This is a genomic window from Vibrio sp. 10N.286.48.B8 (assembly GCF_003050085.1).
In the GTDB taxonomy this organism is placed as follows: domain Bacteria; phylum Pseudomonadota; class Gammaproteobacteria; order Enterobacterales; family Vibrionaceae; genus Vibrio; species Vibrio crassostreae.
Map to the genome: position 1 here is coordinate 1 of NZ_PIGD01000009.1, position 57,671 is coordinate 57,671.

The 57,671-nt window shown below is 43.4% G+C and carries 50 protein-coding genes (1 of these 50 running past the window's edge); 27 read left to right on the plus strand and 23 right to left on the minus strand.

Annotated features, from left to right (window positions below; all coding sequences use genetic code 11):
- A partial coding sequence (locus CWO08_RS11925) for an IS3 family transposase (RefSeq protein ID WP_108020505.1) occupies nucleotides 1-483 on the plus strand: 483 nt, incomplete at its 5' end.
- A 48-nt stretch (nucleotides 484-531) separates the two neighbouring features.
- On the opposite strand, the gene CWO08_RS11930 is transcribed toward CWO08_RS11925, so the two are convergent.
- Complete coding sequence (locus tag CWO08_RS11930; protein ID WP_108020506.1) at nucleotides 532-1,914, minus strand: MATE family efflux transporter; 1,383 nt, start codon at nucleotides 1,912-1,914, stop codon at nucleotides 532-534.
- A 384-nt stretch (nucleotides 1,915-2,298) separates the two neighbouring features.
- Here CWO08_RS11930 and CWO08_RS11935 point away from each other — a divergent pair, with 384 nt between their 5' ends.
- Nucleotides 2,299-2,745, plus strand: coding sequence for a hypothetical protein (locus CWO08_RS11935; protein WP_076670255.1), 447 nt, complete (start codon nucleotides 2,299-2,301; stop codon nucleotides 2,743-2,745).
- Between the two features lie 163 nt (nucleotides 2,746-2,908).
- Here the strand turns inward: CWO08_RS11935 and CWO08_RS23985 are convergent, their stop codons facing one another.
- The 4 genes from CWO08_RS23985 to CWO08_RS11950 form a co-directional block, all read right to left on the minus strand.
- Complete coding sequence (locus CWO08_RS23985; protein ID WP_157934941.1) at nucleotides 2,909-3,046, minus strand: hypothetical protein; 138 nt, start codon at nucleotides 3,044-3,046, stop codon at nucleotides 2,909-2,911.
- A 124-nt stretch (nucleotides 3,047-3,170) separates the two neighbouring features.
- Nucleotides 3,171-6,050: an aminomethyl-transferring glycine dehydrogenase gene (gene gcvP, locus CWO08_RS11940; RefSeq protein WP_108020507.1), complete on the minus strand. Its 2,880-nt coding sequence runs from the start codon at nucleotides 6,048-6,050 to the stop codon at nucleotides 3,171-3,173.
- An 88-nt stretch (nucleotides 6,051-6,138) separates the two neighbouring features.
- Nucleotides 6,139-6,519, minus strand: coding sequence for a glycine cleavage system protein GcvH (gcvH, locus tag CWO08_RS11945; RefSeq protein WP_017105929.1), 381 nt, complete (start codon nucleotides 6,517-6,519; stop codon nucleotides 6,139-6,141).
- Nucleotides 6,520-6,569: 50 nt separating this feature from the next.
- A complete protein-coding gene (locus CWO08_RS11950; RefSeq protein WP_108020508.1) occupies nucleotides 6,570-7,862 on the minus strand; it encodes a serine hydroxymethyltransferase in 1,293 nt (430 codons plus the stop codon).
- A gap of 441 nt (nucleotides 7,863-8,303) precedes the next feature.
- On the opposite strand from CWO08_RS11950, the gene CWO08_RS11955 reads away from it, so the two are divergent.
- The 3 genes from CWO08_RS11955 (at nucleotide 8,304) to CWO08_RS11965 (ending at nucleotide 11,850) form a co-directional block, all read left to right on the plus strand.
- Nucleotides 8,304-8,927, plus strand: a complete 624-nt coding sequence (locus CWO08_RS11955; protein ID WP_017105927.1) for a helix-turn-helix domain-containing protein — start codon at nucleotides 8,304-8,306, stop codon at nucleotides 8,925-8,927.
- 448 nt (nucleotides 8,928-9,375) lie between these two features.
- Nucleotides 9,376-10,509: a glycine cleavage system aminomethyltransferase GcvT gene (gene gcvT / locus CWO08_RS11960; protein ID WP_108020509.1), complete on the plus strand. Its 1,134-nt coding sequence runs from the start codon at nucleotides 9,376-9,378 to the stop codon at nucleotides 10,507-10,509.
- Nucleotides 10,510-10,788: 279 nt separating this feature from the next.
- Nucleotides 10,789-11,850 carry a trypsin-like serine protease gene (locus CWO08_RS11965; RefSeq protein WP_108020510.1) on the plus strand — a complete coding sequence of 354 codons (1,062 nt, stop codon included), beginning with the start codon at nucleotides 10,789-10,791 and terminating at the stop codon, nucleotides 11,848-11,850.
- A gap of 92 nt (nucleotides 11,851-11,942) precedes the next feature.
- Here the strand turns inward: CWO08_RS11965 and CWO08_RS11970 are convergent, their stop codons facing one another.
- The gene (locus CWO08_RS11970; RefSeq protein ID WP_108020511.1) at nucleotides 11,943-12,269 is read right to left on the minus strand and encodes a hypothetical protein; all 327 of its coding nucleotides are present in this window, start codon (nucleotides 12,267-12,269) and stop codon (nucleotides 11,943-11,945) included.
- 201 nt (nucleotides 12,270-12,470) lie between these two features.
- Here CWO08_RS11970 and CWO08_RS11975 point away from each other — a divergent pair, with 201 nt between their 5' ends.
- Nucleotides 12,471-12,788 carry a helix-turn-helix transcriptional regulator gene (locus CWO08_RS11975; RefSeq protein ID WP_017082294.1) on the plus strand — a complete coding sequence of 106 codons (318 nt, stop codon included), beginning with the start codon at nucleotides 12,471-12,473 and terminating at the stop codon, nucleotides 12,786-12,788.
- A gap of 93 nt (nucleotides 12,789-12,881) precedes the next feature.
- Here the strand turns inward: CWO08_RS11975 and arfB are convergent, their stop codons facing one another.
- Nucleotides 12,882-13,292 carry an alternative ribosome rescue aminoacyl-tRNA hydrolase ArfB gene (gene arfB / locus CWO08_RS11980; protein WP_102478981.1) on the minus strand — a complete coding sequence of 137 codons (411 nt, stop codon included), beginning with the start codon at nucleotides 13,290-13,292 and terminating at the stop codon, nucleotides 12,882-12,884.
- A gap of 87 nt (nucleotides 13,293-13,379) precedes the next feature.
- Between arfB and CWO08_RS11985 the strand changes: the two genes are divergently transcribed.
- On the plus strand, nucleotides 13,380-13,985 hold the full coding sequence (locus CWO08_RS11985) for a beta-phosphoglucomutase family hydrolase (protein ID WP_102530256.1): 606 nt from the start codon (nucleotides 13,380-13,382) through the stop codon (nucleotides 13,983-13,985).
- Nucleotides 13,986-14,020: 35 nt separating this feature from the next.
- Here the strand turns inward: CWO08_RS11985 and CWO08_RS11990 are convergent, their stop codons facing one another.
- The 4 genes from CWO08_RS11990 to CWO08_RS12005 all read right to left on the minus strand — a co-directional run bounded on the left by CWO08_RS11990 (nucleotide 14,021) and on the right by CWO08_RS12005 (nucleotide 20,128).
- Complete coding sequence (locus CWO08_RS11990; protein WP_048660223.1) at nucleotides 14,021-15,925, minus strand: diguanylate cyclase; 1,905 nt, start codon at nucleotides 15,923-15,925, stop codon at nucleotides 14,021-14,023.
- Between the two features lie 237 nt (nucleotides 15,926-16,162).
- Nucleotides 16,163-17,911 carry a formate--tetrahydrofolate ligase gene (locus CWO08_RS11995; RefSeq protein ID WP_108020512.1) on the minus strand — a complete coding sequence of 583 codons (1,749 nt, stop codon included), beginning with the start codon at nucleotides 17,909-17,911 and terminating at the stop codon, nucleotides 16,163-16,165.
- 293 nt (nucleotides 17,912-18,204) lie between these two features.
- Nucleotides 18,205-19,509: an inosine/guanosine kinase gene (locus CWO08_RS12000; RefSeq protein WP_004730908.1), complete on the minus strand. Its 1,305-nt coding sequence runs from the start codon at nucleotides 19,507-19,509 to the stop codon at nucleotides 18,205-18,207.
- A 142-nt stretch (nucleotides 19,510-19,651) separates the two neighbouring features.
- On the minus strand, nucleotides 19,652-20,128 hold the full coding sequence (locus CWO08_RS12005; RefSeq protein WP_017079179.1) for a CreA family protein: 477 nt from the start codon (nucleotides 20,126-20,128) through the stop codon (nucleotides 19,652-19,654).
- 248 nt (nucleotides 20,129-20,376) lie between these two features.
- Between CWO08_RS12005 and CWO08_RS12010 the strand changes: the two genes are divergently transcribed.
- The 3 genes from CWO08_RS12010 (at nucleotide 20,377) to CWO08_RS12020 (ending at nucleotide 23,769) form a co-directional block, all read left to right on the plus strand.
- Complete coding sequence (locus CWO08_RS12010) at nucleotides 20,377-20,871, plus strand: hypothetical protein (protein WP_029224227.1); 495 nt, start codon at nucleotides 20,377-20,379, stop codon at nucleotides 20,869-20,871.
- Nucleotides 20,872-20,931: 60 nt separating this feature from the next.
- Nucleotides 20,932-22,740 (plus strand): HD domain-containing phosphohydrolase, encoded by a 1,809-nt coding sequence (locus CWO08_RS12015; protein WP_108020513.1) that lies wholly within the window; start codon nucleotides 20,932-20,934, stop codon nucleotides 22,738-22,740.
- A gap of 303 nt (nucleotides 22,741-23,043) precedes the next feature.
- Nucleotides 23,044-23,769 carry an HAD-IA family hydrolase gene (locus CWO08_RS12020; protein WP_048660219.1) on the plus strand — a complete coding sequence of 242 codons (726 nt, stop codon included), beginning with the start codon at nucleotides 23,044-23,046 and terminating at the stop codon, nucleotides 23,767-23,769.
- Between the two features lie 406 nt (nucleotides 23,770-24,175).
- On the opposite strand, the gene CWO08_RS12030 is transcribed toward CWO08_RS12020, so the two are convergent.
- Together CWO08_RS12030 and CWO08_RS12035 are read right to left on the minus strand one after the other, a co-directional pair.
- Complete coding sequence (locus tag CWO08_RS12030) at nucleotides 24,176-25,600, minus strand: methyl-accepting chemotaxis protein (protein WP_048662013.1); 1,425 nt, start codon at nucleotides 25,598-25,600, stop codon at nucleotides 24,176-24,178.
- A 148-nt stretch (nucleotides 25,601-25,748) separates the two neighbouring features.
- Nucleotides 25,749-26,972: an aromatic amino acid transport family protein gene (locus CWO08_RS12035; protein ID WP_102478503.1), complete on the minus strand. Its 1,224-nt coding sequence runs from the start codon at nucleotides 26,970-26,972 to the stop codon at nucleotides 25,749-25,751.
- Between the two features lie 448 nt (nucleotides 26,973-27,420).
- Here CWO08_RS12035 and CWO08_RS24230 point away from each other — a divergent pair, with 448 nt between their 5' ends.
- The 3 genes from CWO08_RS24230 (at nucleotide 27,421) to CWO08_RS12045 (ending at nucleotide 29,662) form a co-directional block, all read left to right on the plus strand.
- Nucleotides 27,421-27,549: a hypothetical protein gene (locus CWO08_RS24230; RefSeq protein WP_017059831.1), complete on the plus strand. Its 129-nt coding sequence runs from the start codon at nucleotides 27,421-27,423 to the stop codon at nucleotides 27,547-27,549.
- A 172-nt stretch (nucleotides 27,550-27,721) separates the two neighbouring features.
- Complete coding sequence (locus CWO08_RS12040; protein WP_048660216.1) at nucleotides 27,722-28,333, plus strand: ACP phosphodiesterase; 612 nt, start codon at nucleotides 27,722-27,724, stop codon at nucleotides 28,331-28,333.
- Nucleotides 28,334-28,390: 57 nt separating this feature from the next.
- Nucleotides 28,391-29,662, plus strand: coding sequence for a DEAD/DEAH box helicase (locus tag CWO08_RS12045; protein WP_102530251.1), 1,272 nt, complete (start codon nucleotides 28,391-28,393; stop codon nucleotides 29,660-29,662).
- Between the two features lie 127 nt (nucleotides 29,663-29,789).
- Here CWO08_RS12045 and CWO08_RS12050 read toward each other — a convergent pair whose 3' ends face one another.
- Nucleotides 29,790-30,530 (minus strand): TetR/AcrR family transcriptional regulator, encoded by a 741-nt coding sequence (locus CWO08_RS12050; RefSeq protein ID WP_102480545.1) that lies wholly within the window; start codon nucleotides 30,528-30,530, stop codon nucleotides 29,790-29,792.
- A gap of 150 nt (nucleotides 30,531-30,680) precedes the next feature.
- On the opposite strand from CWO08_RS12050, the gene CWO08_RS12055 reads away from it, so the two are divergent.
- The 3 genes from CWO08_RS12055 to CWO08_RS12065 are packed head-to-tail and all read left to right on the plus strand — an operon-like array spanning nucleotide 30,681 to nucleotide 35,880.
- Nucleotides 30,681-31,769 (plus strand): efflux RND transporter periplasmic adaptor subunit, encoded by a 1,089-nt coding sequence (locus tag CWO08_RS12055; protein ID WP_108020514.1) that lies wholly within the window; start codon nucleotides 30,681-30,683, stop codon nucleotides 31,767-31,769.
- Nucleotides 31,769-32,824, plus strand: a complete 1,056-nt coding sequence (locus CWO08_RS12060; RefSeq protein WP_108020515.1) for an efflux RND transporter periplasmic adaptor subunit — start codon at nucleotides 31,769-31,771, stop codon at nucleotides 32,822-32,824. Before CWO08_RS12055 ends, CWO08_RS12060 begins: the two co-directional genes overlap by 1 nt.
- On the plus strand, nucleotides 32,821-35,880 hold the full coding sequence (locus tag CWO08_RS12065) for an efflux RND transporter permease subunit (protein ID WP_108020516.1): 3,060 nt from the start codon (nucleotides 32,821-32,823) through the stop codon (nucleotides 35,878-35,880). Before CWO08_RS12060 ends, CWO08_RS12065 begins: the two co-directional genes overlap by 4 nt.
- A 167-nt stretch (nucleotides 35,881-36,047) precedes the next feature.
- On the opposite strand, the gene CWO08_RS12070 is transcribed toward CWO08_RS12065, so the two are convergent.
- A complete protein-coding gene (locus CWO08_RS12070) occupies nucleotides 36,048-36,785 on the minus strand; it encodes an EAL domain-containing protein (protein WP_102433333.1) in 738 nt (245 codons plus the stop codon).
- 576 nt (nucleotides 36,786-37,361) lie between these two features.
- A complete protein-coding gene (locus tag CWO08_RS12075; RefSeq protein WP_102433334.1) occupies nucleotides 37,362-37,997 on the minus strand; it encodes a hypothetical protein in 636 nt (211 codons plus the stop codon).
- A gap of 252 nt (nucleotides 37,998-38,249) precedes the next feature.
- Between CWO08_RS12075 and CWO08_RS12080 the strand changes: the two genes are divergently transcribed.
- The 3 genes from CWO08_RS12080 to CWO08_RS12090 all read left to right on the plus strand — a co-directional run bounded on the left by CWO08_RS12080 (nucleotide 38,250) and on the right by CWO08_RS12090 (nucleotide 39,754).
- On the plus strand, nucleotides 38,250-38,495 hold the full coding sequence (locus CWO08_RS12080; protein ID WP_065675359.1) for a DUF2164 domain-containing protein: 246 nt from the start codon (nucleotides 38,250-38,252) through the stop codon (nucleotides 38,493-38,495).
- 153 nt (nucleotides 38,496-38,648) lie between these two features.
- Nucleotides 38,649-39,188: a cytochrome b gene (locus tag CWO08_RS12085; protein WP_102433335.1), complete on the plus strand. Its 540-nt coding sequence runs from the start codon at nucleotides 38,649-38,651 to the stop codon at nucleotides 39,186-39,188.
- The gene (locus CWO08_RS12090; protein ID WP_102433336.1) at nucleotides 39,185-39,754 is read left to right on the plus strand and encodes a YceI family protein; all 570 of its coding nucleotides are present in this window, start codon (nucleotides 39,185-39,187) and stop codon (nucleotides 39,752-39,754) included. Before CWO08_RS12085 ends, CWO08_RS12090 begins: the two co-directional genes overlap by 4 nt.
- A gap of 293 nt (nucleotides 39,755-40,047) precedes the next feature.
- On the opposite strand, the gene focA is transcribed toward CWO08_RS12090, so the two are convergent.
- Entirely contained in the window at nucleotides 40,048-41,499 is a 1,452-nt protein-coding gene (gene focA / locus CWO08_RS12095) for a formate transporter FocA (RefSeq protein ID WP_076651292.1), read from the minus strand.
- Between the two features lie 273 nt (nucleotides 41,500-41,772).
- Here focA and CWO08_RS12100 point away from each other — a divergent pair, with 273 nt between their 5' ends.
- Nucleotides 41,773-42,678 carry a LysR substrate-binding domain-containing protein gene (locus CWO08_RS12100; protein WP_010429535.1) on the plus strand — a complete coding sequence of 302 codons (906 nt, stop codon included), beginning with the start codon at nucleotides 41,773-41,775 and terminating at the stop codon, nucleotides 42,676-42,678.
- Nucleotides 42,679-42,882: 204 nt separating this feature from the next.
- Nucleotides 42,883-43,377, plus strand: coding sequence for a DUF1097 domain-containing protein (locus CWO08_RS12105; protein WP_017059817.1), 495 nt, complete (start codon nucleotides 42,883-42,885; stop codon nucleotides 43,375-43,377).
- 179 nt (nucleotides 43,378-43,556) lie between these two features.
- Here the strand turns inward: CWO08_RS12105 and CWO08_RS12110 are convergent, their stop codons facing one another.
- A complete protein-coding gene (locus tag CWO08_RS12110) occupies nucleotides 43,557-45,323 on the minus strand; it encodes an ATP-dependent endonuclease (protein WP_108020517.1) in 1,767 nt (588 codons plus the stop codon).
- A 238-nt stretch (nucleotides 45,324-45,561) separates the two neighbouring features.
- Between CWO08_RS12110 and CWO08_RS12115 the strand changes: the two genes are divergently transcribed.
- From CWO08_RS12115 to CWO08_RS12135, 5 genes are all read left to right on the plus strand, one after another.
- On the plus strand, nucleotides 45,562-47,301 hold the full coding sequence (locus tag CWO08_RS12115) for a bifunctional UDP-sugar hydrolase/5'-nucleotidase (RefSeq protein ID WP_048660203.1): 1,740 nt from the start codon (nucleotides 45,562-45,564) through the stop codon (nucleotides 47,299-47,301).
- 560 nt (nucleotides 47,302-47,861) lie between these two features.
- Entirely contained in the window at nucleotides 47,862-48,863 is a 1,002-nt protein-coding gene (locus CWO08_RS12120) for a TerC/Alx family metal homeostasis membrane protein (RefSeq protein ID WP_048612514.1), read from the plus strand.
- 313 nt (nucleotides 48,864-49,176) lie between these two features.
- A complete protein-coding gene (locus CWO08_RS12125; protein ID WP_017059812.1) occupies nucleotides 49,177-49,365 on the plus strand; it encodes a hypothetical protein in 189 nt (62 codons plus the stop codon).
- 167 nt (nucleotides 49,366-49,532) lie between these two features.
- Nucleotides 49,533-50,273: a DUF1223 domain-containing protein gene (locus CWO08_RS12130; protein ID WP_108020518.1), complete on the plus strand. Its 741-nt coding sequence runs from the start codon at nucleotides 49,533-49,535 to the stop codon at nucleotides 50,271-50,273.
- 218 nt (nucleotides 50,274-50,491) lie between these two features.
- On the plus strand, nucleotides 50,492-51,781 hold the full coding sequence (locus CWO08_RS12135) for a DEAD/DEAH box helicase (RefSeq protein ID WP_108020519.1): 1,290 nt from the start codon (nucleotides 50,492-50,494) through the stop codon (nucleotides 51,779-51,781).
- A 93-nt stretch (nucleotides 51,782-51,874) separates the two neighbouring features.
- Here the strand turns inward: CWO08_RS12135 and CWO08_RS12140 are convergent, their stop codons facing one another.
- From CWO08_RS12140 to CWO08_RS12150, 3 genes are read right to left on the minus strand one after another with little or no spacing between them, the layout of a single operon-like run.
- Nucleotides 51,875-53,230 (minus strand): FUSC family protein, encoded by a 1,356-nt coding sequence (locus CWO08_RS12140; protein ID WP_108020520.1) that lies wholly within the window; start codon nucleotides 53,228-53,230, stop codon nucleotides 51,875-51,877.
- Between the two features lie 12 nt (nucleotides 53,231-53,242).
- Nucleotides 53,243-54,103: an HlyD family secretion protein gene (locus tag CWO08_RS12145; RefSeq protein ID WP_108020521.1), complete on the minus strand. Its 861-nt coding sequence runs from the start codon at nucleotides 54,101-54,103 to the stop codon at nucleotides 53,243-53,245.
- Between the two features lie 10 nt (nucleotides 54,104-54,113).
- Complete coding sequence (locus CWO08_RS12150) at nucleotides 54,114-54,326, minus strand: DUF1656 domain-containing protein (RefSeq protein WP_004730923.1); 213 nt, start codon at nucleotides 54,324-54,326, stop codon at nucleotides 54,114-54,116.
- Between the two features lie 198 nt (nucleotides 54,327-54,524).
- Between CWO08_RS12150 and CWO08_RS12155 the strand changes: the two genes are divergently transcribed.
- Nucleotides 54,525-55,439 carry a LysR family transcriptional regulator gene (locus tag CWO08_RS12155; protein ID WP_048661999.1) on the plus strand — a complete coding sequence of 305 codons (915 nt, stop codon included), beginning with the start codon at nucleotides 54,525-54,527 and terminating at the stop codon, nucleotides 55,437-55,439.
- Nucleotides 55,440-55,511: 72 nt separating this feature from the next.
- On the opposite strand, the gene CWO08_RS12160 is transcribed toward CWO08_RS12155, so the two are convergent.
- Nucleotides 55,512-56,069 carry a PhnA domain-containing protein gene (locus CWO08_RS12160; protein WP_017060062.1) on the minus strand — a complete coding sequence of 186 codons (558 nt, stop codon included), beginning with the start codon at nucleotides 56,067-56,069 and terminating at the stop codon, nucleotides 55,512-55,514.
- A 228-nt stretch (nucleotides 56,070-56,297) separates the two neighbouring features.
- Nucleotides 56,298-57,671, minus strand: the 3' portion of a protein-coding gene (locus tag CWO08_RS12165; RefSeq protein ID WP_065675339.1) for a VolA/Pla-1 family phospholipase. It continues 1,131 nt past the right edge of the window; 1,374 of the gene's 2,505 nt are visible here — the last part of the coding sequence; the start codon falls outside the window, past its right edge — the gene reads right to left on this strand; its stop codon occupies nucleotides 56,298-56,300.

Sequence of the window (57,671 nt, forward strand, 5' to 3'; positions counted from 1 at the left end):
TTGGTGAGCGACATAACCTATGTTCAATCTGATGAAGGAGTTCACTACCTATCATTGGTTACGGATGCGTTTAGCCGAAAAATAATGGGCTATGAGCTGAGTAATGAAATGAAAGCGACGGATGTCGTGAAAGCGCTAGATATGGCTATCAAAGGGCGTCGATATCATCGTTCTTGTATTCATCATTCAGATCGTGGTCTGCAGTATTGCTCAGGTGTATATCAAGATAAATTGAAAACTAGCGGCATAATGCCTTCGATGACAGATGGTTATGACTGCTACCAAAATGCCTTAGCAGAAAGAATAAATGGGATCCTGAAACAAGAGTTCTTACTTGATAGGTGTAAGAATCTTGAGGAGCTTAAACGACTAGTAAAAGAGTCTATCAATATCTATAACAATATGAGGCCCCATCTCAGTCTCATGATGAAAACTCCAAATGAGGTGCATGAAAAAAGCCAACAGCTGGCGCTGTTGGCTTAGTAAAAAACTGTCAACGTATTTTAGGACGAGACAGATTATTGGTCTATCTTAGCTTGCTATTGAAACATCTGCTGGTGGCAAGTCACGCTGCTTAATCACGTATCGCAAGCGAATTAACATCAGCGTCGCTGAAACGCTCAAGCCCGTTAGAATACCTATCCAAAAGCCTTCTTCACCCATTGCAGGAACAATGTGGTCTGTTAAGCCCAACACCATACCCAGTGGTAATGCTAAGCCCCAGTATGAAGCGATGGCTAAGATCATTGGGATCTTGGTATCTTTATAACCACGTAATGCACCGTTAGCAGACGTTTGTAATGCATCGCTGAACTGGTACATCGCAGTAAAGGTCAACAATACTGCTGCTGTCGCGCTTATTGCAGGGTCGGTGGTGTAAAGTCTAATGATCCACTCTGGGAACAGCAGGAACATCGCAACTGAAAGTAATGAAATCAACGCGGCAACCAAAATACCGACTTTGCTGCGTTCAATTGCGCCTAGTTCGTCTTTCTCGCCTAGTGCATGTCCAACACGAATCGTAATGCCAAATGAGATACTCATAGGAATCACGTAAGTTAGGCTCGATATATTCAGAGCAATTTGCGCCGCTGCCACGTTCTCTGCACCAATACGACCAATCATCAGAGCGATTACCGCAAAGATACTGCCACATACCGCGATGTTCATCCCGATAGGTAAACCTAATCTTAGAAGGTGAAGCATTTCTTTAGCTTTTGGTTTTGCATCTGAAAAGTTGATGATGGTTTTGTAGTGGTGGTGACCTTTAATGTAGGAATACAGCATTCCCGACATTAACCAATACACCAAACTTGTTGCCCAACCACAACCTACAGCGCCCATTTCAGGGAAGCCGAACTTACCGTAGATAAGTACGTAGTTGACCGGAATATTCACCAACAACCCAACCACCGAAATGATCATTGGTACTTTGGTGTTGTTCATACCCTCACAGAAGCCGTTCAAGGTGTAGAACAGGGCAATACCCGGCACACCAAAGGCTAGGGCAAACGCATAGTCACTGCCGATAGGAATAATCTCAGCGGCAACGCCAATCCATTCTAAGATCGGCTTGGCACTTACGAGGTAAGCGATGAGCAGTACGCTAGCAATTAATGCAAGCCATACCATCTGGAAGAACTCGACAGAGATACTTTGGAAGTCGCGAGCGCCACGGTGATAAGCAACGACTGGCGTTAACGCCATAATCACACCACGCAGTAACAGCAACACAGGAATCCAAAGGCTGGTGCCAAGTGCAATAGCGGCGAGATCGGCAGGACTTACTTGGCCAGCCATTGTCGTATCGACAAATCCCATCGCTTGGGTAGCTATTTGAGTCAAAATGATTGGAATCGAAAGATGCATAAGCGCACCCGATTCACGAGTAAAAGGACGAAATTTCGTTAGCATGGAAGTTCACAACACCAATATAAATACACGAATGATGGCAGGATGGCCGGTGTGTATTTTAGGATGTGCCCGTTGGGCGGGCGACAATATAAACACCTTACCGTATAGGGTCAAGCTTTGGGTTAAGTTAGTCGGATTGTTAAAATATAGAATTAAATTCTATGAATGCTATACAAAGTTCAATCATATTAATCAATGATTGATAACGCTTTGAACTGGATTAAACGTTTATTTTTTAAATGAATATTTATAAATTTGACATCATTCAATGTTATGTAATTACAAGTAGATGTACAATTAGTGGCATATGGTTTTAAGAAGAAGTCTTTACCTTCAAGTACACAGATTCTGTGGCTATTCATTACAATTAGATTAAGGGTAAAAATGAAAAACAAAAAGGCGCTTGTCGGCACTCTGTTAAGTGTTCTAGTTTCTGGCAATGCTGTTGCTGGTGTTTACACCGATGAACTTACGAAATGTTTGGTGAGCTCAACAACTAAAGAAGATAGGGTTGAGCTTGTAAAGTGGATGTTTTTAGCTGTGTCTGCTCATCCTGCTGTAGACAAAGTTTCTGCAGCGACTCCCAGTCAAATGGATGAGTCAAACAAAAATGTCGCTAAGTTATCTATGCGCCTGACAACTGAAGCTTGCTTGGAGCAAACGAAAGACGCAATCGCCTATGAAGGAGATGTTGCGTTGGAAAAAAGTTTTCAAATCTTGGGTGAAGTGGCAGGTAAAGAGATGTTCTCACATCCTGAAGTAATAAAAAGCATGGCGGGACTAGATAAGCATTTAGATAGCCAAAGAGTAATGGCTCTTTTGAAGTTGTAATAACTTAAAGAGGATATCACCAATAAAAGTATTCTAAATGAGGTGTGGGTAACTATTATAAGCCCTCCTATGCGCGCGCGGAGAAGAGTTAATTTATCACCCGGGCAACAAACAGTTAGAAGCTATAATCTTCAAGCTTTTTGGAAGTGAAACATTTATCTATCTACTGCCACAAAGCCAGCAGAAACACAAAAAGACCAATTCCAATCGTGACTTTTAGAAGCAAGCCAAGAGGGGCTCCACCTTTTGGCGCTTTGTTACAACATCCCATCATCGTTTCCTCATTCATCATTGGATTCATTTCACCTTAAACCTTTCCCTTACGGTAAGGTCAATGCATTTGTAGACCTTGAATTTCAGACAACAAAAAGGCGAACCGTTTGGTTCGCCTTTTGTTGTGTTTCGCTGCTTAGCGCCGCTACGAATTAGTCTTCGTAGTTATCGATGCTTGGGCAAGAACAGATTAGGTTACGGTCGCCGTATACGTTGTCTACACGGTTAACTGTTGGCCAGTACTTCGAGTTCTTGGTTGCTTTCGATGGGAAGCAAGCCAGTTCGCGAGAGTAAGGGCGATCCCATTCTGCGCCAGCTAGGTCAACTTGTGTGTGCGGTGCGTTCACTAGAGGGTTGTTGTCTAGTGGCCATTCACCCGCTTTCACTGCTGCCATTTCGTGACGGATTGCGATCATCGCTTCACAGAAACGGTCTAGCTCTTCTAAATCTTCAGATTCAGTTGGCTCTACCATTAGTGTGCCAGCTACTGGGAAAGACATCGTCGGAGCGTGGAAACCGAAGTCCATTAGACGCTTAGCAATATCTTCTTCGCTGATGCCTGTGTCTTCTTTAAGCGGACGAATATCGATAATACATTCGTGCGCTACGCGGCCGTTAGTGCCACGGTAAAGAACAGGGTAGTGAGGACGTAGTTTTTCCATCACGTAGTTCGCGTTCAGAATCGCTACTTTCGTTGCGTCTGTTAGGCCAGGTTCGCCCATCATTGCGATGTAAGCCCAAGAGATAGGTAGGATAGAAGCACTACCTAGATCTGCAGCTGATACCGCGTAGTCAGAACCTTGTACACCATTTTCGATGTGACCTGGTAGGAAAGGTGCTAGGTGAGATTTAACACCGATAGGACCCATACCCGGTCCACCACCACCGTGTGGGATACAGAATGTTTTGTGTAGGTTCAAGTGAGATACGTCTGAACCGATGAAGCCAGGTGAAGTTAGGCCTACTTGAGCATTCATGTTCGCGCCGTCTAGGTAAACCTGACCGCCCGCTGCGTGCACTTGTTCACACACTTCTTTCACTTGCTCTTCGTATACGCCGTGCGTAGAAGGGTAAGTGATCATGATGCTTGATAGGTTTTCTTTGTGCTTCTCGATTTTCGATGCCAGGTCTGTCATGTCGATGTTGCCATCTTCATCACACTTAACAACTACTACCTTCATTGAAACCATTGATGCTGTTGCAGGGTTAGTACCGTGCGCAGAGCTTGGAATCAGACAAACGTTACGGTGAGCGTCACCGCGGCTTGCGTGGTAGCGTTGAATCGCGATTAGACCTGCGTATTCGCCAGATGCACCAGAGTTAGGTTGTAGTGAGAAATCGTCGTAACCAGTGATTTCACATAGCTTCTCTTTAAGATCTTTCGCTAACGCTGTGTAACCCGCTGCTTGATCAAGAGGTGCGAATGGGTGAATAGAACCAAACTCAGGCCATGTTACTGGAATCATCTCAGCAGCAGCGTTCAGCTTCATCGTACAGCTGCCCAGTGGGATCATGCCGTGCGTTAGTGAGAAGTCTTTGTTCTCAAGCTGTTTTAGGTAACGCATCATTTGCGTTTCGCTGTGGTGCGTATTGAATACTGGGTGAGTTAGGAACTCTGATTCACGACGGCAGTTTTCTGGAATTGCTGCAAACTCGTTTGAAGCAATGTCAGAAGATAGTGCTTGAACGTCTTCTTTCACGTCGAAGATTGCAAACAGTGAATTCACGTCGTCGATCGTTGTTGTTTCATCTAAGCTGATACCGATCTTACCCTTAAGAAGGCGAAGGTTGATGTCTGCTGCTTGCGCTTTCGCGTACAGTGCATCTGTCTTCTCTTCAGAGTTGATCGTGATGGTATCGAAGAAGCTGTTGTTCGTTAGCTCGTAACCCGCTTTAGTCAGGCCAGCTGCTAGGATAGCTGTCATATGATGTGTACGACGAGCAATAGTACGTAGGCCTTCTGCACCGTGGTAAACCGCGTAGAAAGACGCCATGTTTGCTAGAAGTGCTTGAGCTGTACAGATGTTCGATGTCGCTTTCTCGCGGCGGATGTGTTGCTCACGAGTTTGCATTGCCATACGTAGCGCTTGGTTACCGTGAGTATCGATAGAAACACCGATAACACGACCTGGCATTGTACGCTTATGCTTTTCACGAGTACCCATGAATGCAGCGTGTGGACCGCCGTAACCCATAGGAACACCGAAACGTTGCGCTGAACCGATAACTACGTCTGCGCCCATTTCGCCAGCCGGCTTAAGTAGAGCAGAAGCAAGTAGGTCAGTAGCAACTGTAACCAGTGTTTTGTTAGCTTGAGCTTTCGCAATGATGTCTGTTAGGTCACGAACTTCACCCGTTGTACTAGGGTATTGAAGAAGCGCACCAAATACGTCTTGCTCTGGAAGTGTTTCAAGAGCACCAACCATTACTTCAAAACCGATGTACTCAGCACGAGTTTTAACAACTTCTAGTGTTTGAGGGTGAACATCGTCAGCAACGAAGAATACTGTGCTCTTGCTTTTACCAGCACGCTTACACAGTGTCATCGCTTCGCCAGCCGCTGTCGCTTCATCAAGAAGGGATGCGTTCGCGATTTCCATACCGGTTAGGTCCATTACCATTTGTTGGTAATTTAGTAGAGATTCAAGACGACCTTGAGAAATCTCTGGTTGGTATGGTGTGTATGCTGTGTACCAGCCTGGGTTCTCTAAAACGTTACGTAGAATAACGTTTGGAGTGAATGTGTTGTAGTAGCCTTGGCCAATGAAAGTACGTTTCACTTGGTTTAGGTTAGCGATCTCTTTAAGAGAGGTCAGCATGTCCATTTCGCTCAGTGGCGCAGCAAGTGTCATTGGTTTTTCAAGACGGATTTGTGCAGGAACCGTTTCGTCGATCAGTGCGTCTAAGCTAGTCGCGTTGATCGCATCAAGCATTTTCTGCTGGTCTGCTTTATTAGGGCCGTTATGACGAGCAACAAACTCGTTTTGAGTACCCAAGTCTTTTAGTAATTGGCTTTGAAGTAATTCAGTCATGATATGTTCTACTTTCTCTTTGGAGCCGTGAGCTAGCCCCTAAAATTAAGCTGCTCTAAAGAGCAGCTTTATCGTAATGAGGAACCTATTAGTCTTCTTCGATAGAGCTTAGGTATTCTTCCGCATCCTTAAGGTTGTCTAGTTCAGACGCATCAGACATCTTCACTTTAACAATCCAACCACCTTCATAAGATTCTTCGTTAATTAACTCAGGGCTATCTTCTAATTCTTCGTTGATTTCTACGATTTCGCCAGAGATTGGTGCGTAGATATCAGAAGCTGCTTTCACTGATTCAACTAGAGAGAAGCTTTCGCCGGCTTCGATTTCGTCTCCAGTGTCAGGCAGGTCAACAAACACAACGTCACCTAGCATCTCTTGAGCGTGCTCAGAAATACCGATAGTTACAGTACCGTCACCGTTGTCTTTTACCCACTCGTGGCTGTCTGCAAACTTTAGTGTATTGTCCATTGCTTATTCTCCAAAAATTTATGAGGTTTAATTTAAATCTTAAAAACGGTTTAACGATAAAGAGGGAAGCGTTTGCAAAGCTCTTTAACTTGCTTGCGAACACGTTGCTCAACTTCAGCGTTGCCTTCAGGGCTTTCAACTAAGCCATCAAGTACATCGCCGATCCATTCACCGATAAGTTTGAATTCTTCAGTGCCAAAACCACGACTGGTTCCAGCTGGCGTACCTAAACGAATACCCGAAGTAATCATAGGCTTCTCTGTGTCGAATGGTATGCCATTTTTGTTACATGTGATCCCTGCACGTTCTAATGCTTCTTCAGTTACGTTACCTTTCAAGCCCTTAGGGCGAAGGTCAACCAGCATTAGGTGCGTGTCTGTTCCGCCAGTCACAATGTCACAACCGCGAGTTTGCAACACTTCAGCAAGAACTTTTGCGTTGTCGATCACTGAATCAATATAAGTACTAAATTCTGGGCCAAGTGCTTCGCCAAATGCTACTGCTTTAGCCGCGATAACGTGCATTAGTGGGCCGCCTTGTAGGCCAGGGAACACTGCAGAATTGATCTTTTTGTTGATGTCTTCGTGGTTAGTCAGAATCATACCGCCGCGTGGGCCACGAAGTGTCTTGTGCGTTGTTGTCGTAACAACGTGAGCGTGTGGTAGTGGGCTAGGGTGAGCACCTGTCGCAATAAGACCCGCGATGTGTGCCATATCGACCATTAGGATTGCGCCAACTTCGTCAGCGATTTCACGGAACTTAGCGAAATCGATAACGCGTGGGATAGCACTACCACCAGCAATAATCATTTTAGGTTGGCTTTCGATAGCTAAAGCGCGAACTGCTTCGTAATCGATTTCAAGAGTGTCGCGGTCTACGCCGTATTGAACTGCGTTGAACCATTTACCAGACATTGCAGGACGTGCACCGTGTGTAAGGTGACCACCAGCGTCAAGAGACATACCTAGGATAGTGTCGCCAGGTTGAAGTAGGGCAAGTTTAACTGCGCCGTTTGCTTGAGCGCCAGAGTGAGGCTGTACGTTTACGTATTCACATTTGAACAGCTGCTTAGCGCGTTCGATTGCGATAGCTTCTACTGTATCTACGTGCTCACAACCACCGTAGTAACGACGACCTGGGTAGCCCTCAGCGTATTTGTTGGTTAGGCAAGTGCCTTGAGCTTGCATTACTGCTTTAGAAACGATGTTCTCAGAAGCAATAAGTTCGATTTGTTCGTTTTGACGAGTGTTCTCTGCTTGGATTCCAGCAAATACTGCGTCGTCAGTCGCAGATAGGTTCGTAGAGAAAAAACTGTCTAAGCTATGGTTTTGGTAAGCGTTCATTGTCGAGACCTTTCATTAAGCTAATGGTGATTGTTTTTATAGTCCATTAGGTCTTACGTTGATTTCTGCATCGGTATCGTTTGTGCTATATAGGTATAGATAAACGTGAATTGCGTTATAAATATACTCTTACAGCGTCTAAGCGATCGTTGTAGGGTCAATGCAGCACGAATTGTTTCCCAAAAAGTTCGGGTAAAAAACAGCTCTTACAAATGTTAAATCTATCATTTGCTGCAAGCTGAAGTAGCATCTCTTCATCTAACAAGTCGATAACATAGCTCTGATAAAATCAATTTTCAACAAAAATTTCCAATAGGAAACAACTTTTCTCGTTTTGCTACAGGGAGCACGCTTTATTTCTGTGTGTGCTCTTTAATCAACAAAGCGCTTCATGCAACAATGAAATGAATAGACAGGAAGTAAGAAAATAATGAGGGACCTATGTCAGAAGACATTTATGATGAGTACCCATCTTTAACGTTGGCGAAGGAAACGTTAGACCAGAATATAGAACCACTCAGGCTAGGCCAGCGTATTAAAGATATCCGCGGCAAGCTTGGGATTACGTTAGAAGAAGCAAGCCAAAGAACTGGCTTGGCGCGTTCTACGCTCAGCAAAATCGAGAATGAACAGATCTCACCAACGTTTCAAGCAATGCAAAAATTGGCGATGGGTTTGCAAATTGATATGCCGCAACTCTTTGAACCGCCAAGGAAAAAAGTCGCAACAGGACGTCGCGACTTAACCAAGGCAGGCCAGGGCAAACCACACCCAACACCAACTTACGAACATGAGTTGCTTGCGACAGAGCTTTCTAATAAGAAGATGATGCCGTTCAAAAGCCGCGTAAGAGCGCGTACTTTTGAAGAATATAATGATTGGGTTCGTCACGATGGTGAAGAGTTCTTAATGATCATCTCCGGTGATGTGATGTTCTACTCAGAATTCTACGAACCCGTACCAATGAGCGAAGGCGACAGCATGTATTACGATGCCAATATGGGCCACATGTTGATTTCTACTAGTGCAGAAGATGCGCTGATTTTGTGGGTGACTGCAAAATAAGTTAACAAACTTAGAATTTCTTATAGTGAATGCAAACGTTTGCTTTTGTTTCTAACGTTTGTCAAATGACGCGATATTGATGTGAAAATCATCAATATCGCGTTTTTGTATGTATCGAATAATTGTTTTTAAATTGTTAAATGTCACATTTTGAGCTGTTTTAATCTTGTTAAGGGTGTAAAACTCACTCAGGCTTGTTTATTATAGTGAACACGGTTTACTCATGTTGATTGAAGTTTACTGAAGTGAATTCTTAGAAAGTGAGTTGTATAGGGTTTGTACAGCTATTCATATTTATAACGCTAACAATATAAGCCTATATAAAAGACATCACTTTTTACTATCTACTGTTTCTAACGTTAACCCGTATCGTTAGAGGCGACTCTAAATAGAGATATAAGCGGCAGACTCGATTTTGGACAGCCTGCAACGCTTCATGGAGAATAAAATGACTCAAGAACACGCTAATCAAGACCTACTAAAAACACCACTGCATGCACTTCACGTTGAAGAGGGTGCGAAAATGGTTCCTTTCGCTGGCTACGATATGCCAGTTCAGTACCCACTAGGTGTAAAGAAAGAGCACTTACACACTCGTGACGCTGCCGGTCTTTTTGATGTTTCTCACATGGGGCAACTTCGTCTACATGGTGCAAATGCAGCTGCTGTCTTAGAATCTTTGGTTCCTGTAGATATTATTGACCTTCCTTCTGGTAAGCAGCGTTACGCGTTCTTTACTAACGAGCAGGGCGGCATCATGGATGACCTGATGGTTGCGAACCTTGGCGATCACCTATTTGTTGTTGTGAACGCAGCTTGTAAGACACAAGATATCGACCACCTAACGGCTCACCTTCCTGCAGACGTAGAAATGGAAGTGATTGATGACCGCGCTCTACTAGCACTTCAAGGCCCTAAAGCGTCTGAAGTACTGGCTCGTTTCCAACCTAGCGTTGCAGACATGCTGTTCATGGATGTTCAAAAAGTGGATATCGATGGTGTGGAATGTATCGTAAGCCGCAGTGGTTACACAGGCGAAGATGGTTACGAAATCTCTGTACCGAATGATCATGCTGAAGCACTAGCACGTAAGCTAACTTCAGAAGCTGAAGTAGAGTGGATTGGCCTTGGTGCACGTGACTCACTTCGTCTTGAGTGTGGTTTGTGTCTCTACGGTCACGACCTAGATACAACAACAACGCCAGTAGAAGCTAGCCTTCTATGGGGTATTCAAAAAGTGCGTCGTACTGACGGGGAGCGTGCTGGCGGTTTCCCTGGCGCTGATATCATCCTTGAGCAAATCGCGACTAAAGACGTTCAACGCAAGCGTGTTGGTCTTGTTGGTCAAACTAAAGCACCAGTACGTGAAGGTGCTGAATTGTTTGACGCTGAAGGTAACAAGGTTGGCGTAGTAACAAGCGGCACGGCGGGCCCTAACGCAGGCAAGCCTGTATCAATGGCTTACGTACGCACTGATCTAGCGACTATTGGCACTGAAGTATTCGCTGAAGTTCGTGGTAAAAAACTACCAATGACAGTAGAAAAAATGCCATTCGTACCTCAACGTTACTACCGTGGCTAATCTCGTTTAAGAGAAACCGCAATACATAACAAAAGCCTATTGTTTGATTCCCTGTATAGAGAAGTCCGACGGTGGGCTTTTTTGTTTTTGAAAGCGTATGTTTTTGGAGGCGTATTAGGTTTAAGGGCTACCATTAATAACGGTTGCTTAGAATGCGTCTATAAAATGAGAGATGTGGCCATATCGTTACAAATACTTACTATACTGTTGGTTGTGACGTGTTATGGTGGCGATTCATCATTTTTGTAAATAAGTAGTAGGGGTTACAAGGAGTTATCTATGAATGTTAACCATACAATGAGTCCAGTTCGTAAAGCCGTTTTAGTGCTATTAGCACCGTTGATTTATACATCTAGTGCATTGGCGACGGAAAACTCGGTCGAAACTTCTCCTGACGCGAACGTAACACCTTATATTGTGAATGGTAGTGATGCTTCAGTGACGGAATTCCCTTCAATGGTGAGTTTGTTCATTGATCGTATTGATTATGATGGTGTTTACTCAACAGGCCCTTATTGCGGCGCAACCATTTTAGACCCGACCCACATTCTAACCGCAGCGCACTGTATTTACGGTAACGAAGAAGGTCAATTGTTTACTACTGTTGTCCCTCAACTTGAAGATTCGTCTCAATTTCCTAACGGTAACATTCAAAAAGCACGTGTATCCGAAGTTTACTATCGCAGTGATTATTCAAATGCGTTGAGCGACCTATTACGCAATGACGTTGCTATACTTAAGTTAGAAAGCGCACTGAATGTCGACTCAATCAATGATGTTGTTAAGCGTCCTTCAAACGATGATTATCGAATTGGTGTTAATGACTTCGTTGCTGTTGGCCATGGTGATACACGTTCAGGTTTTGACAGCACGACCTTATTGCAAAAAGCATCTCTTAATTACGTAGACAATGCGACTTGTGCAACTGCTTTTATTGATGGCTCGACATTAACTGATAATCAAATTTGTTTTAATGGTGACTATAGCGTATTCACCGGTCTTTATAATGGTACTTGTCAAGGTGACTCTGGTGGTCCAGTCTATTGGAAAGATGGCACTGAGTATAGACAGGTTGGTATCACTAGCTTTGGGCCAGACACTTGTGGTGGTAGTGCTACTGTGACATCGGTATTCACTGAAATCCATGATTATGAAGCTTGGATAGACAGTGTGATTGCAGGAACTGAAACCGCTAAGTTTGTTTCTACTGATGCTAAGCGAACAGCTTATGTGAATGCACGTACATCGACTGGCTCTGGTAGCAGTGGCGGTAGTATTTCATTTGGTTTGCTAGGTATGCTGATGTTGTTCGCGGGTCTTAGAAAAGCCGTGTTACGTTAGAACTTCAATGTTTTGAACAAGTCGACGCTGTATCTAACGATAGCGTCGACTTTTTTATGTCTGCAGGTTTAGCTGTTTAGTCATTTACCCACTTAGTTGCTTAGTTCTACAACTGCTTTACGGCTGTACCTTTCTAGAATCTCATCCATCTCTTTTATTGCATCGTTGATGCTTTTAATACCGCCTTGCGCGACATCTTTTTCATTTTGGTTCAACGCAGAAAAAGCCTGTCTTAATTCCTTGTCTTCCAACATGTTCCCGTGCAACAACACTTCTTTGTAAGTGAGTAGCCTATGCTGTACCCCGATAATTTGATTGCGGGTATTGTCTGATTCTAATGCGTGCTTGATGCAAGGAAACGCCAATGTATAGCGATTCGCAATTTCCAATTTGACGCCTTCATTATTCGCAATTTGCAATTTTTCTTATTTCCCAACACTTGAATATTCAAGTTTAGTAGCCTGTACGCTCACGACCGATCTAAGTGTTAAAGTTTATGAAACGTAACGTTTTTTAATAATCGAATAATATGCCTTTAATGGCGTATGTAAACCGTTGCGAGTCAATATGGTCTGCTTCTTGCTGAAATTAGGTCATAACTGTCTATTGAGGATAAGCTTATGTCACAAGAACCCATAATCATGGCGCTGATTGATCGCAGGAAGCTCGCCAATTTGTCCCAGGAAAAATTAGCCTCAAGTGCGGGAATGAGTTTAAAAACCTATCAACGGATCGAGCGTGGTGAAGCTGATATCAAAATGTCTCAGTATCGTTCGCTCACGAGGACGTTGAAAGTTACCGATTTGGATGTGGTACTGGATGTTGTTGGCGCATCACAAGCGACAGCGGAAGACGTAGCGGCGGTCAGTCGTTTACTAACCAGCGAAGAGCGCATGTTGTTAATCAAGCTGATTTTGTCGGTCAAAAAGAAGCAGTAAACTTACTTTCAAATAAACAGCGTAATGGATCTATTCGTTAGTCAAATTGACAGGTCTTTCTACAGTAATGTGGTTACTGAGGGCATGAAGCCATCAGCTCACTCTTCCGCGTAGCTGTTTGGTGGTACTTCTTTGCTTCTTACTTTCTAAACGTCTTTTCTGAGAGCCACGCGTTGGCTTTGTTGCTTTTCTTACTTTTTGAACCTTTGTCGCTTCCAAGATCAATTCTTTCAAACGCACTAAAGCATCATCTCGGTTTTGTTCTTGAGTTCTATATTGTTGCGCCTTAATGATAATCACCCCGTCTTTGGTGATGCGACTATCTTTGTGTGCCAAAAGCTTTTCTTTATAGAAGTCGGGCAGGGTGGAGTGTGTGATATCAAAACGTAAATGTATCGCGCTCGATACTTTATTGACGTTCTGACCGCCGGCTCCTTGTGCTCTGATCGCTGTTAACTGGAGTTCCCAGTCTTGAATCGAAACAGAGTTAGATATTTGTAACATAAACATCCATTTTGAACGGTAATATGGGGTCATGATACTGAATATTGGTTATGGTATCAGTAACTTTCTTAAAGAGTGGTAGTAGTGATGAAAATAGATTTAGCGGCGTATGAAGGATTGATCTTTGATATGGACGGTACGCTGATCGATACAATGCCTGCACATGTAAAGGCGTGGCAGCAAACGGCTGAAGAGTTCGGCTTTCATTTTGAAGCGTCTTGGCTGCATAGCTTAGGTGGCATGCCGAGCTACAAAATAGCCGGTGAGGTGAACAGTAAATACGGTTTGTCTCTCGACCCACAAGCTGTGTCCACGTTTAAAATGGCATCGTTTGCGGCTATTGAAGACAAAGGAGACGTTATCCCTTGTACTCACTCTCTGCTGTTAGAGCATCTGGGTAATAAGAAGATTGCAGTAGGAACGGGCAGTCAACGTAAAAGTGCCGAACAGTTACTGGATAAGACAGACATCTTGAGTAAGCTCGATATCCTAGTGACAGCAACAGACGTTAAGAATCACAAGCCCAATCCGGATACCTTCTTAGATGCGTGTTTTGGTATGGGTTTGCAGCCAAAGCAGTGTGTTGTTTTTGAAGATACGAACCTAGGTAAGCAGGCTGCTCATGCTGCGAACATGGATTGTATTCTTGTCGTTGAGGGGAGCAAGTTAGAATTTTATCCGGCTCCAAGCTGATCGTTTGCCGGGCAAGTGAATGCAATTGTCATTTGCTAGGCTATTTCGCTCATCTCTTTATCTAGGAATAAGCACACATTGTTTCTCCCTGCTGCTTTAGCTTCGTATAGGGCTAAATCGGCGCACTTGTAATTAAGTGCTGGATCATTTGTTACGTTAGTAATCCCACCGCTCACGGTGACTACGTTGTCGAGTTCGATACTGACAGCGATTCTGAGCCTATTAAGAACGTATTCAGCTTCTTCTGTTGTAGTGTGAGGCAGAATAACGCCAAATTCTTCACCACCAATACGAGCGACAAAATCTGTTTCACGGCATTCTCGCTGGAGTACTTGAGCAACCGTTTGAATGACGCGATCACCATAATCGTGACCAAATCTGTCGTTGATGCGTTTGAAGTGGTCTATATCTAAGATCGCTAAGCAAGACTGTTCACGAGTAGGATAACGATTCACACGAGAGCACTCATCTCGCAGCTCAAGATCGAACTTACGGCGGTTCCAACACCCAGCTAAGGCATCTTTTTCGCTCAGGTTTCTCAGTTTGTTTTCTAGCTCTTTGTGTTTACTGATATCCACAAATGAAGCGACATAAAACTGAATCACATCTTTCGAATCTTTGATGGTTTGGATTCGCAGTATTTCCGTGATTAAAGACCCGTCTTTACGTCGGTTAACGACTTCGCCTTCCCACATGCCTTTCTCTTTGATGATACTCCACATCTTGATGTAGAACTCTTCATTGTAGCGGCCAGAGGCAAACATCGATGGTTGACGACCTTTTACGTCTTCTAACTCGTAGCCACTCACGCGGGTGAACTCTTGGTTTACTTTGATGATGCGGTTGTTTCTGTCGGTAATCACCAAGGCAGACATGCCATTCATTGCTGCTTTAGCCAGTTGGCTCTCGATACTGTTCTTCTTGTGATTGCTGTTCCACAATACGAAGCCAGCAGAGATCATTGAAATCAAGAAAGATAATGTGATGATCTGAACGACAATCGCTTGTTTTTCTTGTCGGTATTGACTGCTGAACTGCTGATTTTCAATATGAAGAACCATGTAGATTGGGCCTTCGAACTGTTTTATGTTGGGGCTGATATCAGAGTGGAAATACCAGTTCTTACCATCAAAATAGCTAGAAGATTTCTTGTCTTGAATCGCAGTCCAAAGCTCCGGGTATAACTTTGCGTAAGTTCGCTCTGAACGTGACTCAATCACATGTCCGAAAGATTCCTTTGGGTCTGGCCCCATAATGATGTGTCCGGTTTTGTTGAGAATAATCGGAACAGCAGACGATGCACCAATCTGATAGTGAAGGCGCTTATAGATCTCGAGCATGTTTAGGTTTGCGATGAAGTAACCAATGATGCGATTGTTTTCAGCGACAGGCGTCATAATGCGAAGCGCTGGTATTAAAGGACGAACGATCTCTCCGTTTTCAACTTCTAGGTCAATGCCGCGAGAACTAACTTCACCAATCTTTAATCGTTGCAGTTCCTCATAGTAATCACGTGAAGACTTGTTCTGCAGTTCGTTATCTGGGACCACGATTGCTTGACCGTCTTTGTAGTTAACGCGGAACACTTCGTTGCCGGCTAGATCGAGATAACGAAGCTGAGAATAGTATTTTTGGCCACGAGCTAACATTACCCAAAGATCTTGTAGCGTTTCTTTGTGGATGAGTGAAGGTTCTTGAACGGCACGAAGTAACGTTTGAGAGTCTGCAATAGAAGGAACAGAGTTAGATATTTGCTCAACAATAACGGCGAGTTCGTGAAAACTGTATTCGATTTGGTTCTGGCTGGATTGTTTGATATTTAGCGTGTGCTGAGCATCGACCCTGTCAAATTCAGAGTTAATATAGAGGGCAGGGACTAATCCTAGGGCAAATATGGTGCATAGAAATTGCCCGACTAGTTTTTTTATACTTGTATTCATCACTGTCCTCAAAGAATCAGCGCAATACTATATATTTTATAAGGTTTTTAATGTGATCTTGCCCCAGAACTTAAGACAATATGCGCATATAACTACGTTTTTATTGCAACTTCTTGCACTTAAGCTTGATTGTTGAGCAATTACTTCGTTAGGAAATGATTGCTCAATATAGAACACCGGTCTGAAAATTGAGCCAGATTAATCGCGATTATTTGTCGTTTATCTAACTAAGGGTATTTAGCTTAGGCCGACGATATTTCCATTACTGTCAATATCTAACGACATGAACGCTGGTTTGTCAGGTAAGCCTGGCATGGTCATCACATTGCCACACAACGCGTAAATAAAGCCAGCACCAGCACACAATTTTAGCTCTCTAACGGGTACGTCAAATTGAGTGGGAGCACCTTTTATATGTGCTTCTGTCGAGACCGATAGTGGTGTTTTTGCCAAACAAACTGATAGGTTGCTATAGCCATGCAGTTTGAATTCAGCTAGTTGTTTTTTAGCCAGTGGAGATAGTGAAATACTTGCCGCGCCATAACCGACTTCAGCGACAGCCATTAGCTTTTCTTCTAGGGTTTGCTCAGAGTGGTACAAAGGCTCAAATTCAGACTCCTTTTGGCAAGCTTTTACCACTGCGCGAGCCAGTTGAGTCGTCCCTTCGCCACCTTGACCAAATGCTTCGCTCACTTCAACGCTAACGCTTGGGTCGAAGTCGGTGATCATCTGTTTCAAAGCATCGAGCTCTTGAGCTGAGTCTTGTGGGAATTGGTTAATCGCAACAACTGTTGGCACTTGGTATTGCTTAACGTTGGTTATGTGCCATTTTAGGTTCTCAAACCCTGCAACAAGCGCGTCTTGGTCATCATTAAAGATTGAATCTGGTAGTGGGGTGCCCGGTCTTAAATCGTACAAACCTGAGTTCGCTTTTAATCCGCGTAGTGTCGCAACAACAACGGCACAGTCAGGCTTCTTGTTGGATGCCTTAACCTTGATGTTACATGCTTTCTCGAAACCCATGTCTGAGCCGAAACCGCCTTCAGTTACCACAAAGTCACTCAGTTTAAGAGCAATCTTATCAGCAATAATAGATGAGTTACCGTGTGCGATGTTAGCGAAAGGCCCCGCGTGTATTAGAGTAGGAACGCCTTCAAGGGTTTGCATCAATGTTGGTTCAATAGAGTCCTTCATCGTTACTGTCATAGCGCCCGCGACGTTGAAGTCTTCTGCGGTTAATGGCGAACCTTGATTGTTGTATGCGAGTACCACACGGCCGATACGCTTGCGTAGGTCTTGTAGATCATCGGCAAGAGCGAGAATAGCCATCAGCTCTGAAGCGGCTGAGATATCAAAACCATCTTCCCGTTCAAGGCCATTAATTGTTTTGTCTGCTTCGTTTTTGCCTACTGTGATCATGCGTAATGCACGGTCATTATGGTCCAGTACACGTCGCCAAACTATTCTACTAGGATCAATGTTGAGCGCTTTTAAGCCTGAACGTGCTTCAAAGGCTTCTAACCCTTCACGGTGTTCATGATACAAGCGTGCATCAATGGCTGCAGAGGCGAGGTTATGAGCGGCTGTCACGGCATGAATATCGCCCGTGAGGTGAAGGTTTAATTGTTCCATAGGGGCGACTTGAGAGTAACCACCGCCCGCTGCGCCGCCTTTTACACCATATACTGGGCCCATTGAAGGCTGGCGAATGCAGGCCATCGCAGATTGGTTAATCTTAGCCAGGCCTTGTGCTAATCCAATAGTAGTGACGGTTTTGCCTTCGCCAAGAGGCGTTGGTGTGATAGCGGTCACCACGACCAATTTACCATCTTGTTGGTTGGCGAGGCGTTCAAGTGATGTCAGAGACACTTTAGATTTGTATTGCCCTAATGGCTGATGTTCGTTGTGTTGCAGGCCAGCTTGTTTGGCAACTTCACTGATGTTTTTAAGGGGAGTAGAGCGACAAATATCAATATCAGATAGCATATTTGATCCTTATATCAGAACCGAAAGGTGGTACGTAAACGTTTGCGTGGCGATAGTACTGTATAAATTTACCAAGTAAAGGCAAACCACACGAATTATGTGCTGGAAGATAACAGATCTAAAGAGTCATTGCGCGAGATCAAATCTTAAACGAGCAAAATATTCGATCTGACTACCTTCAGCTGTAGTTATATTGGTGCTGAATACAAAAAGGGCTGCATATAGCAGCCCTTCAGGAATGGATAATCTAGCTGGTCATCAACCTTAATGAGTTAACAACCTGGCATGGTTGATTAACGATCCCAGTATGTTTCTTCTAAGCTATCTTCGCGTTCAGGTAGCGCACGAGAAAGGCGAGGAGAGTGCTGAGTCAACACCTCATAGCTTACACGGTTTGCGTACTTACAAATTTGAGATAGTGAAGAGTAAGTTAGACAAGCGTGCTCATGTTTTTCTGAGTTTGGTACATTCACGTGGTGGTAGCTGTTTGCTGCCATGTCGTGAAGTAGTGCTGAAAGTGCGCCATCACCAGCACCGTTGGTGTTCTTAATCTCAAGTGGGCCGCCTAAGTAAGGGCCAATGTGAGAGTACACTTTTACTGGGTCTTTACAGTCTTGCTTACGCATCGCACGGCTGAATTCGTATTTGTTAAATTCAGGAATGTTACCCGGCAGTAACGGAAGCGTTGTTTCGCGTTTCGCTGGTTCGTCAGTGTAGCCTGCCATGTATAAGCCGACAGGGCCTGCAGTGCAGAGAACTAGGTCAACCCACTCAAGAGCTTTGTTCGCAGCCAATAGCGGATCTTTTTCACCCGTTAATGCTTCACCTTCATCTTCGTTCATCGCGACGATGGTTACGTTCTCTTTCAGGTATTCTTGCCACCATTCAGCGTTACCTTCGATCACGTACTTCGTGCCAAGTGTCAGTACAACTGGCACATTGTACGCTTTCGCGTATTCAATCGCTTTTTGTACCGCTTTTGGCATCGGATCTTCAGGCTTACCGCGCATTAAGTATGAAGACACAACTAATGCAGACGCTTTTTCAAAAATCTGTTCAGGAATACTTTCAGGAAGCAGCTGGTTCATGTGTCCTTCGTTGATCGCAAACGTACGTTCGCCATCTTCGGTAATGAGCGTGTAACAACGACCAATGGGACCATCAACGGTTTGTAAGTGGTTTAAGTTCATACGAGAAGAAGTGCGGCAAAGGTAGCGGTAACCAAATGAGCCAACTTCAATCTTCTTAGACATTACGCCAAGTAGGACAGATTTGCTGTCTGCAAGAACAGAATAGTTGTGCAGTGTGTTGCCGATAGTATCGCCAGGGTATTGATGCGTGATCAAACCGCGCTCAACTAACTCTTCATACAGCGCATCTGCTTTACTTTCTTCCAATACTAGTGAATGGCCTTTACTCAGCTCGTATTTTTCTAGGAACTCGTTGTCAACACGGGCTTCGATATCAACAATCGTTTGACCTATACCGACAACTGTTGCGCGGTGTAGCTTAGGTGTTTGTTGAATTTGGTTGACCAACGGATCACGGGCGTGAGTTGGAAAGTAGTGCTTAGATTTACGCTGTCCAGGAAATTTCATATGACAAATACAGTGAAAAAATTTTGCCGCATGATATCACATTTTGTTTCTGTTTCTTTCATTTTTATTACATTTTGAATCACCTGCACAATGTCTGTACAGGTGATTCAGCTTACTTTTGCTTCAGACCATTCGTGTGAGACTATTCGGCTGGAACGAGTGTTGCTGGATCGACGTAAGCCTTTGTACCCCATAGCGGAACGGTTGAAAGGCTATGTTTGAAGCTGCCTTCTGTTTCTTTGGTTGTGTAAGATAAGTAAAGCAGCGATTGATTCTCAGCATCGTAGATACGACGAACCTTCATCGTTTTGAAGAAGATACTTTTCGACTGCTTGAATACCACTTCACCTGATTTACTTTTGTCTATTTTAGCAATCATTTCTGGAGTGATTTCGCCTGTTTGACGACAAGAGATAGAACTATCGCTTGGATCGGAAAGACTCAGGTTTGCTTCGATTGATGCAATGTGACAAGTCACTCCTTCGATCTTATCATCATCTAAAGATGACATTTTGATATCCTTCATTGTGAAGAATCCCAAAGATACGTCGCCAACCTCGTTGTCCGAACAGCCTGCCAACATTGTGATGATACCTGCTGCTATTAAGGCTTTTTTCATAAGAAGTCCTTTTTATTTATATAGTTCTGTTTACTATAAGGATATTGAAAGCTTGAATACGAGTGTAGAGCTTTTCACCGAGTTCTTAAAGGATGTTATGAGAGAATGAAAAATATGAAGCATTTAAAGTACTTGTTGGCGTTAGTCATGCTCTGTATCCTTTCTGCATGTAGCTCGGCTCCTACGCCGACCATATGTCTCCCAAATAACTGTGATATTTGGGGTTACTAATCTTAGGTACTAAAAGAATGAATAACGAAATACCTGAAAGCGCACATAAGAAAAACCAATGGCTGTTTAGTCAACTCGACATTGCTTATCCCGCAAAGGAGAGCTTGCTAGGTCGAGAACTTTATAAAAGCAGACTCCCATCCAAGAATTACCAACTCCTCGCTCAAGATCAAATTCCTTCCCAAATTGATGAACTGCATAAAGTCGATTTCCATAAACTGACGGTACTTTTTTCACTTAACCAAGCCAGTGTTTATCACGATGAAACTGAAAGGGCACATATGCTTGAGTTCTTGAGTCAGATTATGTTGTCTGATGAGCATGTTTTATACATTGGAACTCAAAATGGTGATGTTGTGGCGAGTGCTATTGTCACAGAAGTAGAAGAGTCTCTGTTGATCTCCGACGTGATTATTGAAAACGGTCAAGATATCAACGGCTTTGCTAAGCAGTTACATGATTTTTGGGCACAAGATCATGCTTCTCACGATAAAGTGTGGGTCGAGAACTAAAGATTCTTTGAGAAAGCGTTAATCTAAGTACAATACCCCATCTTTTATAAAGGGTTTTGTATGTACAAGCTATTGATATCAATCGCTGTATTGTGTATTAGCGCTTATTCTTCACTCAGTTTTGCTAACGACTGGGATATCAAACGTATCCTAGTTTTACACTCATACGAACCTTCTTACCAATGGACCGCTGATTTCCAAAAAGGGATCGACAGCGCGTTCAGCCAATCTAGAACCGAAGTTAAACTCTCGATCGAGTATTTGGATTCAAAGCGTATCCATAGCTCTGACTACTACGGTTCTCTCTCGAACTATTTGCAAATCAAATATGCAGGTTATGAATTTGACGGCGTGATTGCGATTGACGATAACGCAGCAAATTTCCTTGAATCGTTAGGTGCTTTAATTGACCGTTCTACTCCTGTAGTGGCGGTGGGAATCAATGACACCAGTACCGATATGTATGCAGTATCTGACAGAGCAACTGTGCTTTACGAGAACGATCAGATAGACGTTAATATTAAGCTGCTCTCCAAATTAAGGCCTAATCTAAAGAACCTCTATTTTGTAAATGATTACAGTGTCACGTCTGAATTGATTCATAATGAAATGAACAGAATGATGGCTGAATTTCCAAATATCAACCTCATAGAAATTCGCGATTTGTCGCTGGAGCATACAAGCCAGTTTTTGGAAGGAATCTCTGCAGACGATGCGGTATTGCTCAGTCATTACAACACTGAGTTGAAACAAGGGGTTTACCACACTTACCAAGAGATTGCGGATACCTTGTCAAAAGCGAGTGCTGCACCAGTGTTCGCGTTGTGGCAGTTTTATATTTCGGGCGATGTTCTCGGTGGTTATGTGAATCACTCACAAAGTATGGGTGAGGAGGCAGTTGATGCGCTAGACAAATACCTTCCTCTCGGTTTTGCAGAACCGTTAACTCCCGGAGATAACAAACGTTTTGTATTCAACTACCCTGCAATGAAACGATACGGGATTAGTGCCAACGCATTACCTGATGAAGCGGTATTCATTAACGAACCTTCTTCCTTTATTCGCAAAAACTTCCAGTTGTTAATGGGGCTGTCGATGGTGATTGCGGGTTTGAGCCTGATCATCTTGATGCAATTTGTCACTCTGCGCCAAAAGAAAGAGTTGGCCAATAAGAACAAACGAATCTTAAAGCTTCAGAAACAGACCTTGAATATCCAAAAGGATATGATTCATGTTCTCGGCGAGGCGATTGAAACCCGCTCTGGCGAAACCGGTAATCACGTTAAGCGTGTAGCCAAGTTATCCTCATTGCTCGCTAAGTATCGTGGCTTGAGCCATCGCGAGGTCGAGATGATTGAGATCATCAGCCCGATGCACGATGTGGGTAAGATTTCTGTCCCTGAATCGATCTTGGATAAACCTGGTAAATTAACCGACCAAGAGTGGGAGGTGATGAAGCTTCATACTACGGCTGGCTATAACTTACTGAAGAGCGGAGCGGGTGATATTACCAACCTCGCGGCAATCATTGCTAACGAACATCACGAGCGCTGGGATGGAACAGGATACCCGAATGGCAAAGTGGGAGATGAAATTCACCTGTTTGCTCGCATCACTGCCGTAGCCGACGTTTTTGATGCGCTGCTTAGTGCTCGTTGCTACAAAGAACCGTGGCCGTTAGATATGGTAGTCGATTTTTTCGAGCGAGAGTGTGGCTACCAGTTTGACCCTCAGCTAACGAAATTGCTACTGAAACACTTACCCGAGTTTGTCGCTATCCGAGATTCGTATCCTGATACTGGAACTGTGGAATATGCGATTTCACGTTCGCTTGAAGCTAAGGTTTTTGAAGAGTCGGTTGTTAGCTAAGTCTCGGTCTATCTTAATCGTTTATACGTCTTGGTTTTTTATCTAGTCATCAGGATCCGGCTAGGAAGTGGTGATTTATATTTTCCCCTGAAATTGAGTCGCTTATGTAAACCTCGCAGTATTTGATTTCGTAGGATCTCGGTTAATTTGATGAAACTGTTGCTTATGCTGAGCGATAAAGTGATCAACTCCATATTTCGCGAAGAGAAATAAGCCTGTATCCGTAAACTGTTACCTCAATCATCTCGCGCATTGAAAGAAAACTATAGGATAAAACTTGGATTCAATCTTAGTGAGATACCTATGCGGTTAGAACAGACTAAATGTGTAATTTTCGATTGTGATGGAACACTTATCGACAGTGAAAAGCTGTGCTGCCAAGCTTTGGTAAACGTTTTCACTGGCTTTGGGGCGAAGTTGAACGTCAACGACTGTTATGCGCACTTCCAAGGTGGGAAGCTGGCCGACATCTTAATGGATACGCAAGCGCGTTTAGGCTTATCTATCTCAATTGATACACTAGAACCGTTATACCGGATCGAATTAGAAGCATTGTTTCAGCGTCATTTAAAGCCGATGGACGGCGCTATCGAACTTATTGAATTCCTCAAACAACAAGACATTGAGTTTTGTATCGCTTCCAATGCACCGAAATCTAGAGTTGAATCTTCATTGGCGATGACAGGCATGCTCGATGATTTTAAAGGTAAAGTGTTCTCAGCTTTTGATGCTAACAGTTGGAAGCCAGAACCTGATCTAATCATGTACACGGCCATGAATATGGGCTTTCTACCAAATGAGTGCATCTACGTGGATGATACGTTAAAAGGGATTGAGGCTGGTGTTCGTGCGGGTATCCAATCGTTTCGATTACGCCCGAGTATTGATGAAGCAATCGTAGATCCCGAAGCCGACTCATTAGAACTCGCGGCTCAGGATATCTACAGTTTAGAAGAAATTTCAGTTTGGATTAATGGCAAGCACTGCTCAAATGGTGGTATATCGAATTCTGCAGCTTTGGTGGGGTAGAGCCTAGTTGAAGACTGACTACCTTACTGAATTGTTTGGTATGGAAACCACAAGATGCACAAGTAAACTTTTCTCCACTTTCTGAAAGCAGATACTCGTCATGTTGGCATAAAGGGCATGTAATGTCGTCGGTGTTTGGTGTTTCTGTTTTATTCATTATGTGTCACCTGCAGCAAGAGGGTAAGCGAAAAAAGACCCGTTCAATTAGATTACTCCTAAGCTCGAATATTAGACAGTTCTGACACTTCTTAATCTCTCCTTTGCGACTTGCTTCATGGTAATTGATAATGTCATCGTTATTGACCATGGTTCTTGTAATGTTATTAAACAAAAGTCAAAAAAAGGACCCATTACGAGTCCTCATTCGTTTATTTTCAATTCACGCCGCTAGTTAGCCTGCTGATCCTTAAGTGCGGTATCGCGCCAACGTCTGAGACAGAGAAACCGACGCTTCCGTTAGTCTAGATACACCATTTGACGAATTCTGAGCGACGTCTTTAATCACATCGGATTGGCTGCGAATATCGTTAAGTTCTGCTGCAATCGTATTGGCAACGTTGCTTTGTTCATCGGCTGATGTTGCAATCTGGATACTCATGTCCATCAGCGCTTGTGCAGAATCTGCAATCGAGTTTACGTCGTGACCAATGTTAGAAATCAGCTGGCTACTGGTTTGCGCCTGATCGACCGTTTGCTCTGTGATCTTTGCAATATTTTGACTCTCTTGTTGTAAGCGCTCAATCATCGCTTGGATCTCAACGGTAGCTGACTGAGTGCGACTTGCGAGTGTTCTTACTTCATCAGCAACAACAGCGAAACCACGACCTTGTTCGCCCGCACGAGCGGCTTCAATCGCAGCGTTCAAAGCCAGTAAGTTGGTTTGTTCTGAAATTGCGTTGATCGTCGTGATGACTTCGTTAATTTGGCTCGTGTTCACATTCAAGCTGGTCACAGAAGATGAGGTTTGTTCAATCAAAGAAGAAAGGGTGGTGATTTCTGAGATTGCTTGTTGAACCTTCGCGTGGCTGTCGTTGATCTGCTGTGCGTCTTGCTCTGTTTGCTCTGTTGAACGTGCAGAGATGTTAGACACTTCATTAGCAGATGCGGTCATCTGGTCCATTGCAGTAGCAACCGAATCTAGAGATGCGTTTTGGCTCATGATTTGTGTTTCGCTGCGCTTCATCTCTGTTTCGAAAGAAGCCGACGTTTCACTTAGGGTTGCTGCACTGTGGTTTACGTTGTTAACTAACTCACTGAGCGTGTCCATTGAACGGTCAAGAGCACAACCAATTGTGCCGAACTCGTCACGGCCAGGATGGAAGCCAAGGCGTGAAGTTAAGTCACCATCACCAATCTTTTGAGTGGTTGAATAAAGTACCCACAGCGCACCACCTAAGAAGGTCGCTACCCAGTAACAGAAAAGACCAAAAGGCACACACCATAAAAGACTGAGTAATAAAGTGTACAGTGCTTGCTGCTTTTGGTTTTGTGTATCGTTGTTTGAGACGGTAAGAGAGTAATAATTACCATCTTGTCCAATAGCCGTTGCGGTAACCGTGCCATTGTTCGAAATGATGGTCTCTTGAGGACGAGTTTGTTGGCTAACAGTACGAACAGAGGCAGGGGAATCTGACGCTGATAAAATACCTTTGAGTTGATACTCAACTTGCTGTTTTGCACTTGCGTCAATTTGTTCCATTTTATTGACGTAGTTGAGTCCAGCTAGGCTCGCCACAGCGGCGAAAAAGATTAAGAAAATGACCCAAAACTTATCGTTGATAGACATTTTAATAAACAGTTTGTCTATCGTTCGAAATTGTACTTCTTTCATAAAAACTCCACGGTAAATCCTTTACCGTGGACTCTAAATAACCGACCTCAATAAAAATGTGATATCAATCGACTAATTGTGAAAATTAATGATAGCAACATGTCATTTATGAGATCTCAATCAAGTATTTATATCCTGTATGGGTTTACTAGCCCAAAGACGGTAATAGGCCTACTGATATAAGGATTTGAATGGCAATGATAAATACGCCAATGCTACCCGCTAAAAATAACGCTTTGCTTCCACCCAACACCTGGTAAGTCGCTTCAGTACCATGAGATTTTACCGAGAAATCTGTGTAGCGAACTTTGTATACCATTACGGTAGGTAGAAGAATCGCCAGCACTGAAAGTGCAATCGCAGCATAACCCAACGCCATGATAAAACCTTGTGGGTAAAACAGGGCGAAGCCTAAAGGCGGTAAGAAGGTGATAACAGCGGTTTTAACGCGCTTTGCACTGCCTAGTTTTTTGCTTAGCGAGTCACCCATAAATTCGAATAGACCTAAGCTCACGCCAATAAATGAGGTAAGAAGAGCAAGGTCAGCGAACACGCCTACGATTACGCTTAGATTTGATTGATGAACGGTTTGCGAAAGCGAAACTAAAAGTGCACCCAAGCTTGTGTCTGACAACAGTTGTTCTTGGCTTACTACGCCCAAAGTGACGCTCTGCCAGAATACGTAGATAACCAGAGGTAGCGCAGAACCAACAATCATTACCTTGCGTAGAGAGCGAACGTCGCCATCTAGGTATCGAACGATCGATGGGATGCTGCCGTGGAAACCGAAAGAGGTGAACACAACCGGGATAGCTGCAACAATCAGACCTTGTTGTAAAGGCATGCTCAGCAAGTATTGAGAAGTGATGTTAGGCGCTAGGAAGCTCAGTACCAGAACCATTGCAACCAGCTTCAAGCCAAATAAAACGCGGTTAACTTTATCGACACTGTGTGTACCAATCGTCACAACGCCTGCAACCAGCAGGGTAAATAGAAGGGTCGTGACTTGGCCATTGAGTTCAATGCCCGCGATATCTGAAATACGTTGGTTAAACTGAGCGCCACCGCCCGCGATGTATGCAGCGCATAAAGCGTAAAACAGAAACATCACTGCGAAGCTCGCGATCCACTTTCCTTTCGTCCCTAAAATTGTATGAGCTAAGGTGTGTAGGGTTGCATCAGATTCTGCGAATTGGTGAAGCTCGACCATTAATAAGGCAGTGAATGCCATTAAAGCCCACAAACCCAGCATTAAGAAAAGTGAAGTTGAAAAGCCAATACCTGCAGAAGCAAGTGGAAGAGCGAGCATGCCAGCACCAATCGTTGTGCCTGCAATGATCAAAGTACTACCAAAAACCTTTGATTTATTCATTGTATATAATTCTTTACGTTAGGGTGTGTTTTCATTGTAATTCTTCTAGCTTAAGAGCATAAACCCAAAGAATATCTCGATTTTGAAGTATTCTGATTGAGTTTAATTCCAAATGCAATATCTAATGTAATTAAAAATATGCACTGTAAATATTAATTTACATTCATTTGAGGGTTAGGTGTTGAAAAGGGAGAAGCAAACGTTTGACTATGATCTGCTTCAAAATTTGTAGAGTAATCAGTTGTACTTGGTGTAAGGTGGCAGTACATATGTCGTTCGCGTATACCCCTTTAGCGTAAAGAAAGCGCTAATGATCGCGAGTAGCTTCAAGCTATAAATATGGAATGGGTAGAGTAGAGTGCGTTCATCAAAGTGACATAATATAAGTCCAAGATGGTGCACTAGTTAACAGGACATCATGTCCACACCAAGGAATAGAGGGGGCACAATGAGTGACCAATCTTATAATGACGAAAGTCTTGAGTTGTTAGATGCTATGGAAATTGGCATTGACTTGTCTGACTATGAACAGACAGTTAAACAATTAGCAGAAGAACTTTTCAAATCTTCTAACTAAGGTTTTCCTTAGTTAAGATGTTAGAGTTCAATGTTCTCAAAATAGACAATTCTTAGACTGAGCAAATCTCATTCGCTCACACGTCATACCAAAACTATCCTCATTAAAGTTCGCGAAGACAAACGAGTACGTTTACCATGTTACTTAGTTCTCGATACTTTAATGAGGTTCAATGAACTTTCTTGCACACCTTCACATCGCCAAGCACTGTAACAGCAATTTAGCAGGTAACCTGTTGGGTGATTTTGTGAAAGGCAACCCCAATAAACAGTATTCGGATTCACTCTCTGACGGCATTAGGCTTCATCGATTTGTTGATAGCTATACTGATCGTCATGATGTTTCTCGCTCTGCAAAATCTCTCTTTTCAGACCAAACACGACGCTTTGCGCCTATCGCACTCGATGTATTTTGGGATCACTGCTTAGCCAATCATTGGGCTCAGTTCTCGCAGCAGACATTAGAACGTTTTTGTTTCGATAGCCATGAGCAGATCTTTGAAAATCAAGAGCCACACTGGCCAGAAAATTTCGTTATGGTTCATCAGAAAATGGCTGAGCATAGATGGTTAGAGAGCTATCAAGACATGTCATCAATCGAGGTGGTATTGCAGCGAATGGCGTTGAGAAGACCAAAGCTCGGTATGCTCGAGGCATGTTACGATGATCTCGAACGTCACTATGATACGTTGCAGTGTCACTTTTATGAGCTTTATCCCAATGTTTTAGAAGAAGCGAAGCAGTTTAATGCGCTTCAAATGAAGAAAAATCAAAAGGAAAGGTAAACAGCGTAATGCAGGTTTGCTACAATCCGCGCCTATTTAATCTTTGAGCATCATACTATGTCTGAATCTACTAAATCTTTTAACCAACTAGGATTGTCTGAGCACCTTCTTGCTACGCTATCAGAGCTTAACTTTACGGCTCCAACCAGTGTTCAAGAACAAGCGATTCCATTGGTATTAGAAGGCAAAGATGTACTGGCGGGTGCGCAAACGGGTACGGGTAAAACGGCTGCGTTTGGTTTACCGATTATTCAAAGGTTAATCGAGACGAAAGACAACGTTATTCCAAACCCGAAGCTCGTTCGTGCGCTTGTATTAGTACCAACTCGTGAATTGGCACAGCAGGTGTTTGATAACTTAACTAGCTACGCAAAGGGCACCGACATCAAAGTTGTGGTGGCTTACGGCGGCGTTAGCATGAAGGTTCAAACTGATAACCTACGTGGAGGCGCTGATATTCTTGTTGCGACGCCTGGTCGTCTTATTGACCATATGTTTACTAGGAACATCATGTTGAGCCAAACGGAAGTGCTGGTGCTAGACGAAGCTGACCGTATGTTAGATATGGGTTTCATGCCTGACATCAAACGTATTCTTTCTCGCATGAACGAAGTGCGTCAAACGCTGTTCTTCTCTGCAACGTTTGATAACAAAATCAAAGCGATTGCGCATCGTATGATGCAGAAGCCAAGTGAAATTCAAGTTACGCCAAAAAACAGCACCGCTGAAACCGTAACACAGATGGTTTATCCGGTAGATAAGTCGCGAAAAAGTGAATTATTGGCGTATTTGATTGGCTCAAAAAACTGGCAACAAGTGTTGGTGTTTACAAAGACTAAGCAGGGCACCGACGCTCTCGTTAAAGAGCTTAAGTTAGACGGTATTAAAGCGGCGTCAATCAATGGTGATAAGAGCCAGGGTGCGCGTCAAAAAGCATTAGACGATTTCAAATCAGGCAAAGTTCGTGCGTTGATCGCAACCGACGTAGCAGCTCGTGGTATTGATATCCAGCAGTTAGAACAAGTTGTAAACTATGACATGCCATACAAAGCTGAAGATTACGTTCACCGTATCGGACGTACTGGTCGCGCAGGTAACAGCGGTTTAGCGATTTCGTTGATGAGTCAGGATGAAGCTTACTTATTGGGTGACATTGAGCGACTGCTTGATACGCGCTTGCCTCAAGAGTGGCTAGAAGGCTTTGAACCTAGCCTAGAAAAAGATCTAGCACCAGAGCGCGGTGGTCGCAGTAAGAGTCGTTCATCAGAAAAACGTAAGATGAAAGCAAAGCTTAAGATTCACCAAAACCGCGGTAAAGCACGTCGTTAACAAACTGGAACATGCTCCAGTTTAAAATTCTATACATATAAAAATGCGCCGTTACAGTTGGCTCTGTAACGGCGCATTTTTGTTTCAAGTAAATCAATTTATGACCAATGCAGATAAAAATACTGGGTTAATTATGTTCTTGATTGCACTTCCATACACAGGGCACTTCGTAAATCAGTTCTTCTAAGCTAGTTGGGTTTAGCACCCATTGCTCTTCGATTCTAAATTTACTTACCATTTGTGAGTTGAATAGTTGCCAATGCTTGATTAAGGACTCTTCGGGGGAGGTGACCATGTCGCCTTCATTCCACGTACTCTCCATGAACGGTGTTAGGCACACCGCGGCGTTCGCGTAGATGATCATTTGCCATTTTACTTCGTAAATGTTGATCAGATTATCTGGATTGGCGTCGTTATATTGTTTCGCCAGTCCATTAATTTCTTTCTCAACATCACCAACGTTATCGATAAAGTAATCAACCAAGTTATCTTCTTGACGCACTGAATCTGAGAGAAGTTGCATTGGTCTGCGTGAGTGAATCATATTAGTAAACAAGCGCATAGCGAATAAATAAATCGAAATATTCGGCGCAATACCTTTTGGTAGCTCTTCCATTATCTTAGCAATATAAGACTGAAAATAGTCGTGTAAACAATCGCTTATAGCATGCCAGATCTTTTCTTTGCTACCAAAATGATGGCGAATAAGGCTATGCGATACACCTGCTTTCTCACTGATGTTACGAAGCGAAACGCTATCATAACCATGCTCACAGAACATATCCGCAGCAACACCCATGATCAAAAATCTCGTCTCTTCAGCGTCTTTTGCGCTTCTTCTGCCTTGTTTCTTTTCAGTCATCTTCATTTCACACATTTACCTGATTACCACATTCTACACTGTTTTTACTGAAATAAAAAATACTGCACAGGTGGAAAGTAAAGCTTGTGGATTACGGAATTTTGAATATACTGCCCACCTGTGTAATAAATCATAATAATTAAATGGAGAGACATCATGCAGTCCAATTTGTCTATCAATGCCATATCGAGCAAGCGCATGGGAGCTGTGATTGCAGCACTATTGCTCGCAGGCTCTTTGACCGGATGTAATAAGGTTCAGTCAGAAGAAACGGTTCAAGTTGTTAAGCCTGTAAAGCTGTTTGAGATTCCTTTGCAGACGGATATCGAGCTTGATAGCTTTATCGCAAAAGTAGATGCAACCGACCGTGCTGCGCTTTCCTTCCAAGTAGGAGGCGACATTGAAACCTTCGATGTTCGTATGGGACAAGAAGTGAAGAAAGGTCAGGTGCTCGCCGTATTAGACGCGACGGATTACCGTATCGCGGTTGATGCAGCACAAGCCAAATTTGATCTTGCGAATAGCCAATACAAACAAGCTTCTGAGTTGTATGCAAAAAAGCTGGTCAGTACCGATTACTACGACCAAGCCGTGAACACCTTTACTGCCGCTGAAGTTGAGTTGGATCAAGCAAAAACAAACCTTGGCTACACTACCTTAGTTGCTCCATTCGATGGTGTGGTATCGATGGTGTTTGGAAAGCAATATCAATTGATTGCAGAAAAGCAGCCTGTACTGAATATCTTGAATCACAGTGAAATGGATGTGACGTTTTCAATTCCAGTATCAAAGCTTGAAGACCGTTCTATTCAAGACCTAACGAGCTCAAACATGTGGGTTGTGATGGACAGCCACCGCGGCATTCGTATCCCGACTCGCTTTAAAGAAATCTCAACGCAACCAGATGAAGACACCAACAGCTACCAAGCGGTTGTGTCTATCGAAAAGCCAGAAGGCATCAATCTACTTTCTGGCATGACAGCGCAAGTTGAAGTTCAGAAAAGTAAATCTGACTATGGCATTGGTATTGTGGATTCAGCTTGGTTAAACAAAGACGCAGGCCATGGTGAACTATGGCGTTATAACCCTGACTCTCAACTGATTTCTAAAGTACAAGTCCTTCTTGATGAGCAAGGCAAGGTTATCGACGGATTGTCGTCTGGCGACCTTATTGTTGAAGCAGGTGTCGATGTGTTATCAGACGGACAACAAGTAAAAGCTTGGCTTCGTGAGGGCGGTATTTAATGAACCTTTCAAAATTATCAGTCGTTGTCGCGTCGGCTCTGTTACTTCAAGCCTGTAACAATGAAGCTGTACACCGTGAACAACCGCCTTTGTTGGTGTCTACCTTTGAAGTTGGCGCGCCGCTGACTAATCAGTTCAGAAGTTTCAATGGACAGGTGATGCCAGCTGAATTGACTCCTTTGGCATTTAAGCTATCAGGTGAGATTCAACAAGTATTAGTAGAAGCGGGTGATAACGTCGAAAAAGGGCAACTATTAGCAACCTTAGATAACGCAACGTACCTCCAAGATCTTACTGATGCTAAATCTCAATTTAAACTGGCGAGCAAACAGTTGGCCCGTGGTACGGAGATGTTTGGAAGTGAGATGTTATCGCAATCAGAACACGATCAACTGACTGCTAACTACAAGCTGGCGTCGGCGAATTTGGCGGCTGCAAAACGCAAGCTAAGTTACACGGAGCTTTTAGCGCCATTCCCAGGAACAGTTTCAACGGTTGATAAACAGCGTTTTGAAAACACGACACCAGGTGAAACGCTTCTTAGTTTGTACCAGAACGATAAGGTCTACGTACGAATCCAAGTATCCGATTCGATCTTAGCGTCGATCAGTCCTGACATGCGTTCAAGTAGCTACCGTCCTGAAGCGACCTTTGGTGGTAACTCTAGAGAATATCCTCTGACGTATCTAGAGCACACCAGTGAATTGCACCCACAATCACGTACATACAAGTTTTGGATGCAGATGCAACAACCTGAAAGTGAAATTCTGCCGGGTACGAGCGTGACCGTAAATGTCGACATGGCAAAAGCAGGCCTAAGTGATGTTCAAGGCTACCAGTTGCCGATGACGACACTACAAGCAGGCGCTGAAGCGAACCAATTTTACGTGTGGAAAATGGAAGACGGACAAGCATTCAAAAGCGAAGTAGAAGTCGACAAGATCAGTGGCCAAGGCGCATTAATCGCTCATGGCGTTGAGCAAGGTGACGTACTCGTAAATTCAAATCTAAGAAAACTCCGTGACGGAATCCAATTGTCAGGAAAAGCAGAATGAACATCGCAGAATATTCAATAAAGAACAAAGTAATCAGCTGGCTGTTTCTCGTCATTTTGGCCATTGGCGGTGTGACGTCTTTTGGTAATCTATCCCGTTTAGAAGACCCAGCTTTTACCATTAAAGATGCAATGATTATTTCAACTTACCCTGGCGCTACGTCTATGGAAGTTGAAGAAGAACTGACTTACCCGCTTGAAAAAGAGATAAGACAGCTCCCTTACATCGATAAGATCACATCGACCTCATCGAATGGTATGTCTCAAATTATGGTTAGCATGAAGATGGATTACGGTCCGGATGAGCTACCACAAATCTGGGATGAAATGCGTCGAAAGATCAACGATCTACAGCCAACGCTGCCTAGTGGTGTTAACTCTGTCCAGATCATCGATGATTTTGGTGATGTGTTTGGCGTGATGATCATGTTGACAGGTGATGGCTATGATTACGTAGAGCTAAAACAGTACGCAGATTATCTAACTCGCGAAATTGAACTGGTTGAAGGGGTCGGCAAGGTAAGTATTGCCGGTGATCAACAAGAGCAACTGTTCGTTGAGATGTCACTAGAACGTTTAGCCGCATTGAACTTAGATATGTCGACTGTGACATCACTGCTCGCACAACAAAACAGTGTGGTATCAGCGGGCGAGGTGATGCTAAATGGTCAAAGCCTAGCGATCAAGCCAAACGGCACATTGAGCACGGTTGAAGAGCTAGAAAACCTGATCATTCATGGTCGTGATACGGGTAACCTCATTCGTTTGAAAGATGTCGCTGAAGTGACTCGTGGTATTCAAGAAAAGCCGGGCAATGTATTAACGTACAATGGTAAACCAGCGATCAACTTAGGTATTGCTTTCTCTTCAGGCGTAAACGTGGTTGAGATTGGTAATGCGCTTGATGCGGAACTTGAGCGCTTAGAAAGCATTAAGCCAGCCGGTGTTGAGTTGAATTACTTCTATAACCAAGCGCAAGAAGTAGACAAATCAGTCGATGACTTCTTAATCAGCCTCGTTGAAGCGGTAGCGATTGTTATCATCGTACTTCTGTTCGCAATGGGCTTACGTAGTGGTTTGATCATCGGTTTAGTACTGCTACTGACGGTGTTCGGTACCTTCATCTTGATGGACTACAACGATGTTGAACTGCACCGTATCTCGTTGGGTGCTTTGATCATCGCACTGGGTATGCTGGTGGATAACGCGATTGTTGTCGTTGAAGGTATTTTGGTTGGCTTGAAGAAAGGCAAAACCAAGCTTCAAGCAGCGAAAGACATCGTGAAGCAAACACAATGGCCATTGTTAGGTGCGACCATTATCGCTATCACAGCCTTTGCGCCGATTGGTTTATCGAAAGACGCGACAGGCGAGTTCATGGGCTCACTGTTCTGGGTATTGTGTTTCTCATTGTTCTTAAGTTGGGTTACGGCACTAACACTAACGCCATTCCTTGCTGAGATGTTGCTAAAAGAAGAAGACAAGATCGATGAAAACGAAGACCCTTACAAAGGTATCCTGTTTGTTGTATTCGGCGCGTCTCTGAAATTAGCATTGCGCTTCAGATGGTTAACGGTAGTGAGCATGATTGCTCTGCTAGCTGCATCAATTGTTGGTTTTGGTATGGTGAAGCAACAGTTCTTCCCGCCATCAAACACACCGATGTTCTACGTCGACATGTGGATGCCAGAAGGTACCGATGTTCGTGAAACGATCAAGCAGGCTGAGAAGGTTGAAAGCTACATTCGTCAACAAGACGACGTAGAGTTTGTAACCACAACGGTTGGGCAGGGCATGCAACGTTTCGCTCTGACATACCAACCAGAGAAAAGCTACGAAGCTTACGCCCAGTTGCAAGTAAGAACGACTGACCGTGACACTATGTTTAAGGCTCTAGCGGCGCTAGACAAAGACTTAGCAAACGAATTTGAAAAACCGACGTTCCAATTCAAGTTGATTGAGTTTGGCCCGTCACCAGCTTCAAAAATTGAAGCGCGTATTATCGGCGCCGATCCACAAGTACTGCGTAATATTGCGGTTGAAGTCGAAGATATCTTACTTGCCGATCCTGGCTCTCGAAATGTGCGCAATGACTGGCGTGAACGCACCAAAGAGCTCGTGCCACTGTTTAACGAATCAAAGGCACGTCGCCTTGGCATTTCAAAGGCGGATCTGTCTGAGACACTACAGATGGCGTTTGGTGGTTACAACATAGGCTTATTGCGTGATGGTACGCACATGTTACCTATCGTGGCACGCCTGCCTGAAGAAGAGCGTTTTGACTTTGAATCACTGAACAATGTGAAGATTTGGAGCCCATCACTGCAAACTTACATCCCAGTTGAGCAAGTGATTGATGGCGTCGAGCTTCAATGGTCTGAGCCACTGATTCAGCGTCGCGACAGAAAACGTACGCTAACGGTATTGGCTGATCACGATGTTCTTGGTGATGAAACGCCAGCGAGTCTGTTTGCTCGAGTGAAACCAAAGGTAGAAGGATTAGATTTACCAGAAGGCTACAGCATTAGCTGGGGCGGTGAGTACGAAAGCTCTAAAGATGCGCAGGAATCTCTGTTTGGCTCACTGCCAATGGGTTACTTGCTGATGTTTATCATCACGATGCTTCTGTTTAACTCGGTTCGCAAGCCGCTTGTGATTTGGTTTACGGTCCCGCTCTCTATCATTGGTGTTTCAATTGGTTTGTTAGGTACCAATATGCCATTCAGCTTCACGGCGTTCCTAGGCTTATTGAGTCTAAGCGGCATGATTTTGAAGAACGGAATCGTACTGCTTGACCAGATCAACAGTGAGCTACAAACAGGTAAAGACCCATATTTAGCGGTTGTCGACAGCGCGATCAGTCGTGTACGACCGGTATCTATGGCAGCACTTACGACTATCTTGGGCATGATTCCCTTGGTATTCGATGCATTTTTCGGCTCGATGGCGATTACCATCATGGCAGGCTTAGGCTTTGCTACAGTACTAACGCTAATAGTAGTACCAGTGATGTTCGCTATTCTATATAGAATCAAACCGTCCACTGCGGGTTATTAGGGAATGATATAAAACAGATTCTTTTAAGCCAGCCCAGTCAGTTTTGACTGGGCTTTTTTATACGTGTGATTTGACGACACGTGAGAGTGGCAAAGGGTACGAATAGATAAACATTAAAAAAGCCGCTTACCAATGGTAAAGCGGCTTTGTCGGAAATAGAGGCAGTGCTAGATTGCGAGGCGTATATCCAACTCAATCGGTTTTGGCATGGCCAAATGATAGCCTTGATACATATCGAAGCCTAGGCTCTGCATCGCTTCGAGTTGTTGTTGGGTTTCTATGCCTTCAATCACTGTCTTTGCGCCAATTTGGGTTGCAAGATCGAGTACCAAGGTCATTTCTTGAGTTTCACCTTGTTCAAAGTCCAACATAACAGAGCGATCAATCTTGATTATATGAGGGTTGATATGGCGAACGCGCTGCTCGGTTGATGCTTGTGTTCCGAAATCATCGACTGCTATTTGAAAGCCATTATCTGCAAGTGAGAGGGCTGCGTCTTTTAAACGCTCTTCGCTTTCGACATTGAGTTCAACCAATTCCATTACAATTTGCTCGCACGAAAGGTTGAGCTCGTGAAGGCGTTTGGCTAGCAAGCTGTCACTTACTTTCTCTGCAGCAAACAGCTCACCTACGTTTGGAAGAACGTTCAAAAACAGGTTTAGATGACGAACATTTGATTGCGCAAAGTTGCGGATATGAATTGCTCGGCTCAACCTCTCTACATTAATTTTGTCTGTGCATGAGGTTTCGTCTGAATGGAAGAAGTGATCGGGACGAACGGTATCACCTTTGTTATTTGAAATGCGCACCAAAGCTTCCACGCCTATTTGAGTCATAGAAGAATCGAATATAGGCTGATAGACACTTCTAAGCGTCAGGTCTTGGTATTTCGCAATGAACTGCATATCAGCATCTACGGATATACAGCTAATAAATTCACTTCTGTCTGATAAAATCATAGTCGCTAGTAAAGAGGGCTTATTCAATGGCGGACGTAAATGTCGCGGCTGTCACAATATTGACAGGTGTAAGTAAATTGTCAATTAATAAAAACTCATTTGTAGAGTCAATATTTAAATAAATATAATTAACGAAAAAACAGCATGATAATTGATATTAGTCATTAAAATTACTTATCATTCACCATTAATAATGATTATTGTGAATTTAATCCCTGAGTAATCTATCTCATATCAACGTCAATCAATATATGTTTTCAGCGCTAATACACCAGGTAAAAGTAGGGGCAAAGCCTTAAGTTATGGGGGAATGTCAAAGTTACGATATTAACAAACAGCTCTGTTTGCATATAAATGATATCTACTTCTCAAAATATCAACGATGAGCGTGTAAGTTATTATTTTAAAGAAGATAAACTTTGATTGATTATTGGGCAGGGTTTGAATTGGGTCTTATAAAGTATTGGGATGAAGGTCTAACTATTTACTTTAAAGATGGAGTGAAAAAGTTGACCCATATTGTTACTGCCATTGAAGTACGGCATAAAGTTGCAGGTATTTACGAACTAATTGTTGATTTCCTGACCGTTTGAGAGGATGTCCGAATTTAATAAAGCAAGGGCTGATTTTAAAATTACTATTTAATTCAGTGGCGAATTGAGAATCACTCTCTCTTAGCGTGATGCCTTGTTGGCTATATTCAGTGATCTCGTCTGGGAGTTCACCCATCCACCAATGCAATAACTCACCACTGTTTTTACTTCGGCTAATCCAATGGTCGGAAACAATGATCAAAACGTCACTCGGTTGAATAGAAAATCCATACTCTTGTTGCCAATTATGGATGTCCAACATCAATTTTCTGCGACAGGTTTTCCCTGCACTCACCATATGATGACTGATCATCCAAACCGTACCTATCTCAGAAGATATTCGGAAGTGTCGAGGCGTTTCGCCAGAGGAGAGCATTTCAAGTGGGCTGATGTTGCTTGCGTGATTAAAACTAACGAAGGTGTGCTCCATCCGGCGGGCAAATGCCTTACCTATATGGTGCTCACTGATCCCTTGATTGTGTACTGTCGGGTAGTGGCGTTCACAGAGCTTTAGGCAATCGTCCTGAAATTGATTAACGCTTTTAATCACTAGATCTAATAACAATGAAGTCCCTTATACACGGTTACTATCTTATTGATGGGCAATAGTACGGTAATTGTGGCTCCGTTACCTATCGTCAAAGTGTGAGTTCTTGATCTCTCTATCAAAATTAGCCATTGCCACGTGATTTTATGGATAGCACTGGCACTTCAATGGTCTGTATTCTAAATTATGAGGAATTCTAGTTAGTTACCACGATTATAGTCTAGTTAGCTAATAACGATTTATCTACTTACTCTTTACTTGGAAACATTCATGACTATTCAATTAGATTCGAAGCAAAAGTCTGAGCTTACCCATGCCCTTCAAAAGTACATGCAAGATGAACTTGATGTAGAACTCGGTCAGTTCGACACGGAATTCTTAGTCGACTTCATCAGTAAAAAGTTTGGTGCGGTCTACTACAACAAGGGGATAGAAGACGCTCAAAAGGTGATGGAGCGTAAGATGTTAGACATCTCTGATGAGCTTTACGAGATTGAACAAATCGTTGAAATTTAATGTTAACCCCAAACTTGTTCAAATAATTTGAATAACTCGTTTAATTTGAAATGATGTTACCAATGTAAAGCTTGGTAAATACTATGTTACACAAACTCGGTGTAGGGTACGCTTTGCAAAACTTCACCACTCGTTAACATTCGGAAGAGATGCATGGACAACAACGTTAGAAATTACAACCCTTTAGCAAGAGCGATGCATTGGATTTCAGCACTCGCAATATTTGGCTTATTTGGTGTAGGCCTGTGGATGGTTGATCTTTCATATTACAGCGAGTGGTACAAAACAGCACCAGACTATCACCGCTCGGTAGGCATTCTTTTGGCTGCAGTTACCGTTATCCGCTTGGTTTGGAAATTGGTTACCGTGTCACCTAAGGTGGAAGGTAAAAGCTATGAAGTTGCTGCAGCGAAGATCGCTCACGGCTTTATGTACATTAACTTAGCGGTTTTATTTATTTCAGGTTATTTGATTTCAACATCAGACGGCCGCGGGATCGACGTATTCAATTGGTTCACTGTACCAAGTATGGGTGAACTGTTTGCAAACCAATCTGATCTCGCAGGAACGATTCACTACTATGCTGCATGGGTACTGATCATTATGGCATCAGTGCACGCCTTAGCGGCGATAAAACACCACATTATCGACAAAGACGATACGCTACGAAAAATGATAGGAGCTTCAAAATGAAACAGTCAATTATCGCTACAGGATTAGCATTTGCAATGGCAATGCCTTTCGCTGCGAACGCCGCTGATTACGTGATTGATACAAAAGGTGCGCATGCTTCAGTTAACTTTAAAGTTAGCCACCTAGGTTACAGCTTTATCCAAGGTCGTTTTAACACATTCTCAGGTGACTTCTCATTTGATGAAAGCAACGTTGAAGCGTCTACAGTAAACGTAACGGTTGACACTACAAGCCTTGATTCAAACCACGCAGAGCGTGATAAGCATATCCGTAGCGGCGATTTCATCGATGCTGGTAAATTCTCAGACGCAACATTCAACAGCACAAAAGTGGTCGATAAAGGTGACGGCAAACTTGAAGTTATGGGTGACCTTAAACTTCACGGCGTAACTAAGCCTATCGTTATCGAAGCTGAATTCATCGGTGCTGGTCAAGACCCATGGGGCGGTGAGCGTGCTGGTTTCGTTGGTACAACTCGTCTAGAGCTTGCTGACTTCAACATTCCAGTAATGGGCGCTTCAAGCTACGTAGATATGGATCTACACGTTGAAGGTGTAAAGAAGTAATCTAGCTATCAATAGTTGCTGACTGGTATCAACATTTTTAGAAACATCAAAAGTTTGGTCGATATCAACTAGCAGGTTAGTTATAAAAAGAACAAGTAGCTAGAAATAGAGAAAGGCGCAAAGTAATGACTTTGCGCCTTTTTTATTGAGGTAAATGGCCACGCGTTTAGATCTGTTTTGTGTCAAACCTTGAGTTGCGTTTTAAGCCTCCATTTACTTCTAGCCAGTCAACGTTGCCATGACTGATTTATCTAGCTGAACTACTAATCCCTAATAGTTCAGCTTTAGATTAGTTAAGCTGTTTCTAGTTCAGCTTGTGGAACCACGTTTAGGCGGTCGCCGTAAATTGGACGTAGTGCTTGCATCACTTCAATGCGAGTCAACACACCCACCATTACGCCATTTTCTAGCACAGGAAGCATATGTGGTTGGCTCACTTTCATCGCTTTTGCACGCTCTTCTAGAGAAAGAGAAGTCAGGCGAGTCGCGAAGCCCATGCTTGTTGTCGGGTAAAGTTGCTCTTTGTCGATGCATAAGAACTCAGCAACGTCTACTAGCTTGTCGTTTGCATCGATAGCCACAACGTCACGGCTCATTAAGTCTACGACTTTCTGGCCTTTAGTTGGGATGTAATCTTGGCACCAAAGATCCACCATTACGTCATGAACAGAGAAGATACCAACCAGACGACCTTCAACATCGCAAACAGGAGCGCTAACAAGTTGAGCGTCTAAAAGTGAATCAATTGCCACTGATGTAGGCATTTCTACGCTTAGTGTCATAGGCTGAGTGTTCATGATTTGCTTGATAGTCGTTGCTGTGTTCATAGTAATTTCCTTAACTGACGTAATTTCTGTTGTTTGTGTAATAGCGGTAATTTTTGCTGCTTTAAGTTGTGGGCGACGGTAAATGCTCCAATTGGCTAAGCCGACCAATACTGAACCACCTACGATGTTGCCGATTGTCACTGGTATTAAGTTCGCGGTGACAAATTGCATGATGTTTAGGTCTGCGTACTGGGCTGGTGTTGCGCCAATTTGCATCCAAAAACTTTCTGGTGCGAATGCTTGAATCGTGATGCCTAGTGGAACCATGAACATATTCGCCACACAGTGTTCAAAGCCTGAGCTTACGAACATTGCTACGGGTAGTACGGTCATCATTGCCTTGGTCATTGCATTAGCAGAGCTGAACGTTAACCAAATCGCTAAACACACCAACAAGTTACAAAGCACACCTAAAGCAAATGCTTGAACAGGGCTGTGGTGTAGCTTGTGTTGAGCAATGTTCAGAGCGTTTAAGCCCCATTGCCCGCCATCCAGTTGATACAGACCTGCTGCGCTTACCAAAGCTAATAGGAACATGGCACCGATAAAGTTACCGACATACACCTTGCCCCAGATAGACAGCATCTTAGTGAAGGTGATCTGCTTGTTAGCCCATGAGATGCTTGATAACACTGAGCTGGTAAACAGCTCTCCACCACAAATCACAATCAAGATCAAACCCATACTGAATGCAAGACCGCCGGCTAAGCGACTCAATCCCCATCCAGCATCAGCGCTGCCCGTGGTTACCGTGATGTAGAATAGAAAAGCAAGCCCGATGAATGCGCCAGCCATGATTGCTAAACTCAATGTCATGCTGCTGGTTTTATTTGCTTTGCTTAATGCAAACTTCTCTGCTTCCGCCATCATTTCTGTTGGTGAGAACAGTTGATGATTTTCAGAAGTGCTGGTTGCCATATCCCCCCCTTGAACAATCCGTCATGTGTAATTCCTAGTATTAATGACTTGGTTAATCCGTAATGGTTAATCAATTGTGTTTTGCAGGGCTTCTTGTGTCCTGCCATTCCAGATTAGGGCGTTGAGGGGTAGAGGTAAAATTGATAATTTTTAGAAACCACATCAAATTTATTGATATAGATTTGGTTACGCGTAGAATGAAATTGATTGCTCATCGGCTTAATAAAAAATGAGCATCAGGACACAAATAATTAAAAGCATTAAGGATGAATTTTGCGTTATTCATTAAAGCAACTCGCGGTATTTGATGCAGTAGCAGACTCCGGGAGCGTTAGTCAGGCAGCAGACAAATTGGCGTTGACTCAGTCGGCGACAAGTATGTCTCTTGCACAGTTGGAAAAAATGCTCGGCAGACCTTTGTTTGAAAGGCAGGGAAAGCAAATGGCCCTGACTCATTGGGGCATGTGGTTAAGACCAAAAGCGAAGCGTTTACTGCAAGACGCACAGCAAATTGAGATGGGTTTCTATGAGCAGCATTTGTTGAGTGGCGAACTCAAATTAGGTGCTAGCCAAACTCCAGCGGAACACCTAGTTCCGGATCTCATCAGTATTATTGATAACGACTTTCCTGAGATGCGAATCTCGCTCGGCGTGCAAAGTACCGATGCTGTCATTGATGGTGTATTGGATTATCAATACGATCTGGGCGTTATCGAAGGTCGTTGTGATGACAATCGAGTTCACCAAGAAGTATGGTGTACTGACCATTTAACGGTGGTTGCTTCGGCTCATCACCCGTTTGCGAAGCGTGAACGAGTGAGTTTGGCACAGTTAGAGCAAGCGAAGTGGGTATTACGCGAACACGGCTCGGGTACTCGCAAAGTTTTTGATAGCTCTATTCACCATTTAATTGGTGATCTCGATGTTTGGCGAGAGTATGAACACGTTCCTGTTTTAAGAAGTTTGGTAGCAAACGGCCCATATTTAACGTGTTTACCTTATCTCGATGTCGAGCAGTTTGTTGAATCAGGGCAACTGGTGACGTTGAATGTTCCTGAGCTTGAAATGGAGCGTACGCTTTCATTCATTTGGCGTGCCGACATGGCAGAAAACCCACTTGCTGAATGTATCAAACGTGAAGGCAAGCGCATGATGAAAGGCAAACGTTCAGTTCTGTAACGATAAATTGATAGAGCGCTGATAACTGATTGTGTTGAATAAGCGATTTCGGTCTCTATCTGGTGATAAATGCACATTCGCGTACATTATTAATGTGATCACGATCGTCTAAATGAAGGCGTTCTTACCATAGTATGCTTACTTGATTTTAAGTGAGGCTAAATCCGGTTGCGTTCAATGACGTAATTAGGCTTTAGAAATAGTATGAGTACATTAGTCGCGATTTCATTAACAACAGGTATTTTGTCAGGTCTTTGGGGATGGATAGCTATCTCTTTCGGCTTATTGTCATGGGCAGGTTTCTTAGGTTGCACAAGTTACTTTGCTTCGCCAACAGGCGGCGTAAAAGGATTAGCAGGTAGCTTATTGACCAACATGACAGGCGTATTCTGGGCAATGGTGATTATCGAAAGCTCAACCTTCGCAGGGTTAGAGATTTTAGGCTACATGATTACTGCTATTGTGGCTTTCTTTATGTGTATTCAAGCAAAACAAGCGTGGCTCGGTTATATCCCCGGAACCTTTATTGGTTGCTGTGCGACGTTTGCTGCAGGTGGCGATTGGCAACTTGTAGTACCATCTTTACTGCTTGGTGGTGTATTTGGATACTTGATGAAAGCAACGGGGCTATGGCTTCACGAGAAATCGACTCAATCTTCGGAAGTTGTTGAACAACACGCTAAGCAAGCAAAGGCGTAACGAATACGTTAAGCAATGATGCTCTAGTTACTGTGAACTCTTGCAAGATAACCCCCAATTAATTTGTATATCAATTTATACAGGCACACCATCTGGTGTGCCTTTTTTGGTTTTGGTTAAGATAATAAACTAAAGATTTCATCAGTAGAGCAACTGATAGCTTCTATAACAAATTATGCTTAGGTATTTCCGTTCGCCATGGTGATCACGCGTTTTAATGTCCACCTTAATAAAAGCGGAATGCATTCTTGTCCTTGATTCTCGCAATGAGAAACAATGGCGAGTGCAAGGTCAGGCTTTGCGTGTTTCTTCAATACTTTGGCGACCACTTTCTTCGGAGGGATAGGGTGATCGTATGGAATCTTAACCATGTCACGGAAAAAGCTCTCAAACCCGTTCATATATAAGTAATGCTCGATATCCTTATCAGGCAGTTCGGTGAGTCGATGTCTTTCCTGATCATTACCGAGTTTCGATAGCACTGTCGCGGCATACTTTTTACCAGCGGCATCGCCGTCAGTCACAACATGCCAATCAATGCCAAACTCTTGTGCAACCTTAATCAGCGCCTTAAGTCCCGATTGAGCGAACTCAATTATCTGCACCCCTTCCGCGGCTAGGTTATAGCCACATTGGTTGGCCAGTTCATTGAACAACCAAACCTCGGTTTCACCTTCTACTAATAGCCAACAGCGAGCAAACAGTGCCCCTGAGCGGTGGAAACGGATATGAAAACCAATTCGACGAAGTTCATCCTTACTGAAGTGATTCATGTTGAGTTGGTTGGCGAGGGTTTTGTCGGACTGACGAACTAAGCGACGAATTGATTGAAGTGGGACAGCAGCAAGTAGATCGCCACTGTTGGTAGTGAGTATTTTCTGCATGGGCAACTTCTGCATTAAACTCCAAGCCCTTGCCAAGTGCGTTGGGTGCAATCGACCTTCTGGATCTTCAAGGATCAAAAGTGGGCGAGCACATCGTCTTAAGTCGTTTGGCCCTTTAGCTTGTAGATAAGCGTTGAGTAACCCCATGAATAATAAACGAGTCTGTTTGTTTTTGGTTTCTTCAACAAGTTGATGAATACTCTGATCATTGGCACCCGCCGAATAAAGCAATCCGTCTCGCTGTTTTCTAGGGTTACGACGAGAAGTACTTTTAAAAGAAAAATAGTGTTCAATCAAACTTTGCATCGACTCTAGGCTACTGCGCATTTCACCTTTATTAACATGACCGGGTATCGCCATTAGACGACGGCAGGTGTTGTCGATTCGCTTTTCTATTCTTGCCTGACGTCCATTGCCATTATTAGCGCCGTTTCCATTTGTGCTATTGCCATTGCTCGCTTGATGATTCCCGTTCCCGTTCCCGTTCCCGTTTGAATTGGCATTATTCGCGTGACCATTGCTAGGAAGGTGAGCATTGTGGTTAAGAGACTTGCCGTTGAAGGGACGATCAAAGTGCCTTGCGTCACGCAAACGGATGACAGGATGTAAGGTCATTAATTCTTGAGCGAGCTTTTCAGAATGATGAAGCTTGAGCGGATTACCATCCAAACCAAGAAATGCATAGTGTGTGGTTGTTTCATACTGTTCTAGCGTCGCGCTGATTCGATAGTAGATGCGAAATACACCAAACTCATCCTGGACCCAAATAGGTTTGAGTTTGCGATAACGACCTGCGTTAAGTTCGCTCTTATCGTTAGCTTTTAAGGCGAGAACAATTTGAAGATGTTGAGACTGTGGATGTGAAACAGAGTAATCGACATGAAAATCGGTCATTTCAAAGTGATATGGCACACCGTCTGAGGGCAGAACGACGGAAAGGGCATCCAATAATGAAGACTTACCCCAAGTATTTTCACCAATAAGCGTGGTTAGCTCGTCAAACGCGAGTGACATGCGCTTGATACCTCGAAAGCCAGAAATCTCGATTCTTTCTAGTTGCATAGGCTTACTCCTAACGAAAGGCTCTGCTAATTATTTGAAAGCTAACAGATATCTTTAATCATAATCGAAAAAACCAAATCCGGTATGCTCACCTGTCACAAAACCCGTTGTTTATTAATACGGTGCAAAATGAGATTTTTGATCTATCTCGAGTATTTTTTTGCAGTGCAGTTTCATAAAATTCACGATTCTGTCATGATTCTCGACCTAGTATGAAGGGACTAAGAGAGAAGAAAATATGACTAAAAAGAATAAGCCGACAAAAATAGTGTTGGCACACATCAACGACACCCACTCATACTTTGAACCAACCTCGTTACAGCTATCACTTAAAATGAACAACCACATCATTGAACCTTATGTCAGTGCTGGTGGCTTTGCTCGAATTTCAACACGCTTTAAACAAATAGAACAAGATGCCCAGCGCCAGAAGGTTGGAACTTTGTTCCTACACGCTGGCGACTGCTTCCAGGGCACTTTGTACTTTTCTTTATTCAAAGGAAAAGCCAACGCCGATTTGTTGAATGCCCTCAATATAGATGCCATGACGCTCGGTAATCACGAGTTAGACATGGGTAATGAGCCCGTTGCGATTTTCGCGAAAAGAATCAAATTCCCACTGTTGGCCGGTAACTGGAATCTATCGAATGAGGATATCAATAAAACTCATACGCTAGCGGACAACGACATTGTTAAGCCTTATCTGCCTGAAACACGAAGTGCTTCTTTTATAACGAAAGAATTTGACGGCGAGAAGGTCGCAATATTCGGCTTAAGCATCGACAAGATGGCAGGCATCGCTAACCCAGATACCGATACACCGTTTGAAAATGCTTTGGAAACGGCAAAAGCGACCATTGAGCAAATTCATCAAGCAGGCATCAACAAGATTGTGTTACTTAGCCATCTTGGTTACGAAGCTGATTTAGAGTTAGCAGCTAACGTAACAGGTATTGGCGTCATCGTTGGTGGTCATAGTCATCGCTTACAAGGTGATTTCTCTGATATCGGCTTAGTTAAAGATGATGAATACGGTGTGAAAATTGGCGATACCTATGTTGTGCAAGCGGGTTTCCACGCCATGAGCCTAGGACACTGCGAAATTGAGTTCGATTCTCAAGGTAAAGTGACGCACTTCAATGGTAAGAACGAACTGTTATTAGGTCGTCGACTCTTTATAGACGCGAAACTGAGTGAAGTAGGGCAAGACGACGCACATGATATGGCGTGTGAGTTTTTGAACAACCACCCGAATATCGCTGTATGTAAGAAAGATCCTGAATTGCATAGCATTCTGACGGATAAATACCAGCCGCGAGTTCGTAAGCTTCAGCAGCAAGTGATTGCTCATGCTGACAGTAAACTTCGCCATGTTCGTATCCCAGATGAACAAGGGCCAAGCCAACTTGCGCCCTTGGTTGCCCAGTCGTTCCATTATCTGATGAACAAGAAAGGACACGCGGTAGAATTTGCCATCCACAACTCTGGTGGAGTGAGAAACTCACTGAATAGCGGCGATGTTTCGGTTGCCGATATTGCCGGAAAACTACTACCGTTTGCCGTACCTATTGGTGTGTATGAAGTCAGAGGTGAAACGATCGCTGGCATGCTGGAAGGCGCAATCAATAACGCATTGGATAACGGTGTGGTAGGTACGGGGTCGGGTAGCTTCCCTTACACACATAACCTAAGGTTCTGTTACCACAAAGAAGCACCTCTAGGGCACAGAATTCACAATCTTGAAATCCACTCTGAAGACGCCGGTTGGCAATCTGTTTCGCGTGAACGTGTTTATCGCGGAGCATCATCAGCCTACACCATGAAAGGGAAAGAGGGCTATAACGCGGTGTTGGATATGATAGGCGATGGCACGGTAACTACTGACTCCATGGCAGACTGCTTCATTGCGTTTTTACAAGACCACCCAGAGTCGCTTCAACACAATGAACCGTTGAATTGCATGGATTGTTTCAGATAACCACAGGTGATACAGATACTTAGCATCATTACCTTGGCTTATTTATAAAATTGGCATCGTTTATGCTTTATCTCTGCAGGTCCCTTCTTGTGGAGATTTGCATGGATAAGAAAGATTGGTTAGATGCGGTAGCTGTTGTAGGTTGGGTATCTGTTTGGTCAGCGTTAGTGTATTTGGTGCCGACTACAGGTTTATAATGGTGTTGCATTCTGGATAAGACTAGCTTTTGAACAGTCGCAGTATTCCTATTATCAATACACGCTATACCAAGCGAAAGTGGAAGAAATAAAAAAGGAGCAGATTGCTCCTTTTTTGCTTTTTCCGTGCAAATTTATATAGACGAAACACAATCAGAGGATTATTATCCACGCGTTTGGGGAGTAGTTAGCGCAAGTTTACATATCGTCATCTCGTTAGGCCAAGAGTCTATCCGGTATGTAAAGGTGAAATCCCATATTTCACTTCAACGAGACCAACGCAATCACAGTCAAGATCCGTAATGGAGCTTGATATGCTTTGTTTGCGGAAGGTCTTATACAGTTCTTCCGCCCGGAGGAATAATGAACTCAACTCAATCTCTATTATCTACAAATAGTGAATCCTTTTTTTCATCGCCAATCATGACGACTTATGCGGGCTTTTTCCTGCTGACGGTTATTCTCGTCTCTATTGATATCTATCAGACTCGTGGCGGCAACGTTACTATTAAGAAAGCGGCAATCTGGAGTGTTTTCTGGTTTGTACTCGCGTTTTTGTTTGCTGGCTCTATTTATCTGTTTTGGGACATTTATGCGCCGAATAGTGACTACACAGCGCAAAAAGCAACAGTGTCATTCATTACGGGTTACTTGTTAGAAAAATCCCTTAGCGTAGACAACTTGTTTGTTTTTGCGATGATCTTTGCTCAATACCAAGTTCCTGAGCATTTAAGACCTCGTGCGCTTCTTTGGGGTGTAATTGGTGCATTGGTGCTTCGTGCAATTATGATCGCACTAGGCGCACAACTATTGGCTGAATACCACTGGGTACTTTACGTGTTCGCTGCGTTCTTGATTGGTACAGGTATTAAGCTGGCTTTAGACAAGGGCGAAGAGGAGAGTGTGAATACACTGCCTGAAAAGCTACTTCGTAAAGTGATGCCGGTAACAGAGGATTTCCATGGCCCTGCATTAATGGTTAAACAGGGTGCTAAATGGGCATTCACTCCAATGATGTTGGTAATCGGTGCGATTGCAGTCATGGACGTGATGTTTGCATTGGACTCTATCCCTGCGATCTTTGCGGTAACACAAGAACCGTTCTTGGTATTAGCGGCAAACGTATTTGCGTTACTTGGCCTTCGTTCGTTGTATTTTGTACTGCAAGGTATGATGGACAAGTTCATCTACTTGAAACCGGCACTGGCATTCATCATGGTGTTCATCGGTGTGAAAATGCTATTGGTTGACAGTGAGTGGGCTATCCCAACTTATTGGTCGCTCGCTGTGCTGATTTCTACTATGACGATTGCGGTTATAGCGTCGGTTTATGCGAAGAAGCCAGGCATTGAACAAGTAAATTAAAAACAAATATAACTTATCGAAAAGTTGATAATGAACACGTGGCTGATGAAGTGGAAAATTTATTTATGTAAATTTTCTGTGACATTGGCCACTGTTGTTTGCGGGGTATTTGTACTAAACGCATGATTTAAACACTATATTGAATTTATACTCACATGGTGTGCATATCTATTTTGTGGTATTGTTAATGGTTTGTTTTATTAGAAAAACTAATCTCAAAGTCTAAATTTAGTCATTTTTTAACCTGCAAAAGATCACTTATTATCCTTGCCATCAGAACGAAACACACAAACAAATTTATAGAGAGGCAATCATGGCTCAAGCAGTACAAATGAATACTATCGCTGTTCCTAACTCTATGGATAAGAAGACCTACTCGGTTAACTTCAAAGGATTGATTGCACACATTTTTGATATTCTTTTCGTAGACAACTCTCCACGTAGTTACTACGCGAGCGACCTATCTGGTCACATGCAACGCGATATCGGTATCAACCGTTAATCTCAGCGTAAACGCATAGAATAGAAGAAATACAGAATTTAAAAAACGCCAGCTTCTCAGCTGGCGTTTTTGTATTTGAAACAGTTTGTATCTGAAAGAAGTTGTATTTGAAAGAAAACGTTAAGTATCGCGGTCTTTAGATAAGTAGCTTCTATGAGGATCGCGGTATGTCACACGCCAAATACAACACATCATTGATCAAACTCTGCTTATTTGCCTTACCGATCGGCTTCTATTCTTCAGTGTCGAATGCACAAACTTGGAGTCACGAAGGGCAGCCGGCACAGGTGATAGAACTATTCACGTCAGAAGGTTGTTCTAGTTGTCCTCCCGCTGATGCGTATCTAAGTACATTTGAAGATGACCCAGAACTGTGGACACAAGTCATTCCTCTCGCTTATCACGTCGACTATTGGGACTACCTCGGTTGGGGGGATAAGTTCGCAAGTAAGGCCTTTAGTCAAAAGCAACGTTTGTATAAAGCTTATGGAGTGACAAGCGGGGTTTATACTCCGGGGTTTATCGTTGACGGAAAAGAGTGGCGTGGTTATTTCAATTGGCTCGATAGAACGTTACCTTCGCTCCCACAACAAAATAACCCCAAGCTGACAGTCAATCATAAAGGCGACACGTTCAGTGTGAGTTACGAAGGTAAAGGTGATTATGTAGCTCATATTGCCTTATTAGCTATGAACGAAGTCACTAGCGTCAAAGCGGGAGAAAACAGAGGTAAGAAACTCGAACATGATTTTGTCGTGGTTTACGACGGTTACCAACGTGGTGAATCTGAATGGCAATTCAATGTGGACTTTGACCCGCTAGTCGCCTCGCCAGATGCTTTAGCTGTATGGTTAACCGCACCCAACTCGTATGCACCTGAACAAACGGTAGCAGGGTGGCTGAACTAAGTACAAACCACGGCAATGTTTCAACCACGACAATCATATAACTAGAATACATTTAGACGAAGTAGGTACGGCGAGTATCAACGTTCTCACATCGATAACTTCGTTTATGGAGGCTATTAATCGGCGAAATAGAAGCGAAAGGGCGATTTAGTTACGTAATACTGCTGAAATACGTTAATATAGCGCGCTATTATTTTAGCTTTGAGTTCCTGCAATTAATGACTAACACCACTACACCAACCAACTTCTCTGATCTTGGCTTAATTTCTCCTTTGATGGCTCGTCTTACCGAGCTTGAATATCAACAGCCAACGCCTATCCAAGCGCAAGTTATTCCAAGTGTGTTAGCAGGACGCGATTTAATTGCAGGCGCAAATACTGGTTCAGGTAAAACCGCAGCATTTGCACTTCCACTGTTACAAAAGATTCATGAAGATGCACCTTTAGACCGTCGTTCAGGCAAAGGTAACTTCGTTTCTGGCCTTATTTTAGTGCCTACACGCGAACTGGCAAAGCAAGTGGCTGATAGCGTTAAATCTTACGCAGTGCATTTTAACGGTGCGATTAAGACTGTTTGTGTGTTTGGTGGTGTGTCTGTGAACACTCAGATGCAAGCACTACGTGGCGGCACTGATATCTTGGTGGCAACGCCAGGTCGTTTACTTGACCTTATTTCAAGCAACGCAATCAAGCTAGACAAAGTTAAAACGTTAGTGCTTGATGAAGCTGACCGTATGTTGAGCCTTGGCTTCACAGAAGAACTAGACGCTATCTTGAAGCTTCTGCCAAGCAAGAAGCAAACTCTATTGTTCTCTGCGACGTTCCCAGAGCAAGTTCAAACGCTTACTCACAAACTACTTACTGACCCAATTGAAGTTCAACTTCAAAGCGCCAACGCGAGCACTCTAGTTCAACGTGTATTCGAAGTAGAAAAAGGCCGTAAGACTGCATTGTTAGCGCACCTGATTCAACAACACGAATGGCGCCAAGCACTGATCTTCGTAAACGCAAAGAACAGCTGTGAGCACTTAGCAGATAAGCTTTACAAACGCGGCATCATCGCAGAAGTATTCCACGGCGATAAAGGGCAAGGTTCACGTACTCGTATCCTTGAAGATTTCAAATCTGGCGAGATTGATGTTCTGATTGCGACAGACATCGCGGCTCGTGGTCTGGATATTGAAAAACTTCCAGTTGTTATCAACTTTGACTTACCGCGTAGCCCGTCAGATTACATGCATCGTATCGGCCGAAGTGGTCGTGCGGGTGAGGTTGGTCTTGCGCTATCTTTGATCGATCACGAAGATTACCACCACTTCAAAATCATCGAGAAGAAGAACAAGATTCGTCTTGAGCGTGAGCAAATTGAAGGCTTTGAAGTGGATGAAGAAGCCACAGCTGAACTGATCGCAGCACTAAAACCTGTTGCGCCACCGGCTGGTACAGGCAAGAAGAAAAAGAAGAAGAAAGCTCCACAAAACCAAGATGTGTGGCTAAACAACAACTGATCCAGAATCAGTAAACAATAGAGTATCCAAAGGCGCTAATCAGCGCCTTTCTTGTTTTTCTTATCCCAAGTTAAGCTAATCCACGTAACGAGATTAAGCGATACTCTTGACTCTAAAGAGGTCGGTAAATAATTTGCCTATCATCAAAATGATGAGCAGTGTGGTTAACATCAGCAATGGTGTTTGTATCTGATAAACCGGTGTTAGATTAAGTGCACCAGATGTAAGTACGACCAGCAGGTTAATGCCAAGTATTCGGTGCACCATCAGTTTAGGTGTCGCGAACACTTTCCATATAACAATGCTGTTGATGAAATAGAACAGCGCCAATTGCCACAATTCAGTCATCATCGGCATGATAAAGATATATTGAAGCAAGATAACTGTGCCCGTACCAATAACACCAAAAAACGCATCCTTAATAACACTTGGCGGCATAGTTGGAAGCATTGAAGAAAATATGCCCGCAATCATCGGGAAGATAAAACCACCCGGTACAGGCAGGTATATCCAAACCAATAACGACGTGACGAACATCGATACACCTTGTAAGACTTTTCTCCCATCTTCATTAAGGTGTTGAACAAACGTGCGGTGCTCATGGTGCCAAGAAACGTTTTTCTTTTCAGTCATCACAAATGGCACATCATCTATTAGTGACGAGTTTGGCGCCATTAACTCCAGTTTTTCCATTTTTTCGGTGAGAGCCGCCCAATCAAGAGTTTGACTCAGTTCATCCGAGGCAAGTTCAAGCAGACGATCTTGAATATGCGCCATTTCATTGATTCGTAAACGCCATGCGTGAATATTTTCTTTTAGGTGATAACTGCCAGTGAGCGGTAAATCCAACAGTTGATAAAGCTTTTTAATATTAGCGGTATTGGACTCTAAGGCTTCTATATCAAGGTTATTGGTATCGCTCATTGCTGTTATCAGCGTTTCTCTGCTTGTTTCAAATCGTTGTACGAAGTTCTGTTCAGTGTTTACAGGCCAGATCAGACGATAAACAATCGAGAAGGTGATAACACCTAATAGAGTTTCTTGTATTCGAAGCACTGCAAAATAGAATGTAATTTGGTTATCGAACCCACCCATGCAAGAGATGATTGAGCAAACTGCAAAGCCTATAGAAAAGACATAACCGTATTTTTCATCACTCGACATGAAGATGCATGTACCTAGAAATAAGGTGAAAAACATCAGGAATAGAAAACGGTCTTGCGAAAACATCGCAATCAAGAAAAAGGCGTAGCCAGTTCCTAACAAGGTGCCCATTAATCGGTTATGGCCTTTGTTTATTGAATGAGCAAAGCTCTCGTTCAGTGCCATGACCGCAACCGCAATCGCCGCCCAATAGGGTTTCTCCCATTGAAACCACAACGCAACACAGATAGATATGACAATAGCGAGAGCCGCTTTAATGGCTTCTTTGGTTGATGCACTGAACATAAAGACATCCAACTATTTGATTATTTTGAGCGAAGCTGTCATGCCAACACGAAGTTGTAAGTCTTCAGGCACGTTATCGAGCTCTACTTTGATTGGTATGCGTTGAGCAAGGCGAATCCATTGAAAGTTTGGGGTCACGTTAGGAAGAAGGTCATTACCAGTGCTGCCGTCTTGTGTTGCAATACCAAACCCAATGCTTTTGATATGACCCTCTAATTGAATATCGTTATGCATCATGAGAGTGACAACAGCTTTGTCGTTTGGGCCAACATTAACCAGATCAGTTTCTTTGAAATAACCTTCGATCCAGAAACTGTCTTCATCGATCAACGCAACTACCGGTGTATTGGCGACCACTTGAGAGCCTTCTCGTAGGTTTAAGTTCGTGATGTAACCGTTTGTTGGCGCGTACACTTTGGTGTATTCAAGATTTAAATGCGCTTCTTCAACGTTGGCTTTTGCTAGTGCAACGTTAGCGGCGTTTGTCTCAACTGCGTTATTCAGGTTATTCAACGTCAGCACTGGCATTGCGCCAGGCGTTCTCTTTTCTAAGTTCAACGCGCGTTGCTCTTCGTTTTTAGCTTTTGCTAAGAGCGCGCGAGCCTGTTTCTGTGCCGCCAACGCTTTATTGTAGGCCGCTTGATAAATGCTTGGGTCGATCTCAAACAGTAAGTCGCCTTTAGCCACCTGTGAGTTGTCCTCAATATGGAGTTTAGTCACTTGCCCTGTAACTCGGGGAGTAATTGAAACTATGTAAGCGCTGATTTGACCATCTCTAGTCCAGGGGGTACTCGAATAAGATTGGTAATAGCTATAAACCACAGAGCTTGCAGCAACGACCAGTAGTAGCGTGATGAGATAACGTTTAATCAAGGTTAGTGCCTCAGAAAATGGTAATGAATTGGCCGATAACGCCGACGAAAATCACGATTAGGCTTAATTCGGCAATTGCAGGAAAAGCGACATATTTATGTAGCCCAAGTTTTGTTGCGATTGAGCCAGTCAGTATCGTCAATACATAAGCTAACGCGATAACCAATAATAAAGGAGGGAAATAGATTTCACCCCACACGAGTTCATGCGGCATTGTGTTCATGGGTTTGTCTCTATCGTTTTGAGAAGGTAACGATAACGGAAGTAGTTCAATGTTAATAATCGTATATAGAGGACCAGATCCATCAAAAGTAAGTAAATTTGGGTATATACTAAAGAGTAAGGTTGTAAACGGGTAAAAGAGTAATCGCTATCTCTTACTCTGAATTCAATGAATTATTAAGAACCGAAGCACATCAACATGAATTTTAGTATTGAACAACTTCTCGCGTTTGTGACTGTCTATGAACAGCTTTCGTTCAGTAAAGCCGCGATAAAGCTCAATAAACACAGAACGACCGTGGGTCAGGTGATTACAAACTTGGAAGATCATCTGGCGGTGAATCTTTTTGAAAGAGTCGGGCGCTCTGTTGAACCAACAGAGGACGGGCACCTCCTTTATCACTACGCAAAACAGACGATTGAGCAAGCACGTACTTTTGATAAGGTGGCGTTGAGCCTTTCTTATGGTGGGTTAGAGAAAATAACAATCGCGTATTCTAGTTTCGTTCCTCAACGTGTGTTGGTCGATATACGTAAACGACTCAAGCACGATTTCCCAATGATGCGAGTGAACTTTCTGGTTAGGAATAAGAACGAAATTAAACAAGGAATACAAAGTGGGGAATATCACTTTGGACTTGTGAATGCTCACAATAGCCGGGCGATGCATAGTTTTGATTCTACTTTCCTTGGGCATTTTGAGTTCTACCCATTCGGACAGAAAGGGGGAGAACTCTCACATATCGATAAAGACGAAGTATTAGTCGCACTAAGGAACTCTAAACAGTTCGTATTGAAGTCTCTGATTGACGAAGGTATGTCTGAAAAGATTATCGTGAGCTCTGACTATGAAGAGATTGATCAGCTTTCGTTAATGATCAAAATGCTTGAAGAGGGTTTTGGGTGGGCACTTCTTCCTAAGGCATTTTTTACCGCCTCTGAATTTTCAAAACATTCAATAGAGCCCATTCACTCTGCGCAAATGGTGGAAGGATTCAAATTTGGATTTGCATTGTGGTGCCCGCACTCAAAACAAGTCAGTGGTATCAAAGGCTCTTTGGTGTCTGTCATTAAGGAGTACCGTGAGCAACTTATTCATAGTCTTAAGCCGTGAAAATTTGAGATATTAAAAAGGCGCTAATTATTCATTAGCGCCTTTTTAGATTTTGTTCAGCTTAAAGAAGAATTACTTCTTGCGGCAGAACTCAGCGATTACGTACATTGATTGACCGCCGTTTGTTTTACCAGAAACAAGCTTAGGATCGTCACCAACGCTTATACCACGGATAACAGTACCTTGCTTAATCACTTGGTTAGTACCTTTGATTGGCAGGTCTTTGATTACTGTTACGTCGTCACCTTTCTTAAGTTCAACGCCGTTCACGTCAAGAGGTTTGTCATCAGCAGACATACCGATTTGTGCCCAAACTGACGTTTCTTCTTCAAGGTACATCATGTCTAGCGCGTCTTGAGCCCAGCTTTCTGTGTTCAGACGAGTAAGTTGACGCCATGCAGTTACTTGAACTGGCGCTTCTTGACTCCACATGCTGTCAGTCAGACAACGCCAGTGGTTGATATCTTTAGGATCGTCAATCTCACCAAGACATTTGTCACATACCATGATGCCGTGATCCACTGTTACGTGGCTGTGTGGCGGCACTGCGTATGCAGTAAGAGAAGAATCAGAACCACATAGTTCACATTTAGATTGGCAGCGTTCTAGCATAGTAGCTTCAGAAGACATAATGGACTCACATTTATTAGGTATTAAATTACGGGGCTATTATCCACTTTATTTACAATAAAGAAAGAGGTCGTACGGTATTCTGTCTTGATTAATTTTAGCTGAGATCAACCATTTGTGTTTTAAAGTTTTATGCAAACGGTTAACTAGGGGACTTGTTCGAACGACAGATACAAAAATGCCAGCGGTTAGGCTGGCATTTGGTTAAATTAAATTTTGCTCATGCGCTTACTTACTCGCATCTAACAAGCCAGCGGTTACGGTTGCAATGCCAGTACCTTGCGACAAGGTAAATTGTACAATTTGTGAGGTCATTTCTGCGTTGGCTGCTGCATCACCAGCATTTTGCTGAGAAATTACAGTGGAGTGGTCTGCTTCTGAAGATGCTTTGTCAAAATACGAAGCCAGCTTGTCTCCCGAAGAGTCCAGTGCAGTATTAACCAAGGATAACTTTTTAAACAGGGGTTCGGTACCTGCTGTTGGAAACTCAGCGACCGAGTTTGGTATCGTTTCGTCACCATTCGCTTGAATACCAAGCACAGGTCCCGTAGTTGTAGATGCAATATTATATGGGTCAACGTTATCTAGAACTGTTTGCGCAGCATAAGTGAATGAAGTAAGGGTCGAATCGATTGTCGCTTTGACTGCTTTGTCTGAGGCTGAAGCACTATCATTACTTAGGGCTGTGTAGTATTCATTAAAGCAATCACCACCTGACTTACTGACTGGCACACAGTTACTTACATAATGTGCTTGGTACTCGGTTACACTTGATAGGCTCACGGTGTGCTTAATCTCAGGAGAAAACGAGCCTGACTTAAGCAAGAAAGGTGCAATGCCACCACCTGGGTTAGCAAGTGTTGCACTTGTATAACTAAACATAGAATCAATAGCAGGGTTCAACGAACTGTTACCAACGGTATAAGAGCTGATACCTGTAATCGCCCCGATAGAATGCCCAAATAGAGACACATTCGTTTTGTCGAGGTTACTAAATGCTGCATCAGTAGCAGAATTTAACGCAAAACGAACTCCAAGACCATCAATGGCGCTCTGACGGATGTTATCTCGTGCAACAGGTAAATACTCAAGATTCATGTATACAGTAGGTGTTGTTGGTGTCGTAACAACATCTGCACTTAGTGCGCGTTGACCGTGAAGTGGTTGGTCTATAGCAATAATTGCATAGGGTTTGTATGGTGCTGCTCCAGTAAGTGCGCCGCCAATATGCTGCATCGCAAAAGCATAAGCACTCTCTTTGATGCTAGTGATACCGTGTTGGTACTGTAAAATTGGTAAACTGCTGTCGATAGCTGCTCCTTCAGGTACAAACATAACGAATGGCACTGACTTTGCTGCTCGAATTTGCGGTACAGCGCTGTATTTCGTCATAACTCTAGCGCTATCCAATTGCTCTCCGCTTGCAAGAGTTAACTTTTCTCCAATGAGTAATTGTTGGTACTCTGCTTGATAGAGTTGAGTAGCAGGCTCTGTGATCCCTAAACCTGCCAGCTGTGTAGCAATAGCTGTTTTGTCCGAGTCACTTCCTGAGCTGAGTACATTCAAGATAGTTAAAACACTAGGCATCGCACTGCGCCAAGG

Coding starts and splice junctions, on each gene's coding strand:
- CWO08_RS11930 (WP_108020506.1), bottom strand. CDS start 1,914: ATGCTAACGAAATTTCGTCCTTTTACTCGTGAATCGGGTGCGCTTATG.
- CWO08_RS11935 (WP_076670255.1), top strand. CDS start 2,299: ATGAAAAACAAAAAGGCGCTTGTCGGCACTCTGTTAAGTGTTCTAGTT.
- CWO08_RS23985 (WP_157934941.1), bottom strand. CDS start 3,046: ATGAATCCAATGATGAATGAGGAAACGATGATGGGATGTTGTAACAAA.
- gcvP (WP_108020507.1), bottom strand. CDS start 6,050: ATGACTGAATTACTTCAAAGCCAATTACTAAAAGACTTGGGTACTCAA.
- gcvH (WP_017105929.1), bottom strand. CDS start 6,519: ATGGACAATACACTAAAGTTTGCAGACAGCCACGAGTGGGTAAAAGAC.
- CWO08_RS11950 (WP_108020508.1), bottom strand. CDS start 7,862: ATGAACGCTTACCAAAACCATAGCTTAGACAGTTTTTTCTCTACGAAC.
- CWO08_RS11955 (WP_017105927.1), top strand. CDS start 8,304: ATGTCAGAAGACATTTATGATGAGTACCCATCTTTAACGTTGGCGAAG.
- gcvT (WP_108020509.1), top strand. CDS start 9,376: ATGACTCAAGAACACGCTAATCAAGACCTACTAAAAACACCACTGCAT.
- CWO08_RS11965 (WP_108020510.1), top strand. CDS start 10,789: ATGAATGTTAACCATACAATGAGTCCAGTTCGTAAAGCCGTTTTAGTG.
- CWO08_RS11975 (WP_017082294.1), top strand. CDS start 12,471: ATGTCACAAGAACCCATAATCATGGCGCTGATTGATCGCAGGAAGCTC.
- arfB (WP_102478981.1), bottom strand. CDS start 13,292: ATGTTACAAATATCTAACTCTGTTTCGATTCAAGACTGGGAACTCCAG.
- CWO08_RS11985 (WP_102530256.1), top strand. CDS start 13,380: ATGAAAATAGATTTAGCGGCGTATGAAGGATTGATCTTTGATATGGAC.
- CWO08_RS11990 (WP_048660223.1), bottom strand. CDS start 15,925: ATGAATACAAGTATAAAAAAACTAGTCGGGCAATTTCTATGCACCATA.
- CWO08_RS11995 (WP_108020512.1), bottom strand. CDS start 17,911: ATGCTATCTGATATTGATATTTGTCGCTCTACTCCCCTTAAAAACATC.
- CWO08_RS12000 (WP_004730908.1), bottom strand. CDS start 19,509: ATGAAATTTCCTGGACAGCGTAAATCTAAGCACTACTTTCCAACTCAC.
- CWO08_RS12005 (WP_017079179.1), bottom strand. CDS start 20,128: ATGAAAAAAGCCTTAATAGCAGCAGGTATCATCACAATGTTGGCAGGC.
- CWO08_RS12010 (WP_029224227.1), top strand. CDS start 20,377: ATGAATAACGAAATACCTGAAAGCGCACATAAGAAAAACCAATGGCTG.
- CWO08_RS12015 (WP_108020513.1), top strand. CDS start 20,932: ATGTACAAGCTATTGATATCAATCGCTGTATTGTGTATTAGCGCTTAT.
- CWO08_RS12020 (WP_048660219.1), top strand. CDS start 23,044: ATGCGGTTAGAACAGACTAAATGTGTAATTTTCGATTGTGATGGAACA.
- CWO08_RS12030 (WP_048662013.1), bottom strand. CDS start 25,600: ATGAAAGAAGTACAATTTCGAACGATAGACAAACTGTTTATTAAAATG.
- CWO08_RS12035 (WP_102478503.1), bottom strand. CDS start 26,972: ATGAATAAATCAAAGGTTTTTGGTAGTACTTTGATCATTGCAGGCACA.
- CWO08_RS24230 (WP_017059831.1), top strand. CDS start 27,421: ATGAGTGACCAATCTTATAATGACGAAAGTCTTGAGTTGTTAGATGCT.
- CWO08_RS12040 (WP_048660216.1), top strand. CDS start 27,722: ATGAACTTTCTTGCACACCTTCACATCGCCAAGCACTGTAACAGCAAT.
- CWO08_RS12045 (WP_102530251.1), top strand. CDS start 28,391: ATGTCTGAATCTACTAAATCTTTTAACCAACTAGGATTGTCTGAGCAC.
- CWO08_RS12050 (WP_102480545.1), bottom strand. CDS start 30,530: ATGAAGATGACTGAAAAGAAACAAGGCAGAAGAAGCGCAAAAGACGCT.
- CWO08_RS12055 (WP_108020514.1), top strand. CDS start 30,681: ATGCAGTCCAATTTGTCTATCAATGCCATATCGAGCAAGCGCATGGGA.
- CWO08_RS12060 (WP_108020515.1), top strand. CDS start 31,769: ATGAACCTTTCAAAATTATCAGTCGTTGTCGCGTCGGCTCTGTTACTT.
- CWO08_RS12065 (WP_108020516.1), top strand. CDS start 32,821: ATGAACATCGCAGAATATTCAATAAAGAACAAAGTAATCAGCTGGCTG.
- CWO08_RS12070 (WP_102433333.1), bottom strand. CDS start 36,785: ATGCAGTTCATTGCGAAATACCAAGACCTGACGCTTAGAAGTGTCTAT.
- CWO08_RS12080 (WP_065675359.1), top strand. CDS start 38,250: ATGACTATTCAATTAGATTCGAAGCAAAAGTCTGAGCTTACCCATGCC.
- CWO08_RS12085 (WP_102433335.1), top strand. CDS start 38,649: ATGGACAACAACGTTAGAAATTACAACCCTTTAGCAAGAGCGATGCAT.
- CWO08_RS12090 (WP_102433336.1), top strand. CDS start 39,185: ATGAAACAGTCAATTATCGCTACAGGATTAGCATTTGCAATGGCAATG.
- focA (WP_076651292.1), bottom strand. CDS start 41,499: ATGGCAACCAGCACTTCTGAAAATCATCAACTGTTCTCACCAACAGAA.
- CWO08_RS12105 (WP_017059817.1), top strand. CDS start 42,883: ATGAGTACATTAGTCGCGATTTCATTAACAACAGGTATTTTGTCAGGT.
- CWO08_RS12110 (WP_108020517.1), bottom strand. CDS start 45,323: ATGCAACTAGAAAGAATCGAGATTTCTGGCTTTCGAGGTATCAAGCGC.
- CWO08_RS12115 (WP_048660203.1), top strand. CDS start 45,562: ATGACTAAAAAGAATAAGCCGACAAAAATAGTGTTGGCACACATCAAC.
- CWO08_RS12120 (WP_048612514.1), top strand. CDS start 47,862: ATGAACTCAACTCAATCTCTATTATCTACAAATAGTGAATCCTTTTTT.
- CWO08_RS12125 (WP_017059812.1), top strand. CDS start 49,177: ATGGCTCAAGCAGTACAAATGAATACTATCGCTGTTCCTAACTCTATG.
- CWO08_RS12130 (WP_108020518.1), top strand. CDS start 49,533: ATGTCACACGCCAAATACAACACATCATTGATCAAACTCTGCTTATTT.
- CWO08_RS12135 (WP_108020519.1), top strand. CDS start 50,492: ATGACTAACACCACTACACCAACCAACTTCTCTGATCTTGGCTTAATT.
- CWO08_RS12140 (WP_108020520.1), bottom strand. CDS start 53,230: ATGTTCAGTGCATCAACCAAAGAAGCCATTAAAGCGGCTCTCGCTATT.
- CWO08_RS12150 (WP_004730923.1), bottom strand. CDS start 54,326: ATGAACACAATGCCGCATGAACTCGTGTGGGGTGAAATCTATTTCCCT.
- CWO08_RS12155 (WP_048661999.1), top strand. CDS start 54,525: ATGAATTTTAGTATTGAACAACTTCTCGCGTTTGTGACTGTCTATGAA.
- CWO08_RS12160 (WP_017060062.1), bottom strand. CDS start 56,069: ATGTCTTCTGAAGCTACTATGCTAGAACGCTGCCAATCTAAATGTGAA.